Source organism: Bradyrhizobium sp. IC3195, from assembly GCF_020193585.1.
Classification (GTDB): domain Bacteria; phylum Pseudomonadota; class Alphaproteobacteria; order Rhizobiales; family Xanthobacteraceae; genus Bradyrhizobium; species Bradyrhizobium yuanmingense.
This window is the reverse complement of the sequence record NZ_JADYVG010000002.1, coordinates 56355-111960: the sequence shown is the minus strand read 5'-3', so window position 1 is coordinate 111960 and position 55606 is coordinate 56355. Positions and strand designations below refer to the sequence as shown.

Below are 55606 nucleotides of genomic sequence, written 5' to 3'. Positions count from 1 at the left end.
TTGACCATCCGCTCTTTGCTCGCGTGAGGGGACGTCGCGCATGAACTGGGCATGGGCCACTTCGCTCGACCAAATCTGGCTCTCGCCGGCCTTCCCGATTTGGATGACGCTGGCGGCTGCCGGATTCTTCGGATTGATTCTGCTGATCACGCTGTTGCGCGCCGACAGATCGGTCGCGAACGGCGCGCTGACCGTCATTACCCTGCTATCCATCGCGATCGCCGGCGCAGCCACGGTGCGTCTCTATGGACCGGACGCGCCGTCCGCTCCGGCCGAGGCGCGCGCGCAAGCTGTGGTGAGCGCGAGTCTGCCTGCGCTGTCCTGTCTCGACGATCTCGCCGGCGATGCCGTTGGCGCCGGCTGCGAGAAGGCGCTGTTCGGCGCGCCTGACGCTGCGGCCGCGGCGGTCTCCTACACCGCCGCCAGGATCGACCGCCTGACCGCGCTCGGCGATGTCGCCACGGCGGAGAAGAGCCTGACCCTCGACATGAAGGTGCTGCGCAAGTCGCTCGAGCGGGATCGTTACGGTCTCGTTGCACATGTGCTGGTGGCGCGTGACGGCTGCACGCAGTTCGATTGCGCCGCGTTCCGCTCGCTGACCGACCAGCAGCAGGTTGCCGCCAACATGGACTCCCATCTCTACGAGACCCTGGTCGCGCGCTATGCGCCGACCTGGAACGCGCCCGCAGCAGCCGCAGCGGCGATGCCCGCCAACGCCGCGCTCGCCGGGCTGCCGCCGTCAATGCCGACGGGCAGGCCGACCAATGCCGAGTTCCCGAGCGCGTCCTCGACGCCGCCGGTGAGCATCATGAATCCGGAGCCCACGGCGGCGACGCGCCAGGCCGCGCCGGCCGCAAATGCGGCGGCAGCACCGCGTGCGCCGGCCGCGGCCTCCGCACAGGCCGCAGCGCCTCCGGCATCGAGCCCGCCGGCTGCGAAGAAGCCGCCGCCCCAAAAGGCTGCGCGTGCGCCTGCGGCGCCGGTTCCGCTCGCGCCGCCGCCGGCCTCGACCGCCGCTCCCGCGCCTGCGGATAACGAGTAGATCGGCATTCCAAATGCTGGGTTGCCCGGCTAATGCTTGGGCATGCCACTCCATCTGATCAAGCTCGCCGTCGGCTGCGACTCCGTCAAGGAATTGAAGGAGTGGGTGGCCGAACGGATGCAGACCGCCAAGAAGAAGGGTCTGCCGCAACATCACATCCACATCACCCGCATGGTGCCCAAGCGCGACGCCGAGATCCTCGCCGGCGGCTCGCTCTACTGGGTGATCAAGGGCGAGATCGCCGCGCGCGAAAAGATCATCGGCATCGAGCCGTTCCGCGACAAGGACGGCGTCGGGCGCTGCCGGATCGTGATGCAGCCGAAAGTGATCTCGGTCTCGCCGCGGCCGATGCGCCCGTTCCAGGGCTGGCGCTATCTGACCGACGATTCCGTGCCGGCCGATCTCGGCAAGTCAGCGGCCGGCTCGATTGCGGCGATGCCGGAGCCGATGCGGCGCGAGCTGCGTGACCTCGGACTGCTCTAAACAGCCATATTGTCGATCAGCCGGGTGGTGCCGAGCTTGGCTGCGACCAGGATCCGCAAGGGGCCGTCCTTGCGCGAGGTGACCGGTGCCAGCGTCTCGGCATGGCGGACCTCGTAATAGTCGAGCACCAAGCCGGCCGCCTTGACCATGTCCGCACCGCCGGCCATCGCCGGCGCGATCGAATCGCCGGCACGGATGCGCCCGGCGCTCTCTCTCATGGCGTGGTAGAGGACAATGGCGGTCTGGCGCTCCTCGGGCGAGAGGTAGACGTTGCGCGAGGACATCGCGAGTCCGTCGCGCTCGCGCACGGTGCGGGAGCCGATCACCTTGACACCGAGGTCGAGGTCGCGCGTCATCTGCGTCACCACGCGCAATTGCTGGAAATCCTTTTCGCCGAAGATCGCGACATCCGGCCGGACTTGCGTGAACAGCTTGCCGACGACCGTGGCGACACCGCCGAAGAAGTGCGGGCGGAAGCGGTCCTCGAGGCCGGCGAGCGCCGGCCCCTCCGGCGCGATGCGGGTGGCAAACCCCTCCGGATACATGGCCGCGACGCCCGGGTGCCAGACGATATCGACGTCCTCGGCCGCGAGCTTGGCGATGTCGGCCTTCCAGGTGCGCGGATAGGCGCCGAAATCTTCGGTCGGAGCGAACTGGGTCGGGTTGACGAAGATCGACACCACGACGCGGCTGGCGCGCCGCTTGGCGAGGCGAACCAGCGACACATGCCCGTCATGGAGGGCCCCCATGGTCGGGACCAGTGCGATCGTGGCCTTTCGCTTGCGGAGATTGTCGACGGCGCGTCGCAGGGCGGGGACCGTGCGGGCGATCAATGGGCTTGCTGACATCGGGACTCGACGATTGGGAAGCGGCGCAGGTGCGGGCGTCGCGCCCGGCGGCTAACCTTAACAAGCGGAGATCGTGGACGCCATGCATCCGGATGCGGCACAGCATCCCGCGCAAGGCGGCGTAGAACGTCGCGACATTGTGGGCTGGATCACAGACGAAAGACGGCGCCGCGACACATCGTGAGAACGGCGCGTTGCAATTTGCATTTCCTGTTACGCATTTCACTTGACCGCTGACGCGGTCAACTCGAAGATATTCGCAAGGGGTGTTGAGGATCGCCATGCTTGTGCAGGCTAGCCAAGGCCAATCCGGCTCGGCGCACGTGGTCGTGCTCGGCAACGAGAAGGGCGGCTCCGGCAAATCGACCACGGCCTTGCACATCGCCGTTGCACTTCTGAAGGCCGGCCAGCGCGTCGCCACCATCGACCTCGATTGTCGCCAGCAGAGCTTCACGCGCTACATCGGCAACCGGTCCGCCTGGGCGCAACGTACCAAGCTCGACCTCGAGCTGCCGGTGCATCGCTGCATCAAGCTCGGCGAGACCATGCAGATTGCCGAGAACGAGAATTCCGAGTTCCAGCAGTTCATGGAAGCCGTCTCCGCGGTCGAGAGCAGCTTCGACTTCATCGTCATCGATACGCCCGGCACCGACAGCTATCTGATGCGGCTCGCGCATTCGATGGCCGACACCCTGGTCACGCCGATCAACGACAGCTTCCTCGATTTCGACGTGCTCGGCACCGTCGATCCCGCGACTTACGCAGTGACGGGCGAGAGCCACTACGCCGAGATGGTGCGTGACGTCAGGCGCAAGCGACGCCAGCTCGACGGCGCAACCACAGACTGGATCGTCGTGCGCAACCGCCTTTCCATGCTCGGCTCGCGCAACAAGCAGCTCGTCGCCGAGGGCCTGAAGGATCTGTCGCTGCGGCTCGGCTTCCGCTACGTCGACGGCTTCGCCGAGCGCGTCGTGTACCGCGAATTCTTCCCACGCGGCCTGACCGCCCTGGACGATATCGACGAGGCCACGCTCGGCATGCGGCCCAATCTCGGCCATCTCACTGCGCGGGAGGAGGTGACGAGCCTGCTCCGCCAGCTCAAGCTCCCGCTCGACGAGCGCGGCCGCCGCCGCGCGGCTAACCGGGCCGAGTGGTTCAGCCAGGTCGACAAGCCGCTCGAGGTCCACGATATCCTCGGCGCCTGACCTCGCGGTATAGCGCTACTCCCGGCCGATCCGGGCCTTCGGCTGGCGCGGGAACCGGGACTGCGCCGCGCGCGTTTTCACCCTGCATTTACCGCGAGTCGAACCCGATCAAGACCGGTTGCGTCGAATAGGGACCTGCACCCTCACGTAGCGGTATGAGAATGGGGTGCTCACCGAACGAGTGCAACGCACAATGAAAGGGCTGCCGATTCACAACATTTAGCCTTCCTGTCACGCTGCTGTGACATATATTAGGGAATAGGCGACAAGGGGACGAAGAGCCCCGGAGAACACGATTTTCAACAGGGATTCAGGCCGCTTAGGCCTGAGGCTGAGGACGAAAATGAAGCGTGGAATTGCCGTTCTGGTTTCGGTCAGTGCCCTCTGCGGCATCGCCTATTTCACGGCGAGCAAGTGGGCGATCAAGCACGAGACCATCACATTCTACGATGCCTCGCGCGATAACCGTCCGGTGCCTGTTTCCATCGCGGTGCGCCGCGACAAGGAAATGCAGGCCAATGCCGGCATGATCAAGCTGCCCGTCGCGGTGATCAATCACGGCAACACCGTCAAGAACACCGAATACGGCTTCCTCGCCAACATCTTCGCTGCGCGCGGCTACATGGTCATGAGCCCGCAGCACGATCTGCCGACTGATCCTCCGATGGTCACCAAGCCCGGCGAGCTCTATGTCGGCCGGCTGCCGCAGATCCTGCGCGGCGTCGCCAACATCCATCTCGCCGTGCACGAGATGAAGAAGGTTCAGCCCAACGCCGATTACGACAAGGTTACGATGGTCGGCCATTCCATGGGCGGCGACATCACCATGTACTTCGCCAAGCAGTATCCGGATGAGGTCAAGAAGGTCGTCACCCTCGACAATCTGCGCGTGCCCTTCGTTACCGCGGGCAAGTTCAAGATCCTGTCGTTCCGCTCCCAGGATCCGCAGTTCAAGGCCGACGCCGGCGTGATTCCAACCGACGAGGAATGCGAGCAGGCAGGCATTCAGGTCGTGAAGACCGAGTTCCAGCACAACGACATGCGCGATACCGGTCCGGATGTGGCGAAAAGCTCGATCCAGAGCATGCTCGACAAGTTCCTGAGCGCGACCGACAGCGAGATCGCACCGGTCGACACGCAGTCCGCCCCGCCCAAGATCCTGGAGCCGGGCCCGGTCGCCCTGATGGCTCCTGCCAAGAGCTGACGTCCAAGAGCTTACCGAGCTGACGTCGTCGCAAGGCTGCACCAATCGTCGAAGCCTCCGCCGGCGCCCGCCCGCGGAGGCTTTGCGCATTGACCGGGCCGCATGCGCTGGCCACATTAGCTGCTGACGCAAGGTGTAGCTGCGATGTCGGGTGAACCCATCAAACCGCGCGGCCGCGATGCCGTCTCGGCGCGAGCAGACGGCGTGCTGCCGCAAGCGCAAACCTCGACCTCGGAAGACATCGCCGCGTTCGTTGCCAAGGCGCGGACCCTCTCGCCGCATGCCCCGGGCGCAAGGGGGCGGCTGATCTTCGCGCTGGATGCGACCATGAGCCGGCAGCCGACCTGGGACATGGCCTGCGCGCTCCAGGCCGACATGTTTCGCGAGACCGCAGCGCTCGGCAGTCTCGACATCCGGCTGGTCTACTATCGCGGCCTCAACGAGTGCCGCGCCACGGCTTGGATTTCCGACAGCGCCAGGCTGGCGACGCTGATGAGCAAGATCGATTGCCGCGGCGGCGATACCCAGATCGGCAAGGTCCTGAGCGAGGCCAGGCGCGAGGCAGTCGCATCCGGCGTGCGGGCCGTGGTCTTCGTCGGCGATGCCATGGAGGAAGACATCGACGAGCTCTGCGCCAAGGCCGGCGAGCTCGGCATGCTCAAGGTGCCCGTATTCGTCTTTCAGGAGGGCCATGACGCGGTCGCCGAACAGGCCTTCCGCGAGATGGCGCGGCTGACTGGCGGTGCCTGGTGCCGGTTCGATCCCGGTGCGGCAGCGCAGCTGCGCGAGCTGTTGCGGGCAGCTGCGGCCTATGCCGCGGGTGGACGTGAGGCGCTGTTGAAGCTGGCTGGAAGCGTGAGTGGCGCGGCGAAGCTGATCAGCCAGATGAAATAGCAGCCCGGCCGGTGCGGCTTGCGGCGCTGGGGCGCCATGCTTTTTGACAACAGCACGACTATATTCCGGCCATGACCCTGATCGCCGGCGCTGTCGCCGTTATCACGCTGTACCTGCTGCTCCAGATGTTCCGCTCCGCCAATCCAGCGGTGCTGGCGCGCACCCTCAAGTTCGGCGGCGGCGTGCTGGCGCTGGTGGTTGCGGCCTTCACCGGCTTGCGCGGCGAGCTGGCGGTTGCGATCCCGCTCGGAATTTTCGGCGCGGGCCTGCTCGGCTGGACACCACTCGCGAATGCCGGCTTCGGCAATGTCGGCGGGCTGTTCGGCGGCGGTGCGACGCGCCCGTCCGGGCAGGCCTCGCGGGTGCGCTCGCAATTCCTGGACATGCGGCTCGACCACGATTCCGGCCAGCTTTCTGGCCAGATCGTTGCGGGGCCTCATGCCGGGCGCAATCTCGACGAATTCGATCTCGCCGGCTTGCTCGCGATGGTCTCGACGTTCGACGCCGAGAGCGTGGCCCTACTTGAAAGCTATCTGGACCGCCGGTTTCCCGCTTGGCGTCAGAACGCGCAGGGCGATACGGCAGGGCGGCAGCGCCGCACGGCGGCGAGCAGCAAAATGACGGCGGAGGAAGCCTATCAGATCCTTGGCTTGCAGCCGGGAGCGGGGCGCGACGACATCAGCCGGGCCCACAAGTCCCTGATGAAGAAACTCCATCCCGACCAGGGGGGCTCGACGTATCTCGCTGCCCGGGTAAACGAGGCCAAGGATACTCTGCTTCGCACGCATAACGGCTAACTCCGGCACCAACGCTACAAACGCCCGTACCGCGTGAGCTCCGTTTGCTCTGTCTGCCGTCGCCCGCCCTTGTCGGCGTGGTCGATCCCCTTGAGCAAAGTTTTAACCGTAAATCCTTGACGAGAGGTTGTCGTGGAACAGCCTTGTCCGGAACAGCCTGCGCATCACCGCCTCACCAAAACGAAAATGCCCGCGCAAGGCGCGGGCATTTGGTCTGGAGCGGAGAAGAAAATCAGTTGCGAACGGTGATGCAGGAGATCTCGGCACGTTTCAAGGTGCGGCAGACGGCTTCGGCCTGATCGCGCTCGAGCCCGGCGAAGCGGGCGCGGTAAAGCTTGCGATTATCCTTGGCGACGACGGGCTCGGTGAACGGGTCCGCCTTGCTGAGCAGGCCGCGGGCCGAGTTGCGGGCCGCGTCGATGCGCTGCTGAGCTTCGTTCTCGCTCTCGAGCGCACCGACCTGGACGATCCAGCCGCTGTGGATGACGGCGGGCTTGGTGGTGGCGCTCATCTGGATCGGCTGCGGCGCCGGGTCGGCCGAGGCGAGCTTGGGTGCGGCGGGAGCCGGTGCGGCGGGGGTTGCGGCCGGCAGCACGCCAAGGATGCCGTTGCCGGTACCGAAGCCCGCCGGCTGCCGCGGCAGTTCGGTGCGGGCCATCTCGGCCTTCGGCACTTCGGGCTGGCTCACCGCCTCCGGCTTGTTGATGAGATCTGCCCTGGCGACGACGGCACCGGAGGTTTCCGCGACGTCGGAGCGGTGCGGGACGGTGCTGGTGACCGGCGGCGCAACGACATGGACACCACCCTGGGCCGGAGCTGCAGAGGCGACCTTCACGGCGCCGGCCTTGACCTGAACGGTCTTGACCCGAACCGGCTTCATCGGCTCGGACGAGCCGGGGATGATGGAGAGCGGCTGGCTCGAGATTACGCCATTGGTGAGCGGCGCCGGCTCCACCTTGGACTCCGTCGGCCGAGCCTCGGGTTTGGAGTGAGCGGGCGGCATCGCCGCAGTCGCTGCGGCCAGCGTCGACAGACGCGCGGCGAGGCGCGACGGGGCGGCTTCGGGAGCGGGGGCCGCCGCTGCCTGGACCGGCAGGACGGGCCGTGCCGGCGTATCCGAGGCATCGGCGACATCGGTGTTGGCTTCAGCGACGTTGCGCTCCGTGACCGCGGCGACGGTGCGGACGGTCGCACCCTTTTCGATGTTCTCGGCGAGCAGGTTGCGCATGATGGCGTCGCGCGATCCACCGCTGCGGCCGCCGAGCACCACGCCGATCAGGTGGCGGTTGCCGCGGCGGATCGAGCTGACGAGGTTGAAGCCGGAGGCGCGGGTGTAGCCCGTCTTGATGCCGTCCACGCCTTCGACGCTGCCGAGCAGGCGATTGTGGTTGCGGATCGACTGTCCGCGCCAGTTGAACGTCGAGGTCGCGAAATAGCGATAATAGCGGGGGAAGCGCTCCTGAATGGCGCGACCCAGCGTGGCCTGGTCGCGCGCGGTCGTGACCTGCTCGTCGTTGGGCAGGCCGTTGGCATTGCGGTAGACCGTCCTGGACATGCCGAGCGAACGCGCCTTGCGCGTCATCATCCGGGCGAAGTCGTCCTCGTCACCGGCGATCGCTTCCGCAATCACCACGGATGCGTCGTTGGCCGAACGGGTGACTAGGCCCTTGATCGCGTCCTCGACGCGAATGGTCTGGCCGGCACGCAGATTCAGCTTGGTCGGATCCTGGTCGGCGGCGTGCTTGGACACCGGCATTTCGGTGTCGAGCTTCATCTTGCCGGATTCGAGGCGCTCGAACAGCAGATAGAGCGTCATGATCTTGGTCAGCGAGGCCGGGTGGCGGATCGCGTCAGGGCTCGTCGCCTGGAGCACTGCGCCGGAATTGCCGTCGATGATGATGGACGCGAATTTCGAGCTGGAGCTCTCGGACACGTCGTGCTGCACCCGGTGGTGCGCATAATGTCGACGATGGCGCCGCGCCTCGGCTGCGTCGGTGGTGAAGATGACTGCGGTGGTGACCGTAAGAAGCCCGAAAACGCCAACCCGCGCCCAGCGCGAGGCAGACAAGTTTTTACGAAGCATGGAACCCCGTCCCCGTTTCTGACTTGATCACCGGCTCGTGAGGCGAAATTGTGCCCGACGGACCCGAGATCATTACCTGCTCAGGCTGTCCCTCCGCTGGTGTTGACCGCGGGGGACGTTGGACCCGAGCCGCTGTTCTGGCTAAGGTGATGTTCTCAAACGGCTTTTGGCCGCTCGCGGAAGTGACCACGTCCAGGGAATCAAGGTAGGGCGGCCCGGTTTCCAAAAGCTTAAGGAACCCTTGCGGGAAACCCCGGGAATCTCTGCGATTTGCGCCGGATTTGTGCGACGCACAAGATTCTTGACTTTTTTGTGCGTTGCACTAATTTTGGGCGGAGTCAGGGAGCCGGGGCTTCCCGACGCGAGCCAGGGAAAAGGATTCCGAAATGTTCAAGGTTGAAGACTTCCAGAGCTACGGGAAAGAGCAGTTCGAGCAGTGCGTTGCCTCCGCGACCTCAGTGCAGCACGGCCTCCAGGCGATCGCCAGCGCCTATGGCGACTACACGAAGAAGTCGTTCGAAGACACCAAGTCGTTCGTCGAGAAGCTTTCCGGCGTGAAGTCGCTGGACAAGGCGATGGAAGCGCAGACCGATTTTGCCCGTTCCGCCTACGAAACCTTCGTCGCGGAATCGCAGAAGATCGCCGGCCTCTACAGCGACCTCGCCAAGCAGGCGTTCAAGCCGGTCGAGACCATCGTGTCGAAGTTCACCCCGGCCGCTCAGTAACGTCTCGAGACATCCTGGAATCGAAAAGCCCGGCTGAACCAGCCGGGCTTTTTGTTGGGGAGCGATGCGACCGTCAGCGTGCGACGCGCAGCTTCGACAGCGAAGTGCCGATATCCTTGAACACCGAGACCGTCTGGCTCGCCGAAGTGACCAGATAGAACTTGTCGCTGCCGCTGGCGCAATATTGCAGCACGCTCGAGGTCGGATCGCCGCCGGTGTTCACCTGCACCGTATAGATCGTGATGTTGTTGGGCTGGGCCTTGGCGTTGTCGCAGAGGACCTTCTGGCGAGCGTCGATCTGCGAAGCACCGCTGTACCAGCGGTTTTGCGTGTTGAGACCGTCGGAGAGCAGGACGATCGCATCCTTGTAGGTGTAGTTCGTGTCCTTGGCCGGGGCATTCATGGGGTCGCCCATCGACAGCGTCATCCAGCCCCAGGCAAGGCCGATGCCCTGGTTGGTGTTGCCGGTCGGAACCAGCTTGTCGATCAGAGATTTGAGCGAGGTCCAATCGTAACTGAGCGGCATGACCGGCTGGATGTAGGCCGAATTGCTGGAGTTGCAGTAGGAATATTGCTCGGCCGGGAAAAGCGTAGCCGAATTGCTGCTCACTGGAGTCGTGTTCTTGGTGTCATAGTCCTGGTCACGATCGGTGACGCACCCGTTCCACGTGTTGTGGTTCCTCGGTGTCCAAATCTTGCCGTTGTTAACGCAGGTCCACTGTCTCGTGTAGGATGTGTTGCTACAGGTCCCGTTCACGGCCTCCCAGTCGGACCAGTCGATCCAGCTCTTCGTGTAGTTGCTGCTGCCGACGTTGACGTCCTTGGCGAACGGCACGATCGAGATGTAGACGTCGCCGTTGGTCTTCGCGAGCGCGCTGAGCTGGTCGACCAGGTTCTTCGCGGCCGTTTTCATCGCCGGCATCTTGTCGTCGTACGCCATCGATCCCGTGACGTCGAGCACCAGGGCCACGCGCATGCGCGTCAGGCCCCAGGCGCTGGTGGATGAGGTGCCGACGTCGAGGGTCGGGAAGCCGGCGATCTTCATGAAGCTCGTCGTGTAGGTGCCGGTTCCGGTCAGCTGGATCGTCGAGCCGATATTGGTGCTCGCGTTGTAGGTGGCGCCGACGCTGACCGAGGGCAGGGTCTTGGTGTCCGTGAACAGGGCGTTGAAATAGGATTGGGCCTTGGTGGAGATCTGAGACGTCGAGATGGTGCCGGCGGACAGGTCCCGTGACAGCATCAGCGCGGTGGAATCGAGGGCCGACTGCATCGCGGTGCGCGCCTGGGCCGCGCGGCTATAGTCGATCGCCGCGCCGACGAAGCTCAGCACTGGAACGAGCGCAATGGCGAAGATCACTGCGATATTGCCTTGCTCGGCCGCTGCGAAACGGGCGAGTTGTCGACCAAGGCGGCTGACGAGGGGCAGACCAGACATGACGATCCCCGAAATCTGTGTTTTGCCCGATTTCGCGCCATGCCATTGAATGGCAGGTAAATTGGACCGTAGAAAAACGGAGCGTTTTGCGGAAAACCGTCGCAGCCGGGTTAACGGCCGGGTTCCTGGTCAACACGTTCTAAACCTGCCGCGCGGAAATTTTTGTCAAATCGCTCCGGATTGATTAACCTGATCAGGATCGCCCGGACCGGGAATCGGGACTGCTGCGACCGCATGGGCTGAACCCCCGCGTGCTTGCGGCGGGCCGGGGGCAGGGCCATATTGCTGGCGAGCGATCCGGCCTCGACCGCATTTGCCGGGAGCGGCGATCCAAGGCGGCGCGCCTGCGCCAGGCTCCGAAGGGCGGGGTCGCGCGGTGACCGCCATTCGCTTCCGTGGGGAATTTGAACGCCTGTGCCATGCTGCAATTGACTTCCAGCCTCGATCTGTCCGCGCCAGCCGCTGCCGACGCGCCTCGCATGAGCAATGACGACAACCGTTCGGGTACTCCCTCGGGTCCGAGCACGTCGGTCATCACCAAGGTCAAGCCCAAGACCAAGCGGCCGAACCTGTATCGCGTGCTGATCCTGAACGACGACTACACGCCGATGGAGTTCGTCGTTCACGTGCTGGAGAAGTTCTTCAACAAGGACATCGAAGCCGCGACCAAGATCATGCTGCACGTCCATCATCACGGGATCGGGGAGTGCGGCGTGTTCACCTATGAGATCGCCGAGACCAAGGTGACGCAGGTGATGGACTTCGCCCGCAAGCACCAGCACCCGCTGCAATGCGTGATGGAAAAGAAGTAAGACGGCTTGCGGCGCGTTTGAAGCCGGCTCTTGTACAAGCCGCAGTGTGATTGTCGCGTAGCGGCTGCGCGCGGTGGGCTGCAGCCGGCAAAACTACGGAATTCTGCGCCGGCGCCGATCCCGCCCAAATCGGAACGGGTTTTGCATCGAAAATGCCGCAAGTGTGTCGCCGCCGAGTCGCGGAACCGGTCTTTCGCCGCGGTCTTGTATAACTATATGTGACAAAGGTTGTTGTTGCCTGACCGGTCGATGACGATCATGATGGTGGGGGCCATAGAGGACGCGAATGCCGACTTTTTCCCAAAGCCTTGAACAATCCCTGCATCGTGCGCTGGCGATCGCAAATGAGCGTCATCACCAATACGCGACGCTTGAGCATCTCTTGCTCTCATTGATCGACGACTCCGATGCAGCCGCCGTCATGCGCGCCTGTAGCGTCGATCTCGACAAGCTCCGTACGAGCCTCGTCAACTACCTTGAGACCGAATTCGAGAACCTGGTGACGGATGGCGCCGACGACGCCAAGCCGACCGCCGGTTTCCAGCGCGTGATCCAGCGCGCGGTGATCCATGTGCAGTCGTCCGGTCGCGAAGAGGTGACCGGCGCCAACGTGTTGATCGCGATCTTCGCCGAACGCGAGAGCCATGCCGCGTATTTCCTGCAGGAGCAGGACATGACGCGTTACGACGCTGTCAACTACATCAGCCACGGCATTGCCAAGCGGCCGGGCGTCTCCGAGGCGCGGCCGGTGCGCGGCGTCGACGAGGAGACCGAGACCAAGGGTAACGAGGACGCCAAGAAGAAGGGCGAGGCGCTCGAGACTTATTGCGTCAACCTCAACAAGAAGGCGCGCGACGGCAAGATCGATCCGGTGATTGGACGCAATTCCGAAATCAACCGCGCGATCCAGGTGCTGTGCCGCCGGCAGAAGAACAACCCGCTGTTCGTCGGTGAAGCCGGCGTCGGCAAGACCGCGATCGCAGAAGGGCTCGCCAAGCGCATCGTCGACAGCGAAGTGCCGGAGGTGCTGGCGGCCGCCACCGTGTTCTCGCTGGACATGGGCACGCTGCTTGCCGGCACGCGCTATCGGGGCGACTTCGAGGAGCGCCTGAAGCAGGTGCTCAAGGAGCTCGAGGCGCATCCCAACGCCATCCTGTTCATCGACGAGATCCACACCGTGATCGGTGCGGGCGCGACGTCGGGCGGGGCGATGGACGCCTCGAACCTGCTCAAGCCGGCGCTGGCCTCGGGCACGATCCGTTGCATGGGCTCGACCACCTACAAGGAATATCGCCAGCACTTCGAGAAGGACCGCGCGCTGGTGCGGCGCTTCCAGAAGATCGACATCAACGAGCCGACGGTCGAGGACGCCATCGCGATCCTCAAGGGCCTCAAGCCGTACTTCGAGGACTATCACCGGCTGAAGTACACCAACGAGGCGATCGAGGCGGCGGTGCAGCTCTCATCGCGCTACATCCACGACCGCAAGCTGCCCGACAAGGCGATCGACGTGATCGACGAGTCCGGCGCGGCGCAGATGCTGGTCGCCGAGAACAAGCGCAAGAAGACCATCGGCATCAAGGAAATCGAGACCACGATCGCCTCGATGGCGCGGATCCCGCCGAAGAGCGTGTCGAAGGACGACGCCGAGGTGCTCAAGCATCTCGAGCAGACCTTGAAGCGCACCGTGTTCGGGCAGGACAAGGCGATCGAATCGCTCGCCGCCTCGATCAAGCTGGCGCGCGCCGGCCTGCGCGAGCCGGAGAAGCCGATCGGCTGCTATCTGTTCTCTGGCCCCACCGGCGTCGGCAAGACCGAGGTCGCCAAGCAACTCGCGGCGACGCTCGGCGTCGAGCTGCTGCGCTTCGACATGTCCGAGTACATGGAGCGGCACACCGTGTCGCGCCTGATCGGCGCGCCTCCCGGCTATGTCGGCTTCGACCAGGGCGGCTTGCTCACCGACGGCGTCGACCAGCATCCGCATTGCGTGGTGCTGCTCGACGAAATCGAGAAGGCGCATCCCGACCTCTACAACGTGCTGCTCCAGATCATGGACCACGGCCGGCTCACCGACCACAACGGCAAGCAGGTCAACTTCCGCAACGTGATCCTGATCATGACCACGAATGCCGGCGCGGCGGATCTCGCCAAGCAGGCGTTCGGCTTCACCCGGTCGAAGCGGGAAGGCGACGATCACGAGGCGATCAACCGGCAGTTCGCGCCGGAATTCCGCAACCGTCTCGATGCCATCGTCTCGTTCGGCCATCTCAGCGTCGAGGTGATCGGCACCGTGGTCGAGAAGTTCGTGCTTCAGCTCGAGGCGCAGCTCGGCGACCGCGATGTGACCATCGAGCTGTCCGAGCCGGCGAAGGCCTGGCTGGTCCAGCACGGCTACGACGAGCAGATGGGCGCACGTCCCATGGCGCGCGTGATCCAGGAGCACATCAAGAAGCCGCTGGCCGACGAGGTGCTGTTCGGCAAGCTCAAGGGTGGCGGCCACGTTCGCGTCGTCCTTGTCAAGGACGAGGCCGACGAGACCAAGGAGAAGATCGGCTTCGAATTCGTCGAGGGCCCGGTCACGCCGAAGCAGGAGAAGCTGCCCGGCACCCGCAAGCGCCCGCCGGGCAAATCCAAGCCGGGTGGCCCCGGCGGCTCAAAGGGGCCGACCTCCAAGGGGCCGCTGGTCAAGGTTTGATCGGCACGTGATGAAATCGAAAAGGCCGGCTGCAAAGCCGGCCTTTTTGTTTGCACCGATGTCTGCGCGAGGAGGCCTTACGTTCCGGCCTGCGGTTCGCGCGGTGGCCGCGGCTTTCTCGGTGCGCGCGGTGCTGCGTGCGGGACCGACGGCTGCATCGTCACGATGACCGGATTCGGCTTGTGATCGGTCGCGGCTCCGGTCGCTGCGTCGACGCCCATGCCGACGATACCGCCGACGGGAGGGCAATAGGCCATTGCTCCGAATAGTTAAGCCACGCGCAGGTTGTGCACGACTACGCGCGAACCGGGTCGGGTCCGGCTATTCACCCCGCAGGCGCTGATCGTCCTGCACGCGGACGTGCTCGGCACCGCGCGCGCCGGCTGTGGAAAGCCGCAGCATGCTCAGCATCGCGCCGCACAGCGCAAATCCAACGCCGACAAGGAGCGCCAGCCTGGTCCCCTCAAGCGGATACCGTCCGAGCAACAGCGCCACCAGCGCCGCTCCGGTGGTCTGGCCGAGCAGGCGCGCCGTCCCGAGCATGCCGCTGGCGCCGCCGGCGCGCTCGCGCGGGGCGGCTGCGATCATGGTGCGGTTATTGGGGGTCTGGAACAGACCGAAGCCGGCGCCGGCGAGCGCCATCCGCCAGATCACGTCGAGCGGCGTTGGCGTCGCCGGCAGGAAGGCGAGCGCGCCAAGGCCGCAGGCGAATAGCGTGAGCCCAATACCGCCGAGCAGGCCGGCCGGATAATGCTCGACCAGGCGGCCGGCGAGAGGGGCCGCAAACGCCAATGCGATCGGCCATGGCGTGATCAACAGGCCCATATGCACGGCCGAATAGCCGAAGCGGCTCTGGAGATAGAAGGGGATCGCGACGAAGGCCAGCATCTGCCCGCAGAACGATGCGATCGAGGTCGCAATCGACAGCGCGAAAACGGGGATGCGCAGCAGGTCGATCGGCAAGAGCGGCGAGGTCATGTGAGTCTCGCGATAGATCAGCAGCGCACCCGCGGCGATCGCGATGACGAATTGCACGAGACAAGTGATCGCGGCCTCGCCATGACCGACGTTGTCGACCGCCGCGATGCCGACGCCGAACGTGATCGCCGACAGCCCTGCACTCTGCCAGTCGAAGGAGCGGCTCGCGGGCTTGGTGTGCGGCAGGCTGCGCAGGCCCAGCACCAGCGTCACCACGCCGAGCGGCACGTTGATCGCGAACAACCAGGGCCAGCTTCCGACCGCGAGGATGCCGGCGGCGAGTGTCGGGCCGATCGCGGCCGAGAAGGCGACGACGAGCGCGTTGAGCCCGATGCCGCGGCCGAGCAGGCTGCGCGGATAGGTGAAACGCACCAGCGCGGCGTTGACGCTCATGATGCCGGCCGCGCCAAAGCCCTGGAGGATGCGCGCGATCGTCAGCAGCGGCAGCGTGTGGGCCAGCGCACAGAAGGCCGAGGCCAGCGTGAACAGCGCCAACCCGACCAGATAGACGCGGCGATAGCCGACGATCTCGCCGAGCGAAGCCAGCGGCAGCAGCGAGATCGTGATCGCGAGCTGGTAGCCGCTGACGATCCAGATCGACAAGGCCGGGGTCGCATCGAGATCGGCCGCGATCGTCGGCAGCGCCACATTGACGATGGTGCTGTCGACCACCGCCATGACGATGCCGAGCGCAATGGTCAGCACCGCCTGATTGCGTTGCGGCTGCGGCAGGCCGTCGGCATGCTCAATGGTGACTGTCGACATCGTGAGCGGCGTATCGTTGGCGAATCGGACTCGGCCACATGCCAAGTATTGCGCCAACAGGGCAGGGCCGCGATAGTTCCGGAACCGGCCGCCAGCGCGCCGGCTTACCCAAGCGCGCTTGATGCAGCTGTCCTACACCGCCGGTGGATTGCGGTCGCTGAAGGTCACGCGCTGGTGCCAGTAGGGATAGGGCAGCGTCACCGTGCTCGCGGCATCGAGCTTTGCGACCTGGTCCTTGGTCAAGGACCAGCCAACCGCGCCGAGATTTTCGCGCAGCTGGGTCTCGTTGCGTGCGCCGATGATCAGCGTCGAGACCGTCGGACGCTGCAGCAGCCAGTTCAGCGCGATCTGCGAGACGCTCTTGCCGGTCTCCTTGGCGATCTCGTCGATCGCATCGACGACACGGTAGACGTGCTCGTCCGAGACGGGCGGTCCGAATTCGGCCGTCTTGGGCAGGCGGCTGACTTCCGGTTTCGGCTGACCGCGGCGGATCTTTCCGGTGAGGCGCCCCCAGCCGAGCGGCGACCAGACCACGGCGCCCAACCCCTGGTCGAGGCCGAGCGGCATCAACTCCCATTCGTAGTCGCGCCCGATCAGGGAATAGTAGGTCTGGTTGGCGACGTAACGCGGAAAACCGTGCTTGTCGGCGACGCCGAGCGACTTCATCAGGTGCCAGCCCGAGAAATTCGAGACGCCGACATAGCGGATCTTGCCGGCGCGCACGAGCACGTCGAGAGTCGAGAGCACCTCTTCGGACGGCGTGAAGGCGTCGAAGCCGTGGAGCTGGAAAAGATCGATATAATCGGTGCCGAGCCGGCTCAACGAACCGTCGATGGCTTTGAGCAGGTGCTCACGCGACGAGCCGATATCGTTGGGACCGTCGCCAAAGCGGAAGGTCGCCTTGGTCGAGATCAGGACCTTGTCCCGGCGACCCTTGATGGCCTCACCGAGCACCCGCTCGGACTCGCCGAGCGAATAGACATTCGCGGTGTCGAACATCGACACGCCGGCCTCGAGGCAGATGTCCAGAAGACGCCGCGCCTCGGTCGCGTCCGTCGTGCCCCATGCCGCAAGGCGGCCGACGCCGCCGAACGTGCCCGTTCCCAGGCTCAAGGCAGGCACCATAAGGCCGGACCGGCCCAAGCGTCGGTATTCCATCGATCTGCTCCTTGGCTGGCCGCTGATGATCGTGGCGGCCTTGGCGGCGGAAGATACTGCAAGCAGGCGCCGTGTCCTATCACCTGCTCACATACCGGCCCTGCTCGGCATGACCTGATCGTGCAGATGACAGCCGACTGGAATGCACCTCATGCCGCAACTGGCTCTGCCGGAAGTCGCGCGGCGACATCCCGAAATGCTCGCGGAAGACGCGGCCGAAATGCGAGAGGTCGTTGAAGCCCCAGGCGAAGGCGATCTCGCTGATGTGGCGATGGGCGAGCAGAGGCGAGGCGAGATCCCTCCGACATCGGGCGAGGCGTTCGGCAAGGACATGACGCTGGAAGGAGGTGTCCTCGTCTGCGAGAAGATCGTTGACATAGCGCGGCGAGATGCCGAGCGCGGCTGCGGTTTCAGCGACCGAGAGATCGGGATCGGCGAGGTGCGCGCGGATGTGCGCCTTCACTCGGTAGAGCAGGGCCGAGCGGTGGGTCGAGGACGGCAGCGATGACTTGCCGAGCCGCTCGCTCAATGCCATCGCAAGCAGATCAACTGCCTGCTCCGACAGCGCCGTAGCCGTATCCAGAGCCAAGCTATCCGCATTTTGGCAGAGCCGGACAATGAAATCATAGGCGAGCCGCTCGAGCGGTGCGTCGGCGCCAAATGACATTGCTGTCAGCGTCTCGGTGCCGCCGAGCCGCCGCTGCAGCATCTCGCGTGGGACCTTAAAGATGGTCTGCGTAAATCTGTCGTTGAACTTCAGCTCGTACGGGCGCGTCGTGTCGTAGAGCGCGAACTCGCCGGGGTGGATCACGGTCTCGCGGCCGTCCTGTACAACGCCACCGTTGCCGCGATTGCCGAGTGCGACTAGGACGAAACCCTGATCCGAGCGCGCGATGCGCGACGGTGTGCGGAAGACGTGCTGGCGGTCCGAGCAGACCTCGGAGCACACGGCCTTGCCGAGCGAGGCCTGCGTGACCGAGCCATGAAAGGCGCTGCCGAGGTCGGACTTGCAGTCGAGCCCGACGAAGACGTCGCAGACGATGTCCTGCCAGAGCGCGAGCCGCCGGTAGCCGGGACTGCCGTCTGTCGTGAACTGGATTGGCATCAGGACAGCCTCCCTTTCACATCCTGCAAAACCGCATGTTGGCGCAGATCGAGCCTGACCGGAGGCAAATTCCGTACCGGGCGATCCCTTCCAGTCGAGTTTTTGTTCCGCCGTGGTCGAGCGCCTGGCCGCCCAGCTTGGCCAAATAGACTGCATCGGACGTGGCTTGCGATCAACCGGCAATGGAGGCGGCAATGGGCATCGAACATCCGAAATACAAGGTTGCGGTGGTGCAGGCGGCACCGGCCTGGCTCGATCTCGACGCCTCGATCGACAAGTCGATCGCGCTGATCGGGGAGGCCGCGGAAAAGGGCGCCAAGCTGATCGCCTTTCCTGAAGCTTTCATCCCCGGCTACCCCTGGCACATCTGGCTGGACTCCCCGGCCTGGGCGATCGGGCGGGGCTTCGTGCAGCGCTATTTCGACAATTCGCTGTCCTATGACAGCTCGCAGGCCGAACGCCTGCGCGAGGCCGTGCGCAAGGCAAGGCTCACCGCCGTGGTCGGCCTGTCCGAGCGCGACGGCGGCAGCCTCTACCTCGCGCAATGGCTGATCGGCCCTGATGGCGAGACCATTGCAAAGCGCCGCAAGCTGCGGCCGACCCATGCCGAGCGCACAGTCTATGGCGAAGGCGACGGCAGCGACCTCGCCGTGCATGCGCGGCCCGACATCGGCCGGCTCGGCGCATTGTGCTGCTGGGAGCATCTGCAGCCGCTGTCGAAATACGCGATGTACGCTCAGAACGAGCAGGTCCATGTCGCGGCCTGGCCGAGCTTCTCGCTCTACGATCCCTTCGCGCCGGCATTAGGGGCCGAGGTCAACAACGCGGCTTCGCGCGTCTATGCGGTGGAAGGCTCCTGCTTCGTGCTCGCGCCTTGCGCCACCGTCTCGCAGGCCATGATCGACGAGCTCTGCGACCGGCCGGACAAGAATGCGCTGTTGCATGCAGGCGGCGGCTTTGCGGCCATCTACGGCCCCGACGGCAGTCAGATCGGGGACAAGCTGGCACCCGATCAGGAAGGCCTGCTGATCGCCGAGATCGATCTCGGCGCCATCGGCGTTGCCAAGAATGCTGCCGATCCCGCCGGACATTATTCGCGGCCCGACGTCACACGGCTGCTGCTCAACAAGAAGCGGTACCAGCGGGTCGAGCAGTTCGCGCTGCCGGTCGACACTGTCGAGCCCATGGACATTGCGGCGGCGGCAAGCTGATCGCGGCGATCACGGGGAGGCATGGCTATGGAATCCGCAATTCCTGCGCATCTCGAAACCCCACGCGCGCGCCACAAGCGCGTGCCGGACGATTACCAGCCGCCATATCCGTCCTTCGTGGCGCGCTACAAGCCTTCGGTCAGCCGGGTCGTAATGGCCTATTTCGGTGTCCAGCATGGCGGTGCGGCACCGGCGGCAATGGAGGCGTTGAAAGAACTCGCAGGACTGTTCGCAATGGATGGCGGTCCGTCGCATTGGGACCGGGCAAGCTATAGAGATCAGTCCGGCAGCGAGAATGTTGTCACGGTCGCTTATTGGGACGATCTCGCACGCTTTGATGCCTGGTTCGCGCAGGCTCGCGAGATGTGGACGGGGCGGCAACGCGAAGGCATCGGTACCTTCGTCGAGGTGCTGCGTCCTATTGTGGCCCGTCACGAGACGCTGTTCTCCTCGCCCGATCGGCCGGAAGGTGTCGCCGTCGTTGCGGAGGGCATGAGCGGCGAGGTGCAGGAGCACGCCTATTGGGGCGGGATGCGCGACCGTATCCCGCTGTCGCAGACTGATGCGATGGCGCCTGGTGGCGCGCCTGAGCTGATTTGCGACGGCCCGCGGCTGAGAGTCGTGGCGCACGATAATCTCTGCCTGATCCGCTCCGGGCAGGACTGGAGCGATACCGCAGCATCCGAGCGAAAGCTCTATCTCGACGACGTCGAACCGGTGCTACGCGAGGGCATGGATTTTCTGCGCGATGATGGCCTCGCGATTGGCTGCTATGCCAACCGCTACATGCAGGTGCTGACGGCCGACGGCAGCGTCAGCGAGAAGTCCTACGGGCAGAGCTGGTGGAAGAGCCTCGCCGCGCTCGAACGCTGGGCGGAGTCGCATCCGACCCATGTCAGGATCTTCGGCGCGGCTATGAAATATCTGTCGACGCTCGGGCCGTCAGCCAAGCTGCGGCTCTATCACGAAGTGACGGTGGCGGCCGCCGACGAACAGTTCTTCGAATATCTGAACTGTCACCCGAAGACAGGCATGCTGGCGGCGGTCGAAACTGTCAGCACCTAAGCGACACAATGGCCGAGCAGCTCGGGATGTGCCGCGCAGATGTGATGCGCGCCGGCCTCCCGCAGCTCGGCCTCGCTGCCGTAGCCGTAGAGCACGCCGATGGCGGTCATCCCGTTGGTCCTGGCGCCGACCACGTCGTGGCTGCGGTCGCCGATCATGATCGCGCTGTTCGCATCGACGCTGGTCTCGTCGAGCGCGTAGCGAAGCAAGTCGCGCTTGTCGACACGCGTGCCGTCGAGCTCGGAGCCGAACACGCGTTCGAAATACGGCTTCAAGCCGAAATGATCGACGATGCGGCTGGCGTAGACGGCGGGCTTGCTGGTCGCCACGAACATGCGCTGACGTGTCGCTGCGAGCGAAGATAACGTGTCCGTAATTCCGCTGTAAGCCTCGTTCTCGAACAGGCCGATATCGCTAAAGCGCTCGCGATAGAGCAGCAGTGCTCGGTCGGCGAGCTCATCGGCTCCGGTGAGCTTGCGAAGGCTGGCAAGCAGCGGAGGGCCGATGCACCAGGTCAGTTCGTCCTCGCTCGGCACGGGAACGCCGAGCCGTTCCAGCGCATATTGGATCGAGCGGGTGATCCCGGGCTTAGGGTTCGTCAGCGTGCCGTCGAGATCAAAAAAGATTGTCACCATCGGGCATGACCGGTGTTGATACTGCCGTCTGTTGCTAGTTGGCTCTGGTTCCAAGTCAAGGTCCGATTTGTCCGATAGCGTCAATGCCATGCGAATTGCTCGGGTCATTGCTGTGTTGTGCCAGGTCGTCCTGCTGTCGCCGGCGCTCGCGGAGGAGGCGCCGCCCACCGATGCGCCTGCGAAGGCCGCGGAACCCGAGAAGCCGGCGGAGAAACCGAACGACGCGCGCGAGAGCGACACGCGGGAGTCAATCTGCCTGATCGTGGAGGCGGCCGCGCGCGACAATAGCCTGCCGCTGGAATTCTTCGCGCGCGTGATCTGGCAGGAAAGCCGCTTCCAGGCCGATGCGGTCGGGCCCATGACGCGCAGCGGCCAGCATGCGCAGGGGATCGCGCAGTTCATGCCGGGCACTGCCAGCGAGCGCGGTCTGCTCGATCCGTTCAATCCGGTGCAGGCTTTGCCGAAGTCGGCCGAATTCCTGAATGAGCTGCGCAACCAGTTCGGCAATCTCGGCCTTGCCGCGGCCGCCTACAATGCCGGCCCCCGGCGCGTGCAGGAATGGCTCGCCGGCACCGGGCCGATGCCGGAGCAGACCCGCAATTACGTGTATGCCATCACCGGCACCAGCGTCGATGCCTGGGCCAAGGCGGGGAGCACCGGCAAGGGACCACCGAGCTCGCCGACGACGAGCTGCCGTGATCTGATCGCGCTGCTCAAGCGTGCTCCCAATCCATTCGTCGCCGAGCTCGAGCAGCATGTCGAGCTTGCAGCCGCAAAGATCTGGGGCGTGCAGCTCGCGGCCGGCTTCGACCGCAACAGGGCGCTCGCGATGTATTCCCGGGCCGTGACGAAACTGAGCACCGTGATCGGCGAGCGTGATCCGAGCCTGCTCTCCTCGGTGATGCGCAGCCGTGGCACGCGCGCGTTCTATCAGGTCCGCATCGGCGCGGATACGCGCGCCGAGGCTGATGATCTGTGCAACCGCATCCGCAAGGCGGGCGGGGCGTGTTTCGTGCTGAGGAACAGGGGTGTGGCGGGGTAGGATGAGCCGTCATTCCGGGTTCGCGCCAAGTGCAGCGCCCCGGAATGACGGCGGTGAGCCTGGCTGTCATGCATGCCAGCCCCGCCGCGCCTTTCCTTGACGCGCGCACCCGTCTCGCCCGTTATGCGGGCACGATTCCTTACCGGCCAAAGCTCCCGTAGCGCTTCCTCCGCTCGATTCACCGCAATGGAATAGTCCCTGGCGCGCCTTCGCGTGGGGACTGCGCTCGATCACGCAGACGATCCTCACCATCGTGCTGTTCGTGACCTATCTCGGCATCGGTGCGCTCGCTCACGACACCCATTTCAGCCTGCTCTGGGCATTGTGCTCGACGCTGTTCGTCTGGGCAGGTCCGGCGCAGATCATCCTGATCACCACGCTCGGCTCGGGCGCCACCATCATCCAGTCGGCGATCGCGGTGACCGTCAGCGCCATCCGCCTGTTTCCAATGGTGGTCTCGGTGCTGCCGCTGATGCGCACACCCACGACCAAGCGGCGCGAGCTGATTTTCGCCGCGCATCTCACCGCAGTGACGCTGTGGGTCGAATGCCACCGCTTCCTGCCGCAGGTGCCGCGCGAACGGCGGATCGCCTTCGTCCACGGGCTCGGCTGCGGGCTCGTCTCCGTGTGCCTTGTCGCCAATATCGTCGGCTATTTCCTCGCCGCCAACCTGACGCAGACGCTTGGTGCGGCGATCCTGTTGCTGACGCCGCTTTCGTTCCTGTTCTCGACGGCGCGCAACAGCCGCGAGGTCGCCGACGTCGTCGCGCTCGTGCTGGGCATCGTGCTCTATCCGCTGGCGGCGAAGATGAACTCCGGCCTCGATATCCTCGTCAGCGGCGTGGTCGCCGGGACGATCGCTTATGGCGTGCACTGGTGGCGGGAGGTACGCGCATGAGCTTTGCGCAAGCGATCGGCGACTGGCACGCGCGGGCCGTCCTGTTCGTCGCCGGCGTCGTTCCCAACCAGATCTGGCGCATGCTGGGCCTGTGGTTCGGCGGCGGCATCGACGAGGGCTCGGAGCTGCTGGTCTGGGTCAGGGCGGTCGCCACCGCGATCCTGGCCGGCGTCATCGCCCAGATCGTGGTCCAGCCGCCGGGGGCGCTGGCCAGCGTGCCTGATGTCCTGCGTTATGGTGCGGTCGGTGCCGGTCTCGTCGTTTTCCTGCTGACCCGCCGTTCGATCTTCGCAGGCGTGGTCACGGGCGAAGTCTTCATGCTGGCCGGCAAGTGGTGGTTGGGCTAAAACCGCCAGCGAACAGCCAGGGAACAGGACATATGGTTCGCGAACAGGAGCTCCGCGAGGGCGAGGTCGCCATCGAGCTGCCGCCGACGCAAGATGCCGGCCTCGTCTTCATCGGCCGGATCCGCACGCCCTGGTCGTCGCGGCTGGAGACGCCGCGGCAGGGACGTCAGGACGGTCCGATCTGCCGCCTCGAGATCTTCGAGCCGTTCGTGCCGGCCATCAAGGGCGTCGACTTCTACAGCAACCTCGAAGTGCTCTATTGGCTCGACCGCTCGCGCCGCGACATCGTCCTGCAGAGCCCGAAGAACAACGAGAAGACCCGCGGCACGTTTTCGCTGCGCTCGCCGGTGCGGCCCAATCCGATCGGCACCTCGATCGTCAAGCTGGTCGGCATCGAGGGCAATGCCATCCTGGTGCGCGGCCTCGATTGCATCGACAACACGCCGCTGATCGACATCAAGCCCGACCGCTGCGAGTTCACGCCGCTGGCCGCGCCGCAAAAGGGTGATTTCGAGACGGAGTGAGGGGCCTCCGCTCCAACCTCGTCATTGCGAGCGCAGCGAAGCAATCCAGGATCCGTCCACCGAGGCAGTCTGGATTGCTTCGTCGCAAGAGCTCCTCGCAATGACGAGGATGCAGCGCCGGCTACCCCTTCAACGCCGCCATCAGCTTCGCCGCGTGCTCTTGCAGCACCTTGTCGTCTTCCTTGCGGCTCGCAGGCGGCAGCATGGCGACGCCGTCGTGGCGCGGCATCACGTGCATGTGCAGGTGAAACACCACCTGTCCGCCGGCAGGCTCGTTGAACTGCTGCACTGTGATGCCGTCGGCATTGAACGCCTTCATTGCGGCGGCCGCGATCTTGTGCGCGCCTCGGGCGACATGGGCGTAATCGTCGGGCTTGATGTCGAGGATGTTGCGGGCAGGAGCCTTCGGGATCACCAGCGTGTGACCGGGCACGCGCGGCATGATGTCGAGGAAGGCGAAGACGTGCTCATCCTCGTAGACCTTGTAGCAGGGCAGCTCGCCGCGCAGGATTTTCGCGAAGATGTTGTTAGTGTCGTAGGCGGTCATGGCGGCGGCTCCTCGGAAGATTTGCGCTTACTGTCACCAGCCGTGGCGAGGCGTCAAGGCGCCTCGTCGGCCGCTTTGCGGAACGGGCCGAGCTCGGCGAGCTCTCGTCCGGCTTCCGCGACATAGGCGCGCTCGCGCTTGAGGTAATCGTCGATGGCGCGGCGCAGGCCAGGATCGGCGATGAAGTGGGCGGAATGAGTGGTGCGCGGCAGGTAGCCGCGCGCGATCTTGTGCTCGCCCTGCGCGCCGGCTTCGACATGCTTCAGGCCGCGTTTGATCGCGAAATCGATCGCCTGGTAGTAGCAGACCTCGAAATGCAGGAACGGGTGATGCTCGACCGCGCCCCAGTTGCGGCCGAACAGCGTGTCCGAGCCGATGAAGTTGATCGCGCCCGCAATCCAGCGATTGTTACGGCGGGCCATCACCAGCAGCACGTCCTCGCTCATGGTCTCGCCGATCAGCGAGAAGAACTCGCGCGTCAGATACGGCCGGCCCCATTTGCGCGAGCCGGTCTCCATGTAGAATGCGAAGAAGGCGTCCCAGGCATCCTCGGTGATGTCCTTGCCGGTGAGCCAGTGGATCGTGATGCCGGCGGCGAGTGCATCGCGCCGCTCGCGCTTGATCGATTTGCGGTGGCGCGAGTTCAGCGTCGCCAGGAAGTCGTCGAAGCTCGCAAAGCCCTCATTGTGCCAGTGGAACTGCTGGTCGGTGCGCTGGAGGAAGCCGTGCTCGGCGAGCAGCTTCCATTCTGACTCCCGCGCGAAGGTGACGTGGACGGAGGAGGCCTTGCTGACGCCGCACAGCGCTATGAGTCCACTCGCCAGCGCCTCGGTGATACGCTCGCGATCGACGCCATCACGCACCAGCAGCCGCGGCCCCGTGGCCGGCGTGAAGGGAACCGAGACCTGGAGCTTCGGGTAGTAGCGCCCGCCGGCGCGCTCATAGGCATCCGCCCAGCCGCGATCGAAGACGTACTCGCCCTGGCTGTGCGATTTCAGATAGCAGGGCACGACGCCAGCCACGCGGCCGCCGAGCCGGGCGACCAGATGCCGGGGTCCCCAGCCAGTCCGGATCGTGGCCGAACCCGATTTCTCGGCCGCAGAGAGAAAGGCGTGGGAGACGAACGGGTTATAGGCGGGTTTTAAGATGCTGGCGGAATCGCCTGGAAGAGCGGATGAGGTTCCCGCGCCATGGCCATTACAAGCTTTGCCCGGATTCGCGCAGGCGTCCCAATCCTCGGGCGAGACTTCGCCGATGGACGGGACGGCCTCGAGCGTGATTTCGGATGATGGCATCGCGCCCAAGATCGTGCATTGCAGCAGCGACTTCAAGGGGTGGAGAAAGCTCGCTCTCGTGCCCCGGACGCAGCGCAGCGCTCCTTCAGCGGGCGCTGCAGAGCCGGGGCCCATGTGGCAGCGCGCTCGTGGAGAGATGGGTCCCGGCTCTGCGCCGCAACGCTGAAGCGTTGCAGCTTGTCCGGGATAGGCGAGGTGCTACGGCACGAATCCCTCGAAGATCATCTGGTCCGCATACCGCCCGACCCGGCTCCGCTGCTCCGGGGTGCGGACGGTCCAGCCGAGCAGGGCGCAGCCGAACAGGTTGCGGGCAATCCAGGGGGCGGGGGCCGGGAGGTGGTCGACCTTGAAGGCGACGAAATGCGGCCGGGTTTGCAAGCCGTGGCGCAAGTACAGCATGCTGTCACGCTGCTCTTGGGTGAGGTTGGCCCAGTACTCGTCCTCATAGCTGCGCTGGGCGACGATGCCGCGCGGACGATTGGGCAACAGGTCACGTAGCGCCAGCACCTGGTCGGGATCGAAGGACATGCCGACGGCGGGGCCGTCATACGAGGCCAACACCTCGGCCATCCGCTTCACCAGCTTGCGATCGCCGCCGAAATGGCTCTTCACCTCGATTACCAGGGGCACACGTCCGGCGACCATGGCGCAGAGGTCGGCGAGCGACATCATCCGCTCGTCGGTGTCCTTGAACCTGACGGCCTTCAGCTCGGTCGCGGTCTTTGCGATCACCTCGCCGGTGGCCTCGGTGAGTCGGCCCAGGGCATGGTCGTGATGGACCATGGCCTCGCCGTCGGCCGAGAGCTGGATATCGACCTCGATAGCAAAATTACTAGCAATCGCAGACTGCACCGCGCCCGGCATGTTCTCGACGATGCCGCGCGAAATGTCATGCAGGCCGCGATGGGCGACCGGCCGCGCTGTCAGCCAATCCGGAGCGCGCATCTGGCGTCAGGCGACCTCGAACACGCCTTCGACCTCGACCGCCGCATCCGCGGGCAGCGAGGCGACGCCGACGGTGGTGCGGGCGTGGCGGCCCTTGTCCCCGAAGGCGGCAACCATCAGGTCGGAGGCGCCGTTGAGCACCTTCGGCCCATCCAGGAAATCCGGGGCCGAGTTGATGAAGCCGCCGAGGCGCACCACGCGTACGACCTTATCGAGATCGCCGAGCGCCGCCTTGACCTGGGCCAACAGGTTGACGGCGCAGCCGCGCGCGGCTGCGGCGCCGTCCTCGATCGAGACGCCGGCGCCCAGCTTGCCCTTGGCGATCAGCTTGCCGGCGGGGTCGAAGCAGACCTGGCCGGAGACGAAAAGGAGGTTGCCCGTGCGCACAAAGGGCACGTAGTTGGCGACGGGGGAGGGGGCCTCGTGCAGCTTGATGCCTTGCTCCGCCAGTTTCTGCTCGACCGTGCCCGCCATGTCCGACCTCGTTGTGCAAAAATCCTTCGCTCCGGCGCGTCCCCTGGATGGCCGGGCGCGCCCTGTTTCGCCCATCGTGCCGCCACATGCAAGCAACCGGAGGGGCTGCATTTTGTTGAGGCTGGCCGGCAGGTTCAACGTGGAGGGGCAATTTTACGTGGACGGCCTCAGTTGCGGCGCAATGGAACGGTCATTAAAATGTCGAATCTGCGCTTTCCTCAGGGAACAGACATGGTGCATCTTTTCCGGACTTCGCTCGGTGTGATGGCGCTTGCCGCGGCCAGTGTTGGCCTTGGCGGCGTAGCCGAGGCCGCCAACGGTCCGTTTCTCGCGCACCAGGCGCTGTATGATCTCCGCCTCGTCAAATCGCGCACCAATTCGGTCAATAGCGCCCGCGGCCGGATCCTCTACAATTTCACGGGGAACGCCTGCGAGGGCTATACCTCGGAATTCCGCCAGGTCTCCGAGCTCGACAGCGGCGAGGGCAAGGTCACGCTCAGCGACCTCCGCTCCAACTCCTGGGAGGATGCCGCCGGCAAGAGCTACCGTTTCAAGATCGAGACGCGCATGAACGAGGCGGATGCCGGCCGCGTCGACGGCTCGGCCGAGCGCGACGGCGACCACATCAACGTCAAGCTCAGGCTGCCGGCGCCGAAGACGTTCACGCTCGACGGCAAGATCGTGTTCCCGACCGAGCAGATCCAGCGCATCATCGCCGCCGCGAAGGAAGGCAAATCGCTGCTGGAGCTCTCCGTCTATGACGGCTCCGATGACGGCCAGAAGGTCTACAACACGCTGACCGTGATCGGTCAGCCGATCCCCGCCGACCGAGCCACCTCGTCCGATCCATCGACCGCGGACCAGCACATGAAGTCGCTCAAGCGCTGGCCAGTCACGGTCAGCTATTTCGACCGCGACGCCCAGCAGAAGGAGGGCGAGCAGACGCCGGTCTATGCGATGGCGTTCGAGCTCTACGAGAACGGCGTCTCGCGCCAGCTCGTGCTCGACTACAACGATTTCGTCATCTCCGGCGCCATGGGCAAGTTCGACGTGAAGGACAGCAAGCCCTGTAATTGAGGGCTAGGTCTCTCGTCGCGAGCAGCGTCGTAGGGTGGGCAAAGCGGATCGTGCCCACGCTTTCTCTCGATAATCGTTGATAGATGGTGGGCACGGCGCAAGTGCGCCTTTGCCCACCCTACGAGATCTCTCTTGGTCGCTTCGCTCCTCGCAATGACGGGGCTAGCTCTCGTCACACTCTCCCGCTACGCTCCCTCCCAACCACAAATTCGGGGAGCCAGCCCATGCCGAAGCTCGACCATCTCCGCCCCAGCGGCCTGCATCACAATCCAGCCTATTCCCACGTCGTCACCGCGACGGGGGCGCGCACGATCTACATTTCCGGCCAGGTCTCGACCGACGAGGAGGGCCGGATCGTCGGCGAGGGCGATATCGCTGCGCAGACCACCCAGGTGATGCAGAATCTCGGCCTCGCGCTGAAGGCCGCGGGGGCGAGCTATTCCAACATCGTCAAGATCACGACCTTCGTGGTGAACTACAAGCCGGAGCTGCGGCCCATCATCGGCAAGGCCCGCTCGGCCTTCTTCGAAGGCATGGAGCCGCCAGCCTCGACGCTCGTCGGCGTCTCCGCGCTCGCTGCGCCGGAATGGCTGATCGAGATCGAGGCGGTCGCAGTCGCGGATTGAGGTTTTCCTGTAGCCCGGATGAAGCGCAAGCGTAATCCGGGAAGCCTGTCGCCACGGAGCACTGTCCCGGATTGCGCTCCGCTCCATCCGGGCTACAGCTGCTATGAGTGCTTCGCCTCTGACAGCTCTTGTAGAGCCGCCATCGCTTCGTCGGCTCTGTCGGACGGTACGAAGAGATGGTCGTGGTGGAACGCCGACACGGCATTCACGCTGATGCCGGCGTCGGCGAGGCGCGCCGTGATTGCCGCCAGGAAGCCGACCGCATCGAGCGCGGAGTGAACCGTGAGCGTGATCAGGCGTGAGGCGAATTCGTAGCGCAGTCCTGCGCGTTCGGCATCCTCCAGCGGTGCTACGACCGTTGTGCCCTCCGGCTCGCGGAAGATCAGGAGCGGATCGACTGCTGCGGGAATAGTCTCGTCTGCCGCGATCGTGCAAAATACGAAGGTGCCCGGTCGCAGCTCCGGCTTCATCAGTCTCAGCAGCGCATTGAGATCGCGTTCACCCGTCATCACTCCTGCGCCTTCTCCGGGCCCTCATAGGCAATGCCGCGGATCACCGCGGCGCTGCCGAACTTCTTGCGCAGGCTGTCGACCGCGCGTTCGGCGTGGGCGGCGCGGCGGTCGAGCATGTCGGTGTCATCGATCGCCGAGCCCTCGCGCAGCGCGCTGACGCCGGCGCCCATCAGGCGGAAGGCGGTGCCGTCGATTTCCTTGGCCAGCATCTCGCGGCAGATCGAGAAGATCTTCGCGGCCAGCTGCGTCGGGGCGGCGATCGATTGCGAGCGCGTGCGCTGGCGGAAATCGGCGGTCTTCAACTTCAGCGTCACGGTGGAGCCGGCGAGTTCGCTGCTCTTCAGGCGCGACGACGTCCTCTCGCAGAGTCGCCACAGGATCTTCTCCAGCGTCGCGAAATCGCGGATGTCGGTCTCGAACGTCGTCTCGCTTGAAATGGTCTTGGCGCCGCGGTCAGGCTCGACGCGGCGGTCGTCGATGCCGCGTGCGAGCCGCCACAGCCTGCGGCCCTCGCTCGGAAACTGCCGCATCATCTCGATCTCGTCGGCCTTCTGCAGATCGGCGATGATGCGGAAGCCGCGCTGCACCAGGCGTTCCTGCGTCGCGGGACCGACGCCGAAGATGAAGCCGACCGGCTTTTCCGCCAGCATCAACCGCGCTTCCTCCTGGTCGAGCGCGGCAAAGCCTCTGGGCTTGTCGAGGTCGGAGGCGATCTTGGCCAGGAACTTGTTGCAGGACAGGCCGACCGAGACGGTGATGCCGATGTCGCGCTCGACGTTGCGGGCAAAGCGCGCCAGCACCTTGGCGGGGATCATGCCGTGCACCCGCTCGGTGCCGGAGAGATCGAGGAAGGCCTCGTCGATCGAGAGCGGCTCGACCAGCGGCGTCAGTGCCTGCATGGCCTGGCGGACCTCGCGGCCGACCCGGACGTACTTTGCCATGTCCGGGCGGATCACGGTCGCATGCGGGCAGGCTTCCAGTGCCTTGAACATCGGCATCGCCGAGCGAACGCCATAGGTGCGCGCGATGTAGCAGGCCGCCGACACCACGCCGCGCTTGCCCCCGCCGATGATGACGGGCTTGTCGGCGATGTCAGGGTGGTCGCGCTTCTCGACCGTCGCGTAGAAGGCGTCGCAGTCGATATGGGCAATCGTCAAGCCGGCGAGCGAGCGGTGGCGGACGAGGCGGGGGGAACCGCAGGCCGTGCAGCGCCGCAGGCCCATATCCAGATCGGCCAGACAATCCCGGCAGAAGCAGCGGGGCCCGGCCGGCTCTGGGACGCTCACGGCACGTCGCGCTCCCAGGAGGGGTCACCGAGCGCATCGCCGAGGACCTGCCGCGCCGCGGCAACGTTGGTCGGGTGCAGTTCCGCCACCTTGGCAAAGGCCTTCACCGTGGCATCGTCCCGCATCACGAAATCGAGCACGCTGAGGAGGAAATTCGGGTCCGCGGCGGCGTTGCGCAGGGTCTCCGGACCGACCCCCGTCTCGGCCAGGAACAGGCCCAGCCGCTCGGGCTCGCCCGCGACGAAGGACAAGGCCTGAATCGCAACGATTTCAGCGACTTCGCGGGGGTTGTGAACAGGCTTTTTCACGGGGACGGTTTGCCTTTCCGTTAACTTTCGGTCTCTAATTTGGAATCATCATGCCCGAGTCTCGAGCTCAAGTCTTCCGGCCCCGGACAAGCAACTGGAAACCACATCGCAGAAAGTGGACCCTCGGGTTAACGAAACTCAAGCGAATCTGAGGCTAGTTTGAATCCAGTTTTCGAAACGCCGGGAAGCGGCGTCTGAGGCGTCACATGTACCGGTCCTTCGGACCAATCAGGAGGGCGGGATGGCTAAGACCGTCCTGATCGTGGAAGACAACGAGCTCAACATGAAGCTCTTCCGCGACCTGTTGGAGGCGCACGGGTACCAGACCTCCGGCACCAGCAACGGCTACGAGGCGCTCGACCTCGTGCGCAAGATGCGGCCCGACCTCGTGCTGATGGACATCCAGCTGCCGCAGGTCTCCGGCCTCGAGGTGACGCGCTGGATCAAGGACGATCCGGAGCTGCGCGCCATTCCCGTCGTCGCGGTCACGGCGTTCGCGATGAAGGGCGACGAAGAGCGCATCCGCGAGGGCGGCTGCGAAGCCTATTTGTCCAAGCCGATCTCGGTCGGCAAATTCATTGAGACGGTCCGGCGTTTTATCGGATAGGAAGTGAGTTCACAGTGTCCGCGCGTATCCTGGTCGTCGACGACGTCCCCGCCAACGTCAAGCTGTTAGAGGCCCGCCTTTCCGCCGAATATTTCGACGTGATGACCGCCGCGAACGGCACCGAGGCGCTCGCGATCTCAAGGCGTGCCGAATGCGACATCATCCTGCTCGACGTGATGATGCCCGACATGGACGGCTTCGAGGTCTGCCGCCGCCTCAAGACCGATCCGGCGACGCACCACATTCCCGTCGTGATGGTCACCGCGCTCGACAGCCCCGCCGACCGCAATCGCGGGCTCGAGGCCGGTGCCGACGACTTCCTGACCAAACCCGTCTCCGACGTCGTGCTGATCGCGCGGGTGCGCTCGCTGACGCGGCTGAAGATGATGACGGATGAGCTGCGCATGCGCGCCATCACCTCGCTCGAGATCGGCATGCAGGCGCCCGAGCGCAGTGCGATCGCCGACACCGGCAAGGGCGGCCGCATCCTCCTGGTCGACGACCGCCAGTCCTCCTACGAGCGGCTGGCGACGATCCTCGCTGCCGAGCACACCATCGACGTCGAGCCGAACCCGACGGAGGCGCTGTTCCACGCCGCCGAGGGCAACTACGATCTCCTGATCGTCTCGCTCGACCTCAACAATTTCGACGGCCTGCGCCTGTGCAGCCAGGCGCGCTCGTTGGAGCGCACGCGCCATGTGCCGATCCTGGCGATCGCCGACCCCGAGAACTCGACACGGCTGCTGCGCGGCCTCGAGATCGGCGTCAACGACTACCTGCTGCGCCCGATCGACAAGACCGAGCTCTTGGCGCGCGCCCGCACCCAGATCCGCCGCCGCCGCTACACCGATCATTTGCGCGACAATGTGCAGAACTCGATCGAGATGGCGATCACCGACGCGCTGACCGGCCTGCACAATCGCCGTTACATGGAGAGCCATCTGGCGACGCTCGCCGAGCAGGCCGCGACCCGCGGCAAGCCGCTGGCGCTGATGATCCTGGACATCGACTATTTCAAGTCGATCAACGACAATTACGGCCACGATGCCGGCGACGACGTGCTGCGCGAGTTCGCGGTGCGCGTGCGCAAATCGATCCGCGGCATTGATCTCGCCTGCCGTTACGGCGGCGAGGAATTCGTCATCGTGATGCCCGAGACCGATCTCCATGTTGCCGGCATGGTCGCCGAGCGCCTGCGCCGCTCGATAGCGGGTGAGCCCTTCGCGATCCACAAGGGGGCCAAGCGCATCGAGGTCACGATCTCGATCGGCCTCACCACGCTCGAGCGAAAGGGCGAGGCGGTGGCCGACGTCCTCAAGCGCGCCGACACCGCGCTCTACCGCGCCAAGCACGACGGCCGCAATCGCGTGGTCTCGCAGGCGGCGTGAGGGCCGTCCGCGCAAAGTTGCGAAAACAACCCCATGCACAGTAGCCGGCGCGAGCGGGATCAATGGGTTACGCGGGTGGCGAGATAATTTGCGCCGGCAGCGGCGTCGTTTGACCCGTCGGGCAAAACAGGAGCATATTGGTAGGGTCGCGAAATGGTCCTGACGGGTAGTCAGGCGCCCGCGCTTTCTCCACAAATCCCGGTGTCATTCCCCGCCTTGTGCGCAGTCGCGCACTGGAGCGGGGAATCCAGTACGCCGCAGCGTCTCGGGTCTAGCTTCACTGTCTCTGGAATACTGGATCACCCGCTTTCGCGGGTGATGACAGCGAGCGATCAGGCGACAGCGGTTAGTCTGGAGCGCGCTTGCTCCGTTTCTCCGCCGGGTTCGCATCCTCGCCCACATCCACCCCCGCATTCCGCAACAACACCTTCGCCGCTTCCTTCGCGGCTCTGGCCATCGCCGGATCATCGCGCACGAGGTCCTGCGCGATGGAGCCGTCGACCAGCAGCACCAGCTGCGTCGCGAGCGCGTCCGCTTCGGCAACGCCGAGCTCGGTCAGGCGGTCGCGAAACCAGAGGCGGCGGCTTTCCTTGAAGGCGATCGCGATCTTCTTCACGGCGCGGTCGCCGGGGCCGAGCTCGGCGACCGCATTGACGAATGGGCAGCCGCGAAAGTCTTTCGCCGCGAAGCGCCGCTCCAGCGAATCGAACGTCGCGAGGATCTGCTCGGCGGGCGGCTTGTCGGAGGGGCGTGCGCTGACGAAGCGGCGCTCGAGATAGGCCGCGATCAGCGCGTCCTTGGACGGGAAGTGATTGTAGAGCGTGCGCTTACTGATGCCGACCTCGGCCGCGATGGTATCGACGCCGATGGCGCGAATGCCTTGCAGATAGAACAGCTTGTCGGCGGTCTGAAGGATCCGCTCTTTCATCGTCTGTGGGGCAGGCGGGGGAGCCATGCGGAGCTAAGCGTCCTGTTCGCTTGACAGCCGCTTCCATCTATAGCCTAAGTGCACAGGTCTGTGTACCCAAAAACATCGGCAAAAGCAGACGACGGCACGCGTGCCGCGCCCAAAAGGGAGAAGAAAAATGCCCCTGCTGCAGGTTCTGCGTCCCACCTTGCCGATCCTGATCGGCGCCTCGATCATGCTGACCTTGAGCATGGGGCTGCGGCAGTCGCTCGGTATCTTCATGCAGCCGCTGACGCACGACATCCACATTTCGATCTCGGATTTCACGCTTGCACTGGCCGTGCAAAACCTCGCCTGGGGCTTCCTGCAGCCGCCCGCCGGTGCACTCACCGTGCGCTACGGCTTCCGCCCGATCATGATCGCCGGCGCGCTGATGTACATCGCGGGCCTCGCGCTGATGGCGACGGCGAATGGGCTTCTCAGCATCATGATCGGCGCCGGCGTGCTGATCGGGACCTCGCTCGCCTGCACCGCGGCGGCGATCGCGATGTCGGTGGCGGCACGTGCGGTGCCGGAGACGGTGCGCTCGACCGTGCTCGGCATCGTCTCCGGCGCGGGCTCGCTCGGCGCGCTACTTTCGGCGCCGATCGGACAGATGCTCAACGAGGGCTTTGGCTGGCGCGTCGGGCTCGCGGGCTTCGTCATCATGTCGGTGCTGATGATCCCTGCGGCCTGGTATGCCGGGCGCGTCGACAAGATTCCGTTGCCGAAGCCGGCGGCCGACGAGATCGATGATGCCACGGCTGCAGCCGCGGCGAGGACCGCGTTCGGCAATGCCTCCTTCGTGGTGATGACCTGCGCCTATCTCGTCTGCGGCATGCAGCTCGTGTTCCTCACCACGCACCTGCCGTCATATCTCGCGATCTGCGGCCTCGATCCGATGCTGAGCGCGCAGACGCTCGGCATGATCGGCGGCTTCAACGTGCTGGGCTCGCTGTTCTTCGGCTGGGCCGGCCAACGCTGGAACAAGCTGGCGCTCTTGGGCGGGATCTACATCCTGCGCTCGCTCGCACTCGCCTGGTACTTCATGCTGCCGGCAAGCCCGTTCTCGACGCTGCTGTTCGGCGCGATCATGGGCTTTCTGTGGATGGGCGTCGGCCCGCTGGTCGCGGGCGCGGTCGCCGAGATGTTCGGCCTGCGCTGGCAGGCGATGATCCAGGGCCTCGCCTTCATGAGCCACCAGATCGGCAGCTTCCTCGGCGCTTACGGAGGCGGGCTGCTCTACGACGCGCTCGGCTCCTACACCATGGCCTGGCGCATCGGCGTCGCGCTCGGCCTTGCCGGCGGGATCGTGCAGGTCGCGTTCGCGCTTGTCAGGCCGTCGCAGCCGCCCACGCCAGTGCTGCGGACAGCGTAGGGCGGGGCGGGTGGTCGTTTTCCTTGGCCTTGCACCGCTGCCGTTCTCACAAATTTGCATTTGCCTCAAAGCGCTCGGTTGCTGACGTGCGAGAGAACTTTTCGTCGACTCGGCAGGCGGTCGTTCATGGGCTTGCCAATTTCGCGTTTGGGTCGTGTCAGGCTGTGGTCAGCCTTCTCAGATTGAAAATGGGCTTGAGTTGCAGAGTGTTAGCCAGTTCATAATCCTAATCGCGCCGGCCAGCTTAAGCTTTCGAGACAACCGCTCGGGAGGCAACGATGACGCCCGGCTGGCTCATTTTCCCTGCGACTATCGCCTGTGTCTACTTCCTGGTCATTGTGAGTTTGATCATGCTTGGCGCTTGGTAGGCGGCTGAGGGAAGAGAATCTTGAAAGAGCGCGCTTTCAAGATTCGCCCATAGACCGACGCGAACTCATGTCGGTCGGAATTCGATCGGGTGCGGCCATGGATTGCGCGAATTGCGGCAGAGTCAACCCGGAGGGAACGAAGGTCTGCGGCGATTGCGGCGCGCCGCTGTTCTTTCGCTGCCCTGCGTGCGGGGGCGACAATCCGACAGGCAAGAACTTCTGTGGCGACTGCGGTGCCGCGCTCACGCCGACCGTACCGCCGCAAATGACGAGAGGGGCCGGCGCAGCGACGTCCATCGTGCCACCGGTCACGGAGCGCGCAGGCTTGTTGGCCGCACCAAGTTCTTCCGCCGAGCGTCGTCAGCTCACAGTGATGTTCTGCGATCTCGTCGGCTCGACGGCACTTGCGACAAAGCTCGATCCGGAAGATCTACGGGACATAATTGCTGAGTACCGCGATAGCGTAGCGGCGGTCGTCCGCAAATACGGTGGCACCGTCAGCCGTTACATCGGCGATGGCATGCTCATACTATTCGGTCATCCTTCAGCGCATGAGGACGATGCCGAACGCGCAGTGCGCGCTGCGCTTGAGATCGCCGCGACCAGGCACGCGCCGGGAGCCCCAGCCGAGTTCGAGCTGCGGGTTCGTCTTGGGCTCGCGACTGGCCTCGTCGTCGTAGGTGACCTTATCGGCAGCGAAGCGGCGGAGGCGCAGGCCGTGCTTGGCGAGACGCCGAACCTTGCCGCTCGACTGCAAGCGCTCGCCGAACCGGATGGGGTAGTCATCCCTGAGGACACGCGGCGGCTCATCGGCGGGCTCTTTGACTACGAGAATCTCGGCGCCGTGACGCTGAAGGGCTTCGCCGCACCGGTGCAAGCCTGGCGGGTGCTTCGTGAGGGAACAGCGGAGAGCCGGTTCGAGGCGTTGCACCCTTCGGTCCTCGCCCCGCTGGTTGGGCGTGAGGAAGACCTCGCGCGGTTGGAGCGGAGCTGGCGCCATGCGCGGGCGGGTACCGGTCAAGTCATGCTGCTTGTCGGCGAGGCGGGGATCGGCAAGTCGCGCCTCGTTGCGGCTCTTCAGGAGCGTATCGAGCGAGAGCCGCACACCTGCTTGCGCTACTTCTGCTCGCCTCATCATCAGGAAAGCGCGCTTTACCCCTTCATCGCACAACTCCAGCGAGCGGCTGGCTTCGATCGTGAGGACACACCGACGACCAAGCTCGACAAACTTCGAGCGCTCCTGTCGCCTGCATTGTCGCCCAACGAGGACGCGGCGATCCTGGCCGAGTTTCTGTCGATCCCCAACGATAATCTATACTTACCGGTTACGAGTACGCCGCAACAAAAGAAGGAGAGAAGCTTCGCCGCTCTGGTTCGCCAGCTTGAAGCTCTCGCGCAAAGACGTCCAATCATGATCGTGTTCGAGGACATGCAATGGATAGATCCAAGCTCGCGCGAGCTGCTGGACCGAACCGTCGATCGCGTAGCAAGCCTGCCGGTTTTGGTCTTGATCACCTACCGTCCCGAGTTCCAGTTAGTATGGACCGGAAAGCCGCATGTCAGCTTGCTCGTGCTGAACCGGCTCGACCAGAATGCGGGCGCTGCGCTCATCCGGAGCGTGGCAGGTGGCCAGACGCTGCCGACCGAAATCGTCAATGAAATTGCTGAACGTACGGATGGTGTGCCGCTGTTCGTTGAGGAGTTGACCAAAGCGGTGCTCGAAACAAGCCCCCAGAGTATCGCGCGAGCGATCTCCTTCGCGCCGCTGCCCGGACTTGCCGTACCGGCCACGCTACATGCTTCGTTGATGGCGCGGCTCGACCGGATTGGGCCGATCGCCAAGGAGGTGGCACAAATCGGCGCAGCTATTGGCCGCGAGTTCTCCTATGATCTGCTGGCCTCGGTCGCACAGCGGTGCGACAACGAGTTGCGGGCGGCGCTTGACCGGCTGATCAACACCGGCCTCGTGTTTGGGAGTGTCGAGCCGCCCGACGCCAATTTCTTGTTCAAACATGCACTGGTCCAGGATGCGGCATACGGCACAATGTTGCGCGGCCAACGCCGCGAGCTGCACGCTCGGATCGCTGGCGCACTCGAGGAGAGGCTCGCTAGAGGCATCCAAGAGCAGCCGGAAATCCTCGCCCACCACTGCGGACATGCGGGCTTGGCCGAAAAGGCGATTTCCTATTGGCAGGAGGCTGGTGAGCGTTCAAAGGCTCGATCGGCAATGACAGAAGCAATCGCGCAGATGCGAAAGGCGCTTGATTTGCTATCTCAACTGCCGGATGCTCCCGGGCGCCAGCGCACCGAAACTGAACTTCAACTCGCGCTCGGCGGTGCACTGATCGCCGCGAAGGGCCACGCGGCCGAAGAGACCGGCAGGGCCTACGCCCGGGCGCGTTGCCTCTGCGAGGCACTCAACGACACGCCGAATCTGCTCAAGGCACTCTGGGGCGAGTTCGTGCATTATCACGTCCGTGGTGAAACGGACCGATCGCATCGCATCGCCGAGAATCTGCTCGATTTGGCCGGGCGACAGAACGATGCGGCCATTCTTGTCGCCGGTCATCGGGCAGTCGGCGATAGCTGGCTTCATCGCGGACAATTGGCCTTGGCGCGCACCCATCTCGAGCGGGGGCTCGCCCTTTACGATCCGGCGCAGCAGCGCTCTCTGACGGCCCTGTTCGCAGAAAACGCCCGCGTGGCGATGCTTTCGTTCCTTTCGCTTACGTGTGGCCTTCTTGGCTTCGCCGATCAGGCGCGCGTGCAGAGCAGTGACGCTCTGGCAGAGGCCCGCGATTCGTCGCACCCGATCAGCCTCGCATTCGCGCTGAGCGTTGCCTGCCGGTTGCATTTCGTGCTCGAAGACGCGGGCATGGTTGGGCAACGGGCGGACGAGCTGGTTGCGCTCACCACCGAGCAGCGCTTTGCCTTCTTTCTCGCGATGGGGACGGCATATCGCGGCTGGACGCTGGCCGAAGCCGGCGACCCCGAGGCCGGGGTGGACTTACTGCGGCGCGGCATCGAGGGATTCCAGGCGTCCGGCGCAGCATGGACTCTTCCGTTCTACCTTGCGCAGCTCGCAGCAGCCGAGGCAAAGAGAGCACGATATGAAACGGGGCTCGGCCAACTCTCCGACGCCTTGGCACTAACCCAGAAATCGGGGGTGCGGTGGTTCGAGGCCGAGCTGCATCGGCGCCGAGGCGAGTTGATGCTAAGGGCTCGGCCAGGCGCGGAGGCCGATGCGGAGGCCGAGTTTCGCCACGCCATTGCGATTGCTCACCAGCAGGAGGCGAAACTCTGGGAACTTCGCTCCGCCGTCAGTCTCGCCCGGCTCTGGCGTGATCAGGACAGGGGTGATGAAGCACGCGGTCTTCTCGCGCCGGTCTACGGTTGGTTCAGCGAGGGCTTCGACGTTCGCGACTTGAAGGAAAGCAAGGCGCTGCTGGAAGAACTCTGAGTGTAACGTGGAGCTTGTCGTAAGCGCGCTCCATTGGAGCTCCGTAACGTTCTCGGGTTTCGCGACTCCGCTGCACCCTAAAGAAACGTAAGGGCAACGGTGACCTGCTCGGCGCCGTCAATTCTCGGGTCGGCCCCGTCGCTCCGGTTCGCAGCTGGAGTTGGTCCGCGCTGCTGGTCGCGCTTCGGGTTATTCGCATGACCTCTCCCGGCTTCGCACTTTGTGCTGACCCGGTCCGGATCAGGTACTCGACCGCAACCACTGCGAAAAGACCCGAATGGTCCGCGCGCGCGGGTGGCTTGGCCTGCTGACCACATAAAAGCTGTAGCCGGGTAGGTTCAACGAGAATGCCTTCACGAGCGTGCCGGCGGCGAGGTCGTGTGCCACGAGCACATCACTGAAGATCCCGACGCCCTGCCCACTGATCACCGCCTCGATGGCGTGCAGTTCTTCCCGGAAACTCAAGTGCTGCAGGTCCTTGTATTGGGGCACCTCGCGCCACCGGCGCTGGGCCAAACCGAGCCATCTCTGCCACGTCGGTGGCTCACGATCGGCCGGCGACCAATAGGAGTGGATCAGAACGTGCTTTGCGAGGTCGACTGGTCTCTTCAGCCGTCCGGTTGAAAGCAAATCCGGATTGCAGATCGGCCAGAACGTATCGCTAAAGAGTTCATCGACGATTCCGTCTGTCGGCGGTACGCGGCTGGTCGCATAACGGATGGCAACGTCACTGTCTCCGGCCTGCAGATCGAGCACCGTGTCAGTGCCGATCACTTCCAATGGCACGTCAGGATGCAACTTCCGCCACAGGGGCAGGCGGGGCACGAGCCAGCGGCTAGCGAAGGCGTTGGTCGTCGTAACCCGGAGCGGCTGCTCGTCACCTTCCTGCTTGAGGGACGCAATGGCAGCGGCAAACGCCTCGAGTCCGCCGCGAATGGCGGGAAACAGCCGCGCGCCGGCATCGGTCAACGAAAGAGGGCGTGGTCTGCGCCGGAATAGGGCGCGGCCGCAATACTGCTCGAGCAATCCGATCTGGTGGCTGATCGCGGTCGGCGTGACGCCGAGTTCTGCCGCGGCTTTCTTGAAGCTCAGATGACGCGCGGCAGCCTCAAAAGCGCGGAGCTCGATCAGGGGCGGCAGCTTGTGCATGCGGCGAGTGTAGGTGAAATCAGTTCATCGTCACCTGAATTCTTCGGATTTGCTCTGAGACAGCCCGCGATCGAGGATGTGGCGGGCCAAGCTAGGGAGCTCGTGTCATGTCCATCGCATCTGTTGCCAGCGCTGCCGCCGAACTTAGCGCCTCCTTCGGAGGAGAACTGCTCAAGCCAGCGGACGAGGGCTACGACGAGGCGCGCAAGGTTCACAATGGGCTGGTCGACAAACGGCCAGCATTGATTGCCAGATGTCGCAGTGCGGCTGATGTCGTGGATGCCGTGGCACTTGCGACCAAGCTCGGCCTCGAGGTCGCGGTTCGCGGCGGCGGCCACAATGTGGCCGGGCGCGCAACCATCGACGGCGGGATCATGATCGACCTCTCACCCATGAAGGGGGTCCGGGTCGACGCGATCGGCAAGACCGTATGGGCGCAGGGCGGGGTCACCTGGGGCGAGCTCAATCGAGAAACGCAGCTTCACGGACTTGCGGTGACCGGCGGCGTGGTCTCGACCACCGGCATCGCGGGCCTGACGCTCGGCGGAGGACTGGGCTGGCTGATGGGCAAGTACGGCCTCGCGTTGGATAATCTGCGGGCTGTCGAACTCGTCACCGCCGATGGCAAGGTTGTGCGGGCCAGCAAGCAAGAGCAGCCGGATCTATTTTGGGCCGTGCGCGGCGGCGGCGGAAACTTCGGGATTGCCACCAGTCTTGAATACGACCTCCATACGGTAGGGCCGATCATCACCGGCGGCCCGATCGTTCACCCTATCGAGCGTTCCCGCGACGTGCTGGAATTTTTCCGGACCAGCACGCGATCGCTCACGGACGAGCACATGCTGTTCGCATCCCTGACCCATGCGCCCGACGGGTCCGGCAGGGAGGTCGCGGCCCTGGTTACCAGCCACTGCGGTCCAGTCGCCGAGGCCGAACGAGCGATGCAGCCGCTGAAACAGTTCGGGCCTCCCATTCTGGATGCGGTCGGACCGATGACCTATTGCGAGCTCAACCGCATGCTCGACGCCAACTATCCGAAAGGCGCGTTCAACTATTGGAAGTCGAACTTCCTCACGGAGCTGAGCGATGGTGCGATCGCGACGATGATCGAATGCTTCGCCCGCTGCCCGACTCCGATGGGGCAGCTGCTGCTCGAGCACATCCACGGTGCCGCGGCCCGCGTGGGTGCCGGGGATACGGCATTTGTGCATCGGCAGGAGGGCTACAATTTCCTGATCCTCGCGCAATGGACGCAGACCAGCGATACCAGCCGCAGCATCTCGTGGGCACGCGCAACCTATGAAAGGATGCGGCCCTTCTTTGCCTCAGGACGCTATGTCAATTATCTCGACGACGATGAGACAGGCGATCCGGTTGCCGCTGCTTATGGGCGGAACTACAGGCGCCTGCAGCAGATCAAAGCGAAATACGACCCTACGAACTTCTTCCGGATGAACCAGAACATCCGGCCGCTCGCCTGATTGCCGGCTGACGATTTCTCGCTCTCATCAAGATGTGAGTAGAAACTAAGCCGCGACCCGATGCATCGTGGGCGGGGCGAGCTGACGCCCGGGAGGGACTAGAGAATGGCGGTCGTGTGCAGGCCCGCTCGCATCGACGACTTGAAGCAGGCCGATGACATCGTGGTCGCCAGCATCAATGAGCTAACCGAACGGCGGGGGTTCGGGAAGATGGCATCCTCTCGTCCGCCGAATTTTCAGGCCTTCTCGCTCGCGGATGATCCCGAGGGCTTATGGGTGGCCGATGACGACGGAGAAATAGTCGGCTTCGCGTGGAGTTGGGTCTGTGGCGAGCTTTGGTTCCTGGCCCAATTGTTCGTCGCGCCTGATCGTCAGAGCGACGGCATCGGCAATCAACTCATCAACAAGGCATTCGCGCATGCAGAAATGCGCGGAGCACCCATCAAGGCACTGATCACCTTCACGTTCAACAACGTATCTCAAGGCCTCTACATCCGCCACGGACTGTTCCCGCGCTTTCCGATCTACATGGTCAGCGTCCCTCGTGACCGCCTGGCGCCACGGTTGGCTGCGCCGCGGCTCCGTCTTGAATCTCTCACGGCCGACGCGATCCCATACGACAGGCTGGCGCAGATCGATGTCAGCGCAGTCGGCGTTTCCAGGGAGAAGCATCATCGATTTCTCCTTGGCGACAGCACGACGCGCGGATTCACCATCCACGCCGGCAATGAGTGCGTCGGGTACGTCTACATTTCGGGTGGACACATTGGTCCGCTTGCAGTCCACAGGCCAGATCTGGTTGAGTCCGCTTTCGCCGCTGCGTTGTCGTTCGCGGCACAGAGCGATTGTCCGGCCATTTCGGCTTTTGTGCCGGGCGCGAGCGAGCCGGCGCTCAAGGCGGCAATCGACCACGGGATGCGGCTGACGTTCCCGATGCTGCTGATGTCAAATCGACCATTCGGAGATTGGGGTAGCTATTTCCCGCGCAATCCGGGTTTCATGTAGGGGATTCAACCGAGAAGGTCGACGTTGCGGGGCAGGCCGGACGGCACGGAATGATGGCTGGATCGGCGCTCGTCACGGGCCGATCATGCTCTAGCCCTACCGGGGACGCGCGCTGCGGCCTGGAGGGGACGCCCGCTGCACATATGGGTTTTCCAGGCACATCGCCGAACGGCCCGCCGCGCTGGCTCTGCATTCGTCAAATGAACGATACTGGCAAGAGATGTAGGTGCCGCCGCCCCATTCCCACTCCTGCAGACATACCGGAAAATTGCCGCCGAACCGCTGCGCTGCCGCTGGACCGGGCGCGGACATGGTGATCAGGACGAAGAGCAGACAGGCAAGCGCGCGCATCATGATCAGCGCGGCCGCTGCGGAGCGTGCTGCTTGAACCTCACGCGCGGGTTCACATCGCAATAGGTGTTCGATCGCCCGGATGCCGAGGCCAGGCACTGTTCCCGCGTCGAATACATGCAGTCTCCGGAAGCGCCGAGCCCTCCGCCAAATACGCACCAGGGATAGTCATACTGAGCGTTTGCTGCGGAAGAAAATCCGATGACCATAACGACAATGAGCAGAGCGATGCGCATGCGATTCTCCCATCAAGTCAGTTGAGCGGCAACGCAAGAGGTTCGCTCCGAAAGATAGCCGCTTGACGATGCTGGCTCAACAACCACGACTCAAGCGAGTTCCTCTCGTCACGCCGGAGTGTCCCAGTGTGATCTCGCAGAGCCGGTCCGGATTTGCTTCGCTGCGCTAAGCAGCGCAGCGCTGGGTAGCAGGGTACATGAGCAGGGACACGCGAGCCGAAACGACAACGGGGCCCGCAAGGGCCCCGCAAAAATCCTTAGCGCGCTACGCCGCGATCTTACTTGATCTTGGCTTCGCGGAATTCGACGTGCTTGCGCGCGACCGGGTCGTACTTCTTCTTGACCAGCTTGTCGGTCATGGTGCGCGAATTCTTCTTGGCAACGTAGTAGAAGCCGGTGTCGGCGGAGGACACGAGCTTGACCTTGATGGTGACCGCTTTGGCCATGTTCTGAACCTCAGAATATCAGGGGAATCTGGAGCCGGCCAAACGGCCCGCGTTGGCCGGCAACCTAGTCAGAAACGGCGGGAAGTCAAGGTTTCAGGCGGCGGAAACCGCTCAAATCGGGCCCATTAGGCCTCAAAGAACCGGTTTTTCGGCCGCGGCAGGCCCAGATTCTCCCTCAAAGTGGGCCCTTCGTACTCTTTGCGGAAAATCCCGCGCTTCTGCAGCTCCGGGACCACCTTGTCGACGAAATCGTCGAGGCCGGCAGGCAGGAACGGGAACATGATGTTGAAGCCGTCGGAGCCGCGACCGACCAGCCATTCCTCCATCTGGTCGGCGATGGTCTTGGCGGTGCCGACGAAGGACAGGCCGCCATAGCCGCCGACGCGCTGGGCGAGCTGGCGCACGGTGAGCTTCTCGCGGGCGGCGAGATCGACCAGGCGCTGCCGGCCGCTCTTGCTGGCATTGGTCTCGGGAATCTCGGGAAGCGGCCCATCGGGATCGAAGCCGGAGGCATCGGTGCCCAGGATGACGGAGAGCGAGGCAATGGCGCTGTCGTAGTGCACGCGGCTGTCGAGCAAAGCGCGCTTCTCCTTGGCCTCATCGACACTGTCGCCCACAACGACGAAGGCACCGGGGAGGATCTTCAGGTGCTCGGGGTCACGGCCGATCTTCTCCATGCGGCCTTTGATGTCGGCATAGAGTTTCTGGCCGTCGGCGAGGCTGCCGCCGCCGGTGAACACCGCTTCCGCGGTCTCGGCGGCGAGCTGCTTGCCGTCGTCGGAGGCGCCGGCCTGCACGATCAGGGGCCAGCCTTGCACGGGGCGGGCGATATTGAGGGGGCCGCGCACTTTGAAGTATTTGCCCTTGTGGTCGAGGGTGTGCATCCTGGCGGGATCGAAGAACAGCCCGCTCTCGACGTCGCGTACGAAGGCATCGTCGGCGAAGGAGTCCCACAGGCCGGTAACGACGTCGTAGAACTCGCGAGCGCGCTTGTAGCGCTCGGCGTGCTCCATGTGATCGTCGAGGCCGAAATTCAGCGCCGCGTCCGGGTTCGAGGTGGTGACGATGTTCCAGCCGGCGCGGCCGCCGCTGAGATGGTCGAGCGAGGCGAAGCGGCGCGCGACGTGATAGGGCTCGTCGAACGTGGTCGAGCCGGTCGCGATCAGGCCGATGCGCTCGGTCACGGCTGACAAAGCCGACAGCAGGGTGAACGGCTCGAACGAGGTCACGGTGTGGCTGCGCTTGAGCGCGTTGATCGGCATGTTCAGGACGGCGAGGTGATCGGCCATGAAGAAGGCGTCAAACTTGCCGGCCTCGAGCTTTCGGATCAGCGTCTTGATATGGCCGAAATTGAAATTCGCGTGGGGCCAAGCCCCGGGATAGCGCCAGGCGCCGGTGTGGATGCTGATCGGGCGCATGAACGCGCCAAGCTTGAGTTGCCTTTGTGCCATCGCCCGGTGTCCTTCTTGGTGACGCTGGGGAATGACATAGGCATGAAGGGGAACTCCGCCATCGGGGGCGGCGGGAAGAATTTTTTGTTTTTCGTAGCTCTCTCAGCACGTCATTCCGGGGCGACGCGGAGCGGCGAGCCCGGAATCCATAACCACCATCCGGAGTATGGATTCCGGGCTCGCGCCAAGAGGCGCACCCCGGAATGACGGAGGATAGACTTGATCGAACTACGCCCCAGCGCGCCAACTAGCTCAAGACGTCTTTCTGCATCTTGCCGGCGTAGAAGTGGAAGAACGGCACCGGCGCGTCGTGGCGGAGCGGACCGGTGGCAAGGCGGGTGTCGAGCTCGTTGAGCACGTTGCGCGTCATCGGATGCAGATCGGCGAGCGGTTTTGAGCCGAGCTCGACCCAGACCAATTCGACCAGCTCCGCATCGGCATGGATCACGCCTTCGACGCGGTGGGTGATCGCGGAGGCATCGGCGGTGAAGAAACGCGTGTCGAAGCGCTTGACGCGGCCGGGCGGGGTGATCGCGCGCGCGATCAGGAACAGGCTGGAGGGATCAGGCAGCAGGCCCGCATCCGCGAACGGCTGCCAGGGACCTTCGAGCTTCGGCACTTTGCCTTCGGCCTTGCGGCCGAGGCAGAGGCCGGTCTCCTCGCAGGCTTCGCGGATGGCGGCAATGGCGAGCGATTTCGCGCGCGAGGCCGGCGTCTTCGGGCTGCCCTTGGCGAGATTGGCTTCCAGTTCGGCGGTGATGGGCGCGGCGCAGGGCACGCGATAATCGGCCTTGTCGACGCGCCCGCCCGGGAAGACGAATTTTCCCGGCATGAACACCACCTTGTCGTGGCGCTTGCCGACCAGCACTTTCGGAATGGCGCCGCTGCGGTCGACCAGGATCAGCGTCGCCGCATCCTTCGGGCGGAAGTAAGGATGATGATCGGCTTCCTTCTCCTCGTGAACCCTGGTCTTCTCCTCGGCCTGCGAAATATCGGTCATGTCCTCACCCGAACTGTTCTTTTACGTGTTTACACAGGCGGAATACCATCGGGAGGGTTGTCGTCAAACCCGTGCATGCGCAGAGCCCATTGCAAGCCGACCACAGCTCCCTTCACGGGCTGCAGCAGCGCGAGCGAGGCGACGAAGGTGAAGGGCAGATAGGCTGCGAAGCTGAGCCAGACCGGCGTCGAATAATTGGTCTCGATCCAGAGGATGGCCGGCACCACGATGTGGCCGACGATGACGATGACGAGATAGGCAGGCAGATCGTCGGCGCGATGCGGGGTGAAGTCGAGGCCGCATTTGGCGCAATGGTCGGCGGTCTTCAGGAAGGCGCGGAACAGCTTGCCTTCGCCGCAGCGCGGGCAGCGGCCGCGGAAGCCGCGCTTCATTGCTGACCAGACGTCGCGCTTCTCGACGAGACCGTTCTCGTGCGTCCAGATCTTTGGTGCCGTGCTCATCGTCACCATGCCTTGCCCTTCTTGCCCTTACCCTTGTTCTTTCCTTTGGCCTTCCTTCCCTTGCCGGACTTTTTCTTCTCCGGCTTGCGTTTTCGCTCCGGGCTGCGTCCGGGCTGCGGCTTGGACGATTTGCGCTGCGGACGGAGCGGCCTGCGCTGGCGCGGGCCGCTGTCGGTCTCGGACGACAGCAGCTCGAAACGCAGCGCGCCCGCGATGGGAGCGGCCTCGATTAGGCGGACGTCGACGACGTCGCCGAGCTGGTACATGGTGCCGCTGCGCGTGCCGACGAGGGCATGGCGGCTTTCGTCATAGTTGAAATATTCCGTGCCGAGGGATCGGATCGGGATCAGCCCGTCAGCGCCGGTCTCGCTGAGCTTCACGAACAGGCCGGCGCGGGTGACGCCGGAGACGCGGCCCTGGAAGCTGGCGCCGATGCGGTCGGCGAGGTGATGGGCGATCAGGCGGTCGACGGTCTCGCGCTCCGCCTTCATGGCGCGCCGCTCGGTCAGCGAGATATGCGCGGCGACTTCGCTCAGGCTTTCCGGCGTCTCGCTGTCGGGCAGGGCGCCTTCGCCAAGGCCAAGCGCACGTACCAGCGCGCGGTGCACGACGAGGTCGGCATAGCGGCGGATCGGCGAGGTGAAATGCGCATAGCGGCGCAGGTTCAGGCCGAAGTGACCGTAATTCTCTGAGGAATATTCGGCCTGCGCCTGCGCGCGCAGCACGACCTCGCTCACCAGCGGGTAATAGTCGTGGCCTTCAAGCTGAGCCAGCACACGGTTGAACGTGGTCGGGCGGAGCGCGCCGGACTTGGCGAAGGGAACGTCCAGCGTCTCCAGGAATTCCGCGAGCGCGTGAACCTTCTCCAAGGTCGGCTCGTCGTGCACGCGGTAGATCAGCGGCAGAGATTTCTTCTCCAATGTCTCCGCTGCGGCGACGTTGGCGAGGATCATGAACTCCTCGATCAGCTTGTGCGCATCGAGACGCTCGGGGACCACGACGCGATCCACGGTGCCGTCGCTCTTCAGGAGGATCTTGCGCTCGGGCAGATCGAGATTGAGCGGATCACGCTCGTCACGCGCGCGCTTGGCGCAGGCATAGGCGGCATAGAGCGGCCTCAGGATCGGATCGAGCAGGGGGCCGGTGGTGTCATCAGGCCGGCCGTCGATCGCGGCCTGCGCTTGCGCGTAAGCGAGCTTGGCGGCCGACCGCATCAGGATGCGATGAAAACTGTGCGAGCGCTTGCGGCCGTCGGGGCCGAGCACCATGCGCACCGCCAGCGCGCCGCGCGGCTCGCCGGGCACCAGCGAGCAGAGATTGTTGGAGATGCGCTCGGGCAGCATCGGCACGACGCGGTCCGGGAAATAGACCGAGTTGCCGCGGTCGAGCGCGTCGCGGTCGAGCGCTGTGCCCGGCCGCACGTAGAAGCTGACATCGGCGATGGCGACGTTGACGATGAAGCCGCCCTTGTTGTTGGGATCCGGATCGGGCTCGGCATGCACCGCGTCGTCGTGATCCTTGGCGTCGGGCGGATCGATGGTGACGAGCGGGACGTCGCGCCAGTCCTCGCGGCCTTTCAGATTGGCCGGCTCCGCCGCTTCCGCCTCGCGCTCGGCGGCGGAGGAGAATTGCAAGGGGATGTCGTGGGCGTAGATCGCGATCAGGCTGATCGCCTTTTCCGACTTGACCGAGCCGAGCTTTTCTTTCACCCGGCCGGAGGCGAGGCCAAAGCCGCGGGTGCGGACGATGTCGACGCTGACGAGGTCGCCATCCTCAGCGCCGCCCGTATCGGTCCTCGCGATGTTCAGCTCGCGGTCGGCGAACTTCTTGTCGACGGGGACGAGCCGTCCGCCGCCCTCGGGCAGGCTGCGGAAGACGCCGAGGATGCGGCTCTTGGCCTTGTCGATGACCTTGATGATGCGGCCGCGATAGGCGGGACCTTCATCGTCATCGCTGCGCTCGACGCGCAGCAGCGCGCGGTCGCCGACGCCGGCGGCGGTGCCGGGCCTCGGCCGGCGCGGCATCTCGATGAGGATCTTTGGCGGCTCGCCGTTCTCGACCTCGTCCCATTCGGCGGGGGAGGCGATCAATTCGCCATCGGAGTCGCGGCCGGTGATGTCGGCGAGCAGCGTCGGCGGCAGCGCGTCCGGCTCGGAGACCTTGTGGCGCTTCTTCTTGATGGTGCCGTCGTCGGCGAGCTCGCGCAGCATGCGCCTGAGCTCGGCGCGATCGGCGTTCTTCAGGCCGAACTCGCGCGCGATGTCGCGAGTCCCGACCTTTCCTGGATTTGCCTTGATGAAGGCGACGATGGCTTGCCTGTCGGGAAAGCCACGGTCTTTCTTTGGTTTCACTTAACCTCTAATTCTTGATCTCAGGTCTTGCCGGCACTCTTCTTGGCCGGAGCCTTGGTGGCGGCTGCCTTGGTCGGCGACGTCTTTGCGGTCGACGGCACGGCGGCGCGCGCCTTGCTGGTGGATTCGGATTTGGATTTGGCCGCGGCTTTCTTCGCAGCCGGCTTCTTCGGCTTCGGTGCGGCGTCCTCGCCGTCCGCAGCCTTCTCTGACGCTTTCTTGGCCTTGGCCGGCTTCGCCGCCTTCTTGGCCTTGCCGCCGCCCTTGCCGCCACCCTTGGCGGCGCGCTCATCGATCAGCGCGATCGCCTGCGGCAGCGTGATGGTGTCCTTCTCGAACTCGGCCGGGATGGTCGCGTTGACGCCGCCCGCGGTGACATAGGCGCCGTAACGGCCGCTCTTCACGGTGACGGTGCCAAGCGTCGGATGATCGCCGAGCGCCTTGCCGGGATCGGCGCCGAAGCGGCGGCTCGGGCCCTTGGCAACCTTCTCCGCGATCAGCGTCACCGCACGATTGAGGCCGATGTCGAACACCTCGTCGCCGGCCTCTAAGCTCGCATAGGTCTTCTCGTGCTTCACGAACGGTCCGAAGCGGCCGAGGCCCGCGGTGATCGGCTGGCCGGTCTCCGGATGCTTGCCGATCTCGCGCGGCAGCGACAGCAGCTTCAGCGCAAGCTCGAGATCGACGTCGCTGGGCGAGGTGCCCTTCGGAATGCCGGCGCGCTTGGGCTTCTCGCCTTCCTCATAATCCTTCTGCTCGCCGAGCTGGATATAGGGGCCGAAGCGGCCGGCCTTGACCCAGACATCGCGACCCGTGTCGGGATCCTGGCCGAGCGAACGGTCAGCAGTCGCCTCGCCATCGGCGGCGAGCTGACGGGTGTAGCGGCATTCCGGATAGTTCGAGCAGCCGACGAAGGCGCCGAACTTGCCGGCCTTGAGGTTCAGCCGGCCGGTGCCGCAGTTCGGGCACTGCCTGATATCGCCGCCATCGGCGCGGGGCGGATAGATGTGCTGGCCCAGCATGTCATCGAGCACGTCGAGCACCTGGGCGACGCGCAGCTCCTTGATGTCGTCGACGGCGCCGATGAAGCCGGTCCAAAAGTCCTTCAGAACCTGCTGCCAGGAGATCTCGTTGTTGGAGATGCGGTCGAGCTGTTCTTCGAGGCTCGCCGTAAAGTCGTACTCGACATAGCGGGCAAAAAAGCTTTCGAGGAAGGCGACCACGACGCGGCCCTTGTCCTCGCCGTGCAAACGCTTCTTCTCCAGCTTGACGTAGCCGCGGTCCTTCAGGACCTGGAGGATCGAGGCATAGGTCGAGGGCCGGCCGATGCCGAGCTCTTCCATGCGCTTCACGAGCGATGCTTCCGAGAAGCGCGGCGGCGGCTCGGTGAAATGCTGGGTGACGGACAGGCTCTGTCGCTTCACGGCCTCGCCCTGGCTCATCGCGGGCAGGCGGCGGGAATCCTCGTCCTCCTCGTCGTCGCGGCCTTCCTGGTAGAGCGCGAGGAAGCCGTCGAACTTGACGACCTGGCCGGTGGCGCGCAGCTCCAATGTGCGGGAGCCTGCCTTCGCCGTGATGTCGACGGTGGTCCGCTCGAGCTCGGCGGATTCCATCTGGCTCGCGATGGTGCGCTTCCAGATCAGCTCATACAGCTTGGCCTGATCGGCATCGAGCTTGCGGCTCATGCTGTCGGGGCGGCGCGAGAGGTCGGTCGGGCGGATCGCTTCGTGCGCTTCCTGGGCGTTCTTGGCCTTGGCCTGGTACTGGCGCGGGCTATCCGGCACGTAGGCGTTGCCGTAATCCTCGCCGATCACCTTGCGCGCCTGGGTGATCGCCTCGGGGGCGATCTGTACGCCGTCGGTACGCATATAAGTAATGAGTCCGGTGGTCTCGCCACCGATGTCGATGCCCTCATAAAGACGCTGGGCGATGCGCATCGTATGCGCCGGCGCAAAGCCGTATTTGCGGCTGGCTTCCTGCTGCAGCGTCGAGGTGGTGAAGGGCGCCTGCGGATTGCGACGGGCCGGCTTGGCATCGACCGCGGTGACGGCGTAAGTCGCCAGTTCCAGCGCCTTCTTGAAGTCTTCGGCTTCCGCGCCGGTGCCGATGTCGAGGCGCTGGATCTTCTTGCCGTCGGCGCCGACGAGGCGGGCCTCGAAGGCATCGCCCCGCGGGGTGAGCAGGGTCGCGATCAGCGACCAATATTCGCGGGCTACGAACTTCTCGATCTCGAGCTCGCGGTCGCAGACGAGGCGCAGCGCCACCGACTGCACGCGGCCGGCCGAGCGGGCGCCCGGCAGCTTGCGCCACAGCACGGGGGAGAGGGTGAAGCCGACCAGATAGTCGAGTGCACGGCGCGCCATGTAGGCGTCGACCAGAGCGCCGTCGATCTCGCGCGGATGCTTCATCGCCTCCGAGACGGCCTGCTTGGTGATGGCGTTGAACACCACGCGCTCGATCTTCTGATCCTTCAGCGCGCGCTTCTCCTTCATTACCTCGAGCACGTGCCAGGAGATGGCTTCGCCCTCGCGATCGGGGTCGGTGGCGAGAATCAGGCGGTCGGCGCCCTTCAGCGACTTCGCGATATCGTTGAGCCGGCCGGCCGCCTTGGGGTCGACCTCCCAGATCATCTTGAAATTGGCGTCGGGATCGACGGAACCGTTCTTCGCCGGGAGATCGCGGACATGGCCGAACGAGGCCAGAACCTCATAGGACGAGCCCAGATATTTGTTGATCGTCTTGGCTTTCGCCGGCGACTCCACAATGACGATATTCATTTAGTTCCAGTGGCTTACGGGAAAATCTTGGGCCGAAAACGAAAGGACTCGGGTCGGCCGTTTCGACCCGAACATGGGTGGTGAGCGGCCCCCTGTCAAATCGTGGGGTGTTGAAAGGCGCCGCAATGGGAAAAGTTTCATATCGAAAAAGTTGCAGAATACCACCTTGGAGTTGCGGTTGATGTGGGCGTAATGTCCTGTCGGGGCATGGATTCGGGTGGGGTACTGGTGACCAAGCCAGGAAAAAAACGGGCGCGCGCCGGATCCGGCGCGCCGGGGGGCACGCGTCACGAGGAACCGGGGGAGGGCGGTGCCGACGAGGCCGTGGCCTTCATCGCCGAGCAGACCGGGGCCTTACGCAAGCTGGCCGAGCGCCACAAGCTGGACGTGCTGCATTATCTCTTAGGCATGACCAAGCTCGAGGCCGACGAGCACCTGCGGCTACGGACCAAGCGCAAGCTGTCGTGATGGCGGTGGGGTACCACTTGGGACTTTCACGCCGACTTGCGTCGCGGTGCCGGCCGCGGCTTTAGCGTGGTGTCGGCCGGGCTGAGCAGCCGCCCATCATCGGCACGCATTTCCAGCTTCTTCACCGGACGGCCCTTCTCGCGATCGACCAGCATCGTCGCAATCTCCTCGGGGCGGTCGTCGAACTCCTCGCTCCACTGCCGCAGCGCGACCAGGATCGGGAAAGTGCCGCGGCCCTTCGGCGTCAGCACATATTCCTGATAGGCACTGCCGTCGGAGGCGGGGGCGGTTTCGAGAATGCCGTGGTCGACCAGCGATCGCAGCCGCGCCGCCAGGATGTTCTTGGCCATGCCGAGCTTGTTCTGAAACTCGCCGAAGCGGCGGACGCCGAACAGCGCCTCGCGGATGATCAAGAGCGACCACCAGTCGCCGAGCGCCTCCAGCGACCGCGCGATCGGGCAGGCATCACCCTCGAAGCTCGTCCGTTTCACCATCGTTCGTCCTTTCGCATTCACACGCCGCCAGCGCCGATCACGCGCTTGTGTGGTTGCATCATAAAACTAGATGGCCTAGATGGCAAGGTAGTTCATTATGCAACTACTGGAGGCGAGCGTGAGACTGAAGGACAAGACGGCGCTGATCACCGGCGGCAATAGCGGCATCGGGCTGGCGACGGCAAAACTGTTCGTGGCCGAGGGCGCCAAGGTGGTGATCACCGGGCGCAACAAGGAGACGCTGGCGGCGGCCGCGAAGGAGCTCGGGCCGAACGCGCTCGCGCTGCCAGCCGACGCGACGGACATCGCGGCGACGGAAGCTGCGATCAAGCAGGGCGCAGAGAAGTTCGGCAAGTTCGACATCGTGTTCGCCAATGCCGGCATCGCCGGCGGCACACCGCTGGGATCGGCGACACCAGAGATATTCGAAAAGGTGATCAGCACCAATCTGACCGGCGTGTTCTTCACCGTTCAATCCGCGCTGCCCCATCTCAACGACAACGCCTCGATCATCCTCAACGGCTCGGTAATCTCGGTGCTCGGCATTCCCGGCTACTCGGCCTATGGCGCGGCGAAGGCCGGCGTGCGGGCGATGGCGCGGATCATGGCTTCAGAACTGTCGCCGCGCGGCATCCGCGTCAACGTGGTCGCGCCGGGTGCGATCCGCACCCCGATCTGGGGGCCTGCGACCGCGACGCCGGAAGCCGAGAAGGCGTTCGAGAAGCGGATCGCACTGTCGACGCCGCTCGGCCGCATCGGTGAAACCGATCACGTGGCGAAGACGGTGCTGTTCCTCGCCTCCGACGATTCCGCGCATGTGCAGGGCCAGGAAATCTTCGTCGACGGCGGCGCGGTGGCCTCGCCGAGCGGCGCGCCGATCTATCGCGGCTGATCAATCAAGCGAACCTGCTCGGGCGCAACATTCGCGTTGCGCCCGAAGTGTTAGCTGCGGCTAGGCCGCGCTCAGGCTTGTTGCCGATTGGAGCGCACCAGCGATCGCCTTCTCGCGGTGCTCCGGCCCGAGTTGGATGCCGTCGGCCGGGATGAATTCGACGCTGGTGATACCCATGAAGCCGAACACCCAGCGCAGGTAGGTTTCGAGATGCTCGCCGGCTGCGTAAGGCGTCTCTGCGCCGTAGTGGCCGCCGCGCGAGATGGCCACGATCACGCGTTTGCTGCCGGCGAGTCCCTCCGGCCCGGCCGCGCCGTACCTAAAAGTCTTCCCCGCCACCAGGATACGGTCGATCCAGGCCTTGAGCTGGCTCGGAATGGTGAAATTGTACATGGGCGCGCCGATCACGACGATGTCGGCGGCCAGGAACTCCTCCAGCGCCGCCGCGCTTGCGGCAAGGTCGGGCCCGAGTTCCGCCGGCGCGGGGGCGCCTTGCGCGGCCGCCAGATGCGAGCCGGAGAGGTGGGCGAGCGGAGTCTGGCTCAGATCGCGATAGACCACCTGAAGCGAGGGCGTCGCCTGCCGGAGCCGGTCGACGATGGCGCCGGAAACCTGCCGGCTGACGGAGTGGGGGCCGAGCACGCTGGAGTCGATATGGAGGAGTTTCATGTGGGGTCACCCTGGTATAAGTTTGTAACCAGAGCTACATGAGTGACTGTCGAAGTCCCCGCAAGAACGCACTTTTTTGAGCCATGGGCACATCATTGAAACCTGCGCACACTGAATTGCCCGCACCGCCGCGGCCAAATCCGAGGCTGGATACCAGGCCGATGCCGGACCCCAACCATGCGGACTGCCGTGGGGTCGCCTCCGTGCTGTCCCGCGTCGGCGACAAATGGAGCGTGTTCGTCATCATGATGCTGAGCGACGGGCCAAAGCGCTTCAACGAGCTCAAGCGCATGATCAACGGCATCTCGCAGCGGATGTTGACCCTGACGCTGCGCGGCCTCGAGCGCGACGGCCTCGTCACGCGCACGATCTTTCCGACCATCCCGCCGCGGGTGGATTATGAGCTGACCGATCTCGGCCGCGGCCTATCGCGCCCCGTCGAGGCGCTCGGCAAATGGGCGAAGGAGCATCTGGATCAGATCGAGGCCGCGCGCACGAAGTTCGACCAGCGTAACGACGGCTAGCGTTGCGCCTCGATAGTTCATCCCGTCATTCCGGGGCCTGAGCGAAGCGAGGGAGCTCGGAATCCATTTGGCCACAGATCAAGTGGATGAATGGATTCCGGGCTCGCGACTTCGTCGCGCCCCGGAATGACACCTGGGGAGGCTAAACCAGCGACACCATCCCGCCGCCGTGGCGTTCGAGCTTGCCGGCGAGCTCGAGGTCCAGCAGCACGGTGCGCACGATCGCGGGCGACGCGCCGGACATCCGGACGAGGTCGTCGATCGTAACAGGGGCCGGGCCGAGCAGGCCGGTGATCTGGTCGCGATCATGGCTTTGCGGATCGCTCTCGAACGGCTCGCTGTCGGGCTCGCCCGCGGGATGCATCAGCGGCCGCTCCATGATCGGCTGAACCGCGTTGACGATGTCGGCAGCTTCCGTGACGAGCGTTGCGCCCTGCTTGATCAGGTCGTTGGTGCCGGCGGCGCGCGGATCGAGCGGCGAGCCCGGGACGGCGAACACTTCGCGGCCCTGTTCGGCCGCCATGCGTGCTGTGATCAGCGAGCCCGAGCGGTGCGCCGCCTCGACCACGACGACGCCGAGCGAAGCGCCCGAGATCAATCGGTTGCGCCGGGGAAAGTCGCGGGCGCGCGGCTCATGGCCGAGCGGCATTTCGGAGATCGCAGCGCCGGCGTGGTCGAGGATC

The 55606-nt window shown here is 64.7% G+C and carries 52 protein-coding genes and 2 pseudogenes (1 of these 54 running past the window's edge); 26 read left to right on the top strand and 28 right to left on the bottom strand.

Features of this window, described 5'->3' with window-relative positions:
* The first annotated feature begins 40 nt into the window (after positions 1–40).
* Together I6F09_RS04150 and I6F09_RS04145 are read left to right on the top strand one after the other, a co-directional pair.
* Positions 41–1042, top strand: a complete 1002-nt coding sequence (locus tag I6F09_RS04150; protein WP_036025621.1) for a hypothetical protein — start codon at positions 41–43, stop codon at positions 1040–1042.
* Positions 1043–1084: 42 nt separating this feature from the next.
* Positions 1085–1525, top strand: a complete 441-nt coding sequence (locus tag I6F09_RS04145) for a DUF1489 domain-containing protein (RefSeq protein ID WP_225187512.1) — start codon at positions 1085–1087, stop codon at positions 1523–1525.
* Here I6F09_RS04145 and panC read toward each other — a convergent pair.
* A complete protein-coding gene (gene panC / locus I6F09_RS04140; protein ID WP_225187511.1) occupies positions 1522–2373 on the bottom strand; it encodes a pantoate--beta-alanine ligase in 852 nt (283 codons plus the stop codon). The genes I6F09_RS04145 and panC overlap by 4 nt on opposite strands.
* A 281-nt stretch (positions 2374–2654) precedes the next feature.
* On the opposite strand from panC, the gene I6F09_RS04135 reads away from it, so the two are divergent.
* From I6F09_RS04135 to I6F09_RS04120, 4 genes are all read left to right on the top strand, one after another.
* The gene (locus I6F09_RS04135) at positions 2655–3578 is read left to right on the top strand and encodes a division plane positioning ATPase MipZ (RefSeq protein WP_036015216.1); all 924 of its coding nucleotides are present in this window, start codon (positions 2655–2657) and stop codon (positions 3576–3578) included.
* Between the two features lie 343 nt (positions 3579–3921).
* Entirely contained in the window at positions 3922–4782 is an 861-nt protein-coding gene (locus tag I6F09_RS04130) for an alpha/beta fold hydrolase (RefSeq protein ID WP_036015213.1), read from the top strand.
* A 144-nt stretch (positions 4783–4926) separates the two neighbouring features.
* The gene (locus I6F09_RS04125) at positions 4927–5676 is read left to right on the top strand and encodes a hypothetical protein (RefSeq protein ID WP_036046568.1); all 750 of its coding nucleotides are present in this window, start codon (positions 4927–4929) and stop codon (positions 5674–5676) included.
* Positions 5677–5747: 71 nt separating this feature from the next.
* Complete coding sequence (locus I6F09_RS04120; protein ID WP_036015208.1) at positions 5748–6473, top strand: DnaJ domain-containing protein; 726 nt, start codon at positions 5748–5750, stop codon at positions 6471–6473.
* 232 nt (positions 6474–6705) lie between these two features.
* On the opposite strand, the gene I6F09_RS04115 is transcribed toward I6F09_RS04120, so the two are convergent.
* Positions 6706–8556: a D-alanyl-D-alanine carboxypeptidase gene (locus I6F09_RS04115; protein WP_225187510.1), complete on the bottom strand. Its 1851-nt coding sequence runs from the start codon at positions 8554–8556 to the stop codon at positions 6706–6708.
* Between the two features lie 386 nt (positions 8557–8942).
* Between I6F09_RS04115 and I6F09_RS04110 the strand changes: the two genes are divergently transcribed.
* The gene (locus I6F09_RS04110) at positions 8943–9281 is read left to right on the top strand and encodes a phasin family protein (protein ID WP_028135884.1); all 339 of its coding nucleotides are present in this window, start codon (positions 8943–8945) and stop codon (positions 9279–9281) included.
* A 73-nt stretch (positions 9282–9354) separates the two neighbouring features.
* Here the strand turns inward: I6F09_RS04110 and I6F09_RS04105 are convergent, their stop codons facing one another.
* The gene (locus I6F09_RS04105) at positions 9355–10716 is read right to left on the bottom strand and encodes a TadE/TadG family type IV pilus assembly protein (RefSeq protein WP_225187509.1); all 1362 of its coding nucleotides are present in this window, start codon (positions 10714–10716) and stop codon (positions 9355–9357) included.
* A 479-nt stretch (positions 10717–11195) separates the two neighbouring features.
* Here I6F09_RS04105 and clpS point away from each other — a divergent pair, with 479 nt between their 5' ends.
* Together clpS and clpA are read left to right on the top strand one after the other, a co-directional pair.
* On the top strand, positions 11196–11528 hold the full coding sequence (clpS, locus tag I6F09_RS04100) for an ATP-dependent Clp protease adapter ClpS (protein ID WP_036015195.1): 333 nt from the start codon (positions 11196–11198) through the stop codon (positions 11526–11528).
* A gap of 286 nt (positions 11529–11814) precedes the next feature.
* Positions 11815–14223, top strand: a complete 2409-nt coding sequence (gene clpA, locus I6F09_RS04095; RefSeq protein ID WP_036015184.1) for an ATP-dependent Clp protease ATP-binding subunit ClpA — start codon at positions 11815–11817, stop codon at positions 14221–14223.
* A 77-nt stretch (positions 14224–14300) separates the two neighbouring features.
* Here the strand turns inward: clpA and I6F09_RS04090 are convergent.
* The 4 genes and pseudogenes from I6F09_RS04090 to I6F09_RS04075 form a co-directional block, all read right to left on the bottom strand.
* Positions 14301–14459, bottom strand: a pseudogene (locus tag I6F09_RS04090) (translation initiation factor 2); the annotation flags it as partial.
* An 85-nt stretch (positions 14460–14544) separates the two neighbouring features.
* The gene (locus I6F09_RS04085) at positions 14545–15966 is read right to left on the bottom strand and encodes an MFS transporter (RefSeq protein ID WP_036025608.1); all 1422 of its coding nucleotides are present in this window, start codon (positions 15964–15966) and stop codon (positions 14545–14547) included.
* Between the two features lie 132 nt (positions 15967–16098).
* Positions 16099–17124, bottom strand: a complete 1026-nt coding sequence (locus I6F09_RS04080; RefSeq protein ID WP_036015181.1) for an aldo/keto reductase — start codon at positions 17122–17124, stop codon at positions 16099–16101.
* Between the two features lie 79 nt (positions 17125–17203).
* Positions 17204–18229 (bottom strand): helix-turn-helix domain-containing protein, encoded by a 1026-nt coding sequence (locus tag I6F09_RS04075; protein WP_225187508.1) that lies wholly within the window; start codon positions 18227–18229, stop codon positions 17204–17206.
* Positions 18230–18423: 194 nt separating this feature from the next.
* Between I6F09_RS04075 and I6F09_RS04070 the strand changes: the two genes are divergently transcribed.
* Together I6F09_RS04070 and I6F09_RS04065 are read left to right on the top strand one after the other, a co-directional pair.
* Positions 18424–19440, top strand: a complete 1017-nt coding sequence (locus I6F09_RS04070) for a carbon-nitrogen hydrolase family protein (protein WP_225187507.1) — start codon at positions 18424–18426, stop codon at positions 19438–19440.
* Positions 19441–19467: 27 nt separating this feature from the next.
* Positions 19468–20505, top strand: coding sequence for a phenylacetaldoxime dehydratase family protein (locus I6F09_RS04065; protein WP_225187506.1), 1038 nt, complete (start codon positions 19468–19470; stop codon positions 20503–20505).
* Here the strand turns inward: I6F09_RS04065 and I6F09_RS04060 are convergent.
* Positions 20502–21140 carry an HAD family hydrolase gene (locus I6F09_RS04060; RefSeq protein WP_036015178.1) on the bottom strand — a complete coding sequence of 213 codons (639 nt, stop codon included), beginning with the start codon at positions 21138–21140 and terminating at the stop codon, positions 20502–20504. The genes I6F09_RS04065 and I6F09_RS04060 overlap by 4 nt on opposite strands.
* 88 nt (positions 21141–21228) lie before the next feature.
* Here I6F09_RS04060 and I6F09_RS04055 point away from each other — a divergent pair, with 88 nt between their 5' ends.
* The 4 genes and pseudogenes from I6F09_RS04055 to tsaA all read left to right on the top strand — a co-directional run bounded on the left by I6F09_RS04055 (position 21229) and on the right by tsaA (position 23951).
* A complete protein-coding gene (locus I6F09_RS04055; protein WP_036015176.1) occupies positions 21229–22182 on the top strand; it encodes a lytic transglycosylase domain-containing protein in 954 nt (317 codons plus the stop codon).
* A gap of 157 nt (positions 22183–22339) precedes the next feature.
* A pseudogene (locus tag I6F09_RS04050) lies at positions 22340–23080 on the top strand (AzlC family ABC transporter permease); the annotation flags it as partial.
* Entirely contained in the window at positions 23077–23427 is a 351-nt protein-coding gene (locus I6F09_RS04045) for an AzlD domain-containing protein (RefSeq protein ID WP_225187504.1), read from the top strand. The pseudogene I6F09_RS04050 and the gene I6F09_RS04045, both read left to right, overlap by 4 nt.
* 32 nt (positions 23428–23459) lie before the next feature.
* Positions 23460–23951 carry a tRNA (N6-threonylcarbamoyladenosine(37)-N6)-methyltransferase TrmO gene (tsaA, locus tag I6F09_RS04040; protein WP_036039330.1) on the top strand — a complete coding sequence of 164 codons (492 nt, stop codon included), beginning with the start codon at positions 23460–23462 and terminating at the stop codon, positions 23949–23951.
* 121 nt (positions 23952–24072) lie between these two features.
* Here the strand turns inward: tsaA and I6F09_RS04035 are convergent, their stop codons facing one another.
* The 4 genes from I6F09_RS04035 to I6F09_RS04020 form a co-directional block, all read right to left on the bottom strand.
* Entirely contained in the window at positions 24073–24498 is a 426-nt protein-coding gene (locus I6F09_RS04035) for an HIT family protein (RefSeq protein ID WP_057029794.1), read from the bottom strand.
* Between the two features lie 53 nt (positions 24499–24551).
* A complete protein-coding gene (locus tag I6F09_RS04030; protein ID WP_225187503.1) occupies positions 24552–25793 on the bottom strand; it encodes a GNAT family N-acetyltransferase in 1242 nt (413 codons plus the stop codon).
* Positions 25794–25991: 198 nt separating this feature from the next.
* Complete coding sequence (locus tag I6F09_RS04025) at positions 25992–26738, bottom strand: glycerophosphodiester phosphodiesterase (protein ID WP_225187502.1); 747 nt, start codon at positions 26736–26738, stop codon at positions 25992–25994.
* A 6-nt stretch (positions 26739–26744) separates the two neighbouring features.
* A complete protein-coding gene (locus I6F09_RS04020) occupies positions 26745–27212 on the bottom strand; it encodes a RidA family protein (protein WP_036015166.1) in 468 nt (155 codons plus the stop codon).
* 231 nt (positions 27213–27443) lie between these two features.
* On the opposite strand from I6F09_RS04020, the gene I6F09_RS04015 reads away from it, so the two are divergent.
* Together I6F09_RS04015 and I6F09_RS04010 are read left to right on the top strand one after the other, a co-directional pair.
* Positions 27444–28289, top strand: coding sequence for a cell envelope integrity EipB family protein (locus I6F09_RS04015; RefSeq protein ID WP_225187501.1), 846 nt, complete (start codon positions 27444–27446; stop codon positions 28287–28289).
* A 224-nt stretch (positions 28290–28513) separates the two neighbouring features.
* Entirely contained in the window at positions 28514–28915 is a 402-nt protein-coding gene (locus tag I6F09_RS04010) for a RidA family protein (RefSeq protein WP_018646938.1), read from the top strand.
* A 101-nt stretch (positions 28916–29016) separates the two neighbouring features.
* Here I6F09_RS04010 and I6F09_RS04005 read toward each other — a convergent pair whose 3' ends face one another.
* The 3 genes from I6F09_RS04005 to I6F09_RS03995 are packed head-to-tail and all read right to left on the bottom strand — an operon-like array spanning position 29017 to position 31021.
* The gene (locus I6F09_RS04005; RefSeq protein WP_036015159.1) at positions 29017–29424 is read right to left on the bottom strand and encodes an ACT domain-containing protein; all 408 of its coding nucleotides are present in this window, start codon (positions 29422–29424) and stop codon (positions 29017–29019) included.
* Complete coding sequence (locus tag I6F09_RS04000; protein ID WP_225187500.1) at positions 29424–30713, bottom strand: DNA polymerase IV; 1290 nt, start codon at positions 30711–30713, stop codon at positions 29424–29426. Before I6F09_RS04000 ends, I6F09_RS04005 begins: the two co-directional genes overlap by 1 nt.
* Entirely contained in the window at positions 30710–31021 is a 312-nt protein-coding gene (locus I6F09_RS03995; RefSeq protein ID WP_036015155.1) for a DUF3572 domain-containing protein, read from the bottom strand. Before I6F09_RS03995 ends, I6F09_RS04000 begins: the two co-directional genes overlap by 4 nt.
* Positions 31022–31262: 241 nt before the next feature.
* On the opposite strand from I6F09_RS03995, the gene I6F09_RS03990 reads away from it, so the two are divergent.
* Together I6F09_RS03990 and I6F09_RS03985 are read left to right on the top strand one after the other, a co-directional pair.
* The gene (locus tag I6F09_RS03990; RefSeq protein ID WP_008566616.1) at positions 31263–31628 is read left to right on the top strand and encodes a response regulator; all 366 of its coding nucleotides are present in this window, start codon (positions 31263–31265) and stop codon (positions 31626–31628) included.
* 14 nt (positions 31629–31642) lie between these two features.
* Positions 31643–33016, top strand: coding sequence for a PleD family two-component system response regulator (locus I6F09_RS03985; RefSeq protein WP_036025582.1), 1374 nt, complete (start codon positions 31643–31645; stop codon positions 33014–33016).
* A gap of 346 nt (positions 33017–33362) precedes the next feature.
* Here I6F09_RS03985 and I6F09_RS03980 read toward each other — a convergent pair whose 3' ends face one another.
* The gene (locus I6F09_RS03980; protein WP_109143496.1) at positions 33363–33971 is read right to left on the bottom strand and encodes a TetR/AcrR family transcriptional regulator; all 609 of its coding nucleotides are present in this window, start codon (positions 33969–33971) and stop codon (positions 33363–33365) included.
* 130 nt (positions 33972–34101) lie between these two features.
* Between I6F09_RS03980 and I6F09_RS03975 the strand changes: the two genes are divergently transcribed.
* Both I6F09_RS03975 and I6F09_RS03970 read left to right on the top strand, forming a co-directional pair.
* The gene (locus tag I6F09_RS03975) at positions 34102–35340 is read left to right on the top strand and encodes an MFS transporter (RefSeq protein WP_036015149.1); all 1239 of its coding nucleotides are present in this window, start codon (positions 34102–34104) and stop codon (positions 35338–35340) included.
* Positions 35341–35775: 435 nt separating this feature from the next.
* The gene (locus tag I6F09_RS03970; RefSeq protein WP_225113847.1) at positions 35776–39168 is read left to right on the top strand and encodes an adenylate/guanylate cyclase domain-containing protein; all 3393 of its coding nucleotides are present in this window, start codon (positions 35776–35778) and stop codon (positions 39166–39168) included.
* A 240-nt stretch (positions 39169–39408) separates the two neighbouring features.
* On the opposite strand, the gene I6F09_RS03965 is transcribed toward I6F09_RS03970, so the two are convergent.
* Entirely contained in the window at positions 39409–40317 is a 909-nt protein-coding gene (locus I6F09_RS03965; RefSeq protein WP_057029787.1) for a LysR substrate-binding domain-containing protein, read from the bottom strand.
* A 107-nt stretch (positions 40318–40424) separates the two neighbouring features.
* On the opposite strand from I6F09_RS03965, the gene I6F09_RS03960 reads away from it, so the two are divergent.
* Together I6F09_RS03960 and I6F09_RS03955 are read left to right on the top strand one after the other, a co-directional pair.
* Positions 40425–41798 carry an FAD-binding oxidoreductase gene (locus I6F09_RS03960; RefSeq protein ID WP_225125077.1) on the top strand — a complete coding sequence of 458 codons (1374 nt, stop codon included), beginning with the start codon at positions 40425–40427 and terminating at the stop codon, positions 41796–41798.
* A 105-nt stretch (positions 41799–41903) separates the two neighbouring features.
* A complete protein-coding gene (locus tag I6F09_RS03955; RefSeq protein ID WP_036015145.1) occupies positions 41904–42803 on the top strand; it encodes a GNAT family N-acetyltransferase in 900 nt (299 codons plus the stop codon).
* A 96-nt stretch (positions 42804–42899) separates the two neighbouring features.
* Here the strand turns inward: I6F09_RS03955 and I6F09_RS03950 are convergent, their stop codons facing one another.
* From I6F09_RS03950 to topA, 8 genes are all read right to left on the bottom strand, one after another.
* Positions 42900–43154 (bottom strand): DUF3551 domain-containing protein, encoded by a 255-nt coding sequence (locus I6F09_RS03950; RefSeq protein ID WP_225157015.1) that lies wholly within the window; start codon positions 43152–43154, stop codon positions 42900–42902.
* Between the two features lie 5 nt (positions 43155–43159).
* Positions 43160–43390 (bottom strand): DUF3551 domain-containing protein, encoded by a 231-nt coding sequence (locus I6F09_RS03945; RefSeq protein WP_074448008.1) that lies wholly within the window; start codon positions 43388–43390, stop codon positions 43160–43162.
* A gap of 278 nt (positions 43391–43668) precedes the next feature.
* Positions 43669–43836 (bottom strand): 50S ribosomal protein L33, encoded by a 168-nt coding sequence (gene rpmG / locus I6F09_RS03940; RefSeq protein ID WP_007603295.1) that lies wholly within the window; start codon positions 43834–43836, stop codon positions 43669–43671.
* 125 nt (positions 43837–43961) lie between these two features.
* The gene (locus tag I6F09_RS03935; RefSeq protein ID WP_225125079.1) at positions 43962–45287 is read right to left on the bottom strand and encodes an LLM class flavin-dependent oxidoreductase; all 1326 of its coding nucleotides are present in this window, start codon (positions 45285–45287) and stop codon (positions 43962–43964) included.
* Between the two features lie 247 nt (positions 45288–45534).
* On the bottom strand, positions 45535–46287 hold the full coding sequence (locus tag I6F09_RS03930) for an NUDIX domain-containing protein (protein WP_036015119.1): 753 nt from the start codon (positions 46285–46287) through the stop codon (positions 45535–45537).
* Between the two features lie 29 nt (positions 46288–46316).
* Positions 46317–46757 carry a DUF983 domain-containing protein gene (locus I6F09_RS03925; RefSeq protein WP_225187499.1) on the bottom strand — a complete coding sequence of 147 codons (441 nt, stop codon included), beginning with the start codon at positions 46755–46757 and terminating at the stop codon, positions 46317–46319.
* Entirely contained in the window at positions 46751–49099 is a 2349-nt protein-coding gene (gene rnr, locus I6F09_RS03920) for a ribonuclease R (RefSeq protein ID WP_225187498.1), read from the bottom strand. The genes I6F09_RS03925 and rnr overlap by 7 nt, the downstream gene beginning before the upstream one ends.
* Before the next feature lie 20 nt (positions 49100–49119).
* Positions 49120–51876 carry a type I DNA topoisomerase gene (gene topA, locus I6F09_RS03915; protein WP_225148407.1) on the bottom strand — a complete coding sequence of 919 codons (2757 nt, stop codon included), beginning with the start codon at positions 51874–51876 and terminating at the stop codon, positions 49120–49122.
* A 228-nt stretch (positions 51877–52104) separates the two neighbouring features.
* Here topA and I6F09_RS03910 point away from each other — a divergent pair, with 228 nt between their 5' ends.
* The gene (locus tag I6F09_RS03910) at positions 52105–52344 is read left to right on the top strand and encodes a hypothetical protein (protein ID WP_036025554.1); all 240 of its coding nucleotides are present in this window, start codon (positions 52105–52107) and stop codon (positions 52342–52344) included.
* Between the two features lie 26 nt (positions 52345–52370).
* Here the strand turns inward: I6F09_RS03910 and I6F09_RS03905 are convergent, their stop codons facing one another.
* Positions 52371–52838 (bottom strand): helix-turn-helix domain-containing protein, encoded by a 468-nt coding sequence (locus I6F09_RS03905; protein ID WP_225187497.1) that lies wholly within the window; start codon positions 52836–52838, stop codon positions 52371–52373.
* Between the two features lie 118 nt (positions 52839–52956).
* Here I6F09_RS03905 and I6F09_RS03900 point away from each other — a divergent pair, with 118 nt between their 5' ends.
* Positions 52957–53730 carry an SDR family oxidoreductase gene (locus tag I6F09_RS03900; RefSeq protein WP_225187496.1) on the top strand — a complete coding sequence of 258 codons (774 nt, stop codon included), beginning with the start codon at positions 52957–52959 and terminating at the stop codon, positions 53728–53730.
* A 60-nt stretch (positions 53731–53790) separates the two neighbouring features.
* On the opposite strand, the gene I6F09_RS03895 is transcribed toward I6F09_RS03900, so the two are convergent.
* Positions 53791–54399 (bottom strand): NAD(P)H-dependent oxidoreductase, encoded by a 609-nt coding sequence (locus tag I6F09_RS03895; protein ID WP_225187495.1) that lies wholly within the window; start codon positions 54397–54399, stop codon positions 53791–53793.
* Positions 54400–54482: 83 nt separating this feature from the next.
* Between I6F09_RS03895 and I6F09_RS03890 the strand changes: the two genes are divergently transcribed.
* Positions 54483–54923: a helix-turn-helix domain-containing protein gene (locus I6F09_RS03890; RefSeq protein WP_109143507.1), complete on the top strand. Its 441-nt coding sequence runs from the start codon at positions 54483–54485 to the stop codon at positions 54921–54923.
* 142 nt (positions 54924–55065) lie between these two features.
* On the opposite strand, the gene dprA is transcribed toward I6F09_RS03890, so the two are convergent.
* A protein-coding gene (gene dprA / locus I6F09_RS03885; protein ID WP_225187494.1) for a DNA-processing protein DprA crosses the window boundary here: on the bottom strand, positions 55066–55606 show its 3' end. It continues 602 nt past the right edge of the window; 541 of the gene's 1143 nt are visible here — the last part of the coding sequence; its start codon lies beyond the right edge, outside the window — the gene reads right to left on this strand; it ends in the stop codon at positions 55066–55068.

Bases quoted from the DNA above. Each gene is read 5' to 3' on its own strand.
- I6F09_RS03945 (WP_074448008.1), bottom strand. From the start codon at position 43,390: ATGCGCATCGCTCTGCTCATTGTCGTTATGGTCATCGGATTTTCTTCC.
- I6F09_RS03935 (WP_225125079.1), bottom strand. From the start codon at position 45,287: ATGGCACAAAGGCAACTCAAGCTTGGCGCGTTCATGCGCCCGATCAGC.
- I6F09_RS04110 (WP_028135884.1), top strand. From the start codon at position 8,943: ATGTTCAAGGTTGAAGACTTCCAGAGCTACGGGAAAGAGCAGTTCGAG.
- clpA (WP_036015184.1), top strand. From the start codon at position 11,815: ATGCCGACTTTTTCCCAAAGCCTTGAACAATCCCTGCATCGTGCGCTG.
- I6F09_RS04080 (WP_036015181.1), bottom strand. From the start codon at position 17,124: ATGGAATACCGACGCTTGGGCCGGTCCGGCCTTATGGTGCCTGCCTTG.
- topA (WP_225148407.1), bottom strand. From the start codon at position 51,876: ATGAATATCGTCATTGTGGAGTCGCCGGCGAAAGCCAAGACGATCAAC.
- I6F09_RS03980 (WP_109143496.1), bottom strand. From the start codon at position 33,971: ATGGCTCCCCCGCCTGCCCCACAGACGATGAAAGAGCGGATCCTTCAG.
- I6F09_RS04085 (WP_036025608.1), bottom strand. From the start codon at position 15,966: ATGTCGACAGTCACCATTGAGCATGCCGACGGCCTGCCGCAGCCGCAA.
- I6F09_RS03955 (WP_036015145.1), top strand. From the start codon at position 41,904: ATGGCGGTCGTGTGCAGGCCCGCTCGCATCGACGACTTGAAGCAGGCC.
- I6F09_RS04020 (WP_036015166.1), bottom strand. From the start codon at position 27,212: ATGGCGGGCACGGTCGAGCAGAAACTGGCGGAGCAAGGCATCAAGCTG.
- I6F09_RS04045 (WP_225187504.1), top strand. From the start codon at position 23,077: ATGAGCTTTGCGCAAGCGATCGGCGACTGGCACGCGCGGGCCGTCCTG.
- I6F09_RS04065 (WP_225187506.1), top strand. From the start codon at position 19,468: ATGGAATCCGCAATTCCTGCGCATCTCGAAACCCCACGCGCGCGCCAC.
- I6F09_RS04055 (WP_036015176.1), top strand. From the start codon at position 21,229: ATGCGAATTGCTCGGGTCATTGCTGTGTTGTGCCAGGTCGTCCTGCTG.
- I6F09_RS04025 (WP_225187502.1), bottom strand. From the start codon at position 26,738: ATGCGCGCTCCGGATTGGCTGACAGCGCGGCCGGTCGCCCATCGCGGC.
- I6F09_RS03905 (WP_225187497.1), bottom strand. From the start codon at position 52,838: ATGGTGAAACGGACGAGCTTCGAGGGTGATGCCTGCCCGATCGCGCGG.
- I6F09_RS03975 (WP_036015149.1), top strand. From the start codon at position 34,102: ATGCCCCTGCTGCAGGTTCTGCGTCCCACCTTGCCGATCCTGATCGGC.
- I6F09_RS03960 (WP_225125077.1), top strand. From the start codon at position 40,425: ATGTCCATCGCATCTGTTGCCAGCGCTGCCGCCGAACTTAGCGCCTCC.
- I6F09_RS04130 (WP_036015213.1), top strand. From the start codon at position 3,922: ATGAAGCGTGGAATTGCCGTTCTGGTTTCGGTCAGTGCCCTCTGCGGC.
- I6F09_RS04010 (WP_018646938.1), top strand. From the start codon at position 28,514: ATGCCGAAGCTCGACCATCTCCGCCCCAGCGGCCTGCATCACAATCCA.
- I6F09_RS04150 (WP_036025621.1), top strand. From the start codon at position 41: ATGAACTGGGCATGGGCCACTTCGCTCGACCAAATCTGGCTCTCGCCG.
- I6F09_RS04075 (WP_225187508.1), bottom strand. From the start codon at position 18,229: ATGCCAATCCAGTTCACGACAGACGGCAGTCCCGGCTACCGGCGGCTC.
- I6F09_RS04030 (WP_225187503.1), bottom strand. From the start codon at position 25,793: ATGCCATCATCCGAAATCACGCTCGAGGCCGTCCCGTCCATCGGCGAA.
- I6F09_RS04115 (WP_225187510.1), bottom strand. From the start codon at position 8,556: ATGCTTCGTAAAAACTTGTCTGCCTCGCGCTGGGCGCGGGTTGGCGTT.
- I6F09_RS04070 (WP_225187507.1), top strand. From the start codon at position 18,424: ATGGGCATCGAACATCCGAAATACAAGGTTGCGGTGGTGCAGGCGGCA.
- I6F09_RS04125 (WP_036046568.1), top strand. From the start codon at position 4,927: ATGTCGGGTGAACCCATCAAACCGCGCGGCCGCGATGCCGTCTCGGCG.
- I6F09_RS04105 (WP_225187509.1), bottom strand. From the start codon at position 10,716: ATGTCTGGTCTGCCCCTCGTCAGCCGCCTTGGTCGACAACTCGCCCGT.
- I6F09_RS04015 (WP_225187501.1), top strand. From the start codon at position 27,444: ATGGTGCATCTTTTCCGGACTTCGCTCGGTGTGATGGCGCTTGCCGCG.
- I6F09_RS04145 (WP_225187512.1), top strand. From the start codon at position 1,085: ATGCCACTCCATCTGATCAAGCTCGCCGTCGGCTGCGACTCCGTCAAG.
- I6F09_RS04120 (WP_036015208.1), top strand. From the start codon at position 5,748: ATGACCCTGATCGCCGGCGCTGTCGCCGTTATCACGCTGTACCTGCTG.
- I6F09_RS04060 (WP_036015178.1), bottom strand. From the start codon at position 21,140: ATGGTGACAATCTTTTTTGATCTCGACGGCACGCTGACGAACCCTAAG.
- I6F09_RS03950 (WP_225157015.1), bottom strand. From the start codon at position 43,154: ATGCGCGCGCTTGCCTGTCTGCTCTTCGTCCTGATCACCATGTCCGCG.
- I6F09_RS03990 (WP_008566616.1), top strand. From the start codon at position 31,263: ATGGCTAAGACCGTCCTGATCGTGGAAGACAACGAGCTCAACATGAAG.
- I6F09_RS04135 (WP_036015216.1), top strand. From the start codon at position 2,655: ATGCTTGTGCAGGCTAGCCAAGGCCAATCCGGCTCGGCGCACGTGGTC.
- I6F09_RS04035 (WP_057029794.1), bottom strand. From the start codon at position 24,498: ATGACCGCCTACGACACTAACAACATCTTCGCGAAAATCCTGCGCGGC.
- panC (WP_225187511.1), bottom strand. From the start codon at position 2,373: ATGTCAGCAAGCCCATTGATCGCCCGCACGGTCCCCGCCCTGCGACGC.
- clpS (WP_036015195.1), top strand. From the start codon at position 11,196: ATGAGCAATGACGACAACCGTTCGGGTACTCCCTCGGGTCCGAGCACG.
- I6F09_RS03925 (WP_225187499.1), bottom strand. From the start codon at position 46,757: ATGGTGACGATGAGCACGGCACCAAAGATCTGGACGCACGAGAACGGT.
- I6F09_RS03970 (WP_225113847.1), top strand. From the start codon at position 35,776: ATGTCGGTCGGAATTCGATCGGGTGCGGCCATGGATTGCGCGAATTGC.
- I6F09_RS04005 (WP_036015159.1), bottom strand. From the start codon at position 29,424: ATGACGGGTGAACGCGATCTCAATGCGCTGCTGAGACTGATGAAGCCG.
- tsaA (WP_036039330.1), top strand. From the start codon at position 23,460: ATGGTTCGCGAACAGGAGCTCCGCGAGGGCGAGGTCGCCATCGAGCTG.
- I6F09_RS03890 (WP_109143507.1), top strand. From the start codon at position 54,483: ATGGGCACATCATTGAAACCTGCGCACACTGAATTGCCCGCACCGCCG.
- I6F09_RS03965 (WP_057029787.1), bottom strand. From the start codon at position 40,317: ATGCACAAGCTGCCGCCCCTGATCGAGCTCCGCGCTTTTGAGGCTGCC.
- I6F09_RS03930 (WP_036015119.1), bottom strand. From the start codon at position 46,287: ATGACCGATATTTCGCAGGCCGAGGAGAAGACCAGGGTTCACGAGGAG.
- I6F09_RS03895 (WP_225187495.1), bottom strand. From the start codon at position 54,399: ATGAAACTCCTCCATATCGACTCCAGCGTGCTCGGCCCCCACTCCGTC.
- rpmG (WP_007603295.1), bottom strand. From the start codon at position 43,836: ATGGCCAAAGCGGTCACCATCAAGGTCAAGCTCGTGTCCTCCGCCGAC.